Source organism: Alicycliphilus sp. T452 (genome assembly GCF_054512775.1).
Genome location: NZ_JBTNEH010000024.1, coordinates 1 through 55,410, shown reverse-complemented (window position 1 = coordinate 55,410; position 55,410 = coordinate 1). Strand labels below are relative to the sequence as shown.

Genomic DNA, 55,410 nt, shown 5'->3' with positions numbered 1-55,410 from the left:
GCCGTTCAGATCGGCGCGCGCCTCGCGCCAACCGGGGGAATGAAGATCGAGGATGCCGACAAACCGGTCGTTGTGGGTGGGCTCCAGCAGGTGGGCCATTTCGTGCACGATCACGTATTCGAGCAGGTCGCGCGGCTTCTTGACCAGCTCCGTGTTCAAGCGAATGTTCCCGGCGGCGGGATTGCAACTGCCCCACTTGGTTTTCATGCGCTGGAGGAAGTACGCGTTGACCGAAACACCGAGCTTGGGCTCCCACTTCTGGATCAGGCGCGGGATGGCCGCATGCAGCAAGGATCGGTGCCATGCGTGCATGATTTCGGCGCGCTTGTCCTCATCGCTGCCGGGCCGAACGCGCAGCACGATGCGTTTGTGATCCAGCTGCACGCCGGTACGCCCTTGGGTCTCTTCCACCACCAGCAAATGGCGCCGTCCCCACAGCAGGTGGGTCTCCCGCGTCACATAGCGTCGTGGCGCCTCACGGGCCTGCTCCTGCATGTCGGCCTGTTGCCGGCGTATCCAGTCGAGCTTGGTGATGGCGAACGCGCGGGCAACTTCCAAGCGCGTGTTGCGCGGCGCCACCAGCGTGACGTGGCCTTTGGGCGGATGCACGCTCAGGTGGACGTTCTTCACGTCCTTGCGCGTGACGCGAATCGACACATCGCCCAATTGCAGGAATTCGTCCATCAATAACCCGGTTGCTGCTTGACGATCGCAAACAAGGCTTCGGTGGCGGCACGGTCCCTGTTCATTAAGGGGAACAAGGCGTTCTTGACTTGGGCTTCGCGCGCCGGATCGCCTTTCCACCCCGCCGGGGCATGGTCCCTCATGGCCAAATCCAGCTGTACGGCGAGCGCCGCGCGGGCGTCGTCATCGGCGGGGCAGACAAAGACGGTGGCGGGCAGTGAAGGCAGGTTGTTGAACAACACCGTGGCTTCTCGATTGCCGTGCAGGACAGGCGGGGCGCCTGCCGTGGGCTGTCGTGAGTGCAGTCGCTGCGCAAGCCGCTCCGCTTGCCGCAAGAATTCCTCGTAGGACTCCGTGTCGTCCCGCTTCTGCTGGATCAGGTCGTCCAGCAGCTTGGACATTTCTTCGTAATAACGCGGGTCGGTCAGCTGGTCGCGGATGATCGTCTTGCGGACGTTGTTGATGATCGCCTCGGCGACGGCACTGTTCGACAGCTTGCCCTTCTCGTTGAGTTTCTGCGCGATGGCGTCGTGGATGCCGGTGTGGATGATCAGCTCGGTCAACGAAAGATCGCTGAGGTTGCCCAGCCGGTCGGCCGGGTCGGCCTGTATGTAGGCGTTGATGAGGTGGCGCATGTCCGCCTCGAAGGGCTTGATGTCCAGCTCTTCGCCAGAATGCTTTTTGATGGCGGCGCGCACCTCGCTGAAAAACTCGGCGTCATCGGCCAAGCGCTGGGCCTGCGCGGCAGAGTAGCCAGCCTCGCTCAAACTGGTCGCCATCTCGGCGTAGGCGCGTACAAACGCCGCCACGGCCTTGTAGAACGACACGCGCAGCGGTTCGGTATCGCCCAGCGCCGTGGCACTTGAAGCGTCGCCGCAGAAATAGCGCAGGTAGTGCTCGATTTCCTTGGGCTCGGCCACCGGGGCGCACAGGTAGATCAGGGCTTCATGCGCCGCGTCGAGCTTGGCCTTGCCTTCCTTGAAAGCGTCCTTGACGATCACATTGCCGTCGTCGCCGCTGTCGTCGATGTCCAGCTCGTCCGAGGTGTAGACCGCGATCGCCGTTTCCAGCTTTTTGAACAGCTCCTTGTAATCGACGATGTAGCCATAGTCCTTGTCGTCGCCGTCCAGCCGGTTGGTGCGGCAAATGGCCTGAAACAGGTTGTGGTCTTGCAGCTCGTTGTCGAGGTAGATGTAGGTGCAGCTCGGCGCATCGAAGCCCGTCAGCAACTTGCTGACCACGATCAGCACCTTCAGGTTCGCAGGTTCTTCGATGAAGCGCCGCTTGGCTTCGTCCTCGTAGGCCTTGGTGGTCTGGCCGGGGGCCAGCACGTGCCTCGTGTAGGTGTCGTACTTGTAGCGCTCGTCGCTGTTGGGCGGCTCGCGCGAAATGGCGTTGTGGTTGGGCTCGTAGGAGGTGATCAGCCCGCAATAGCTGCCAAAACTGGTGTTCTGGAACAGGCGGAAGTAGTGGCAGGCGTCATAGATGGACGCGGCCACCAGCAGCGCCGTGCCTCGGTCGCCGTTCAGGCGCGGCTTGACGCCGAAGTCGTGAATGATGTCGGCAATGATGCGCTGTTTGCGCTCGCCGGCACTCATCAGTTCTTCCATGGTGGCCCAGCGCCTGCGCAGCACCGACTTCTGGAAATTGTTCAGCCCGCGCGTCTTGCGCTCGAACCAGTCGTCGATGGCCTGCCGCGAGGTCAGGCGTTGCGGCACGTCGCGGGCTTCGTATTTCAGGTCCAGCACCACCTTGTCGGCCACCGCCTGGTCGAACTTGTAGGTGTGGATGTAGGTGCCGAACACGTCGCGCGTGGTCTGCTTGTCCTTGCGCAGCAACGGCGTGCCGGTGAAGCCGACAAAGATGGCGTTCGGCAGCCAGCGCTTCATCTGCTGATTCAACATACCGCCCTGCGTGCGGTGACATTCGTCCACGAACACATAAAAGCGGCCAGTGACGGGCGGTGGCTCGCCTTTGAGGTCGGAGGGGTCGATTTTGTGGATCAGCGCACACAGCAGGCGTGGCAGTGCTTCGCCCAGCTTGTCCACCAGTTCGCGCCGCGTGGTGATTCGGGGGGAGGGCGAGTCTTCGCCAATCACGCCGGAGTTTCTCATCACGCCCGCGATCTGCTTGTCGAGTTCGTCGCGGTCGGTGATGACCAGTACGCGGGCCTCGGCATCGTGCTCCAGCAGCCATTTGGCCAGCAGCACCATCAGGATGCTCTTGCCGCTGCCTTGGGTGTGCCAGATCACGCCGCCCTCGTGCCGCTTCAGGCGCTCTTGCGCCGCCTTGACGCCTTCGTACTGGTGCAGGCGCGGCACCTTCTTGTGCCCCGCATCGAAAATCACGAAGTTGCGCATCAGGTCAAGCAGGCGCTCCTTCTGGCACAGGTGGGTGAGGGGCTGGTCGAGCAAGGCGCCAACCACGGGCTCGTTCGCGGTGTGGTGCCGCCATTCGACGTAGAACAGCTCCGGCGTGCCCGTGGTGCCATAGCGCAGGCCTTGGGAGTCATTGCCCGCCATCAGCAGCTGCACGGTGCTGAAGAACGGCAGATTGAATATCTCTTCCTGATTGGTGATCAGTTGCCGCACGCCATCGGCAATCTCCACCGAGCTGCGCTTGAGTTCGATCACGCCGACCGCGATGCCATTGAGGTACAGCACGATGTCCGGGCGGCGCTCGTGTCCGCCCCTGAGCGTGACCTCTTCCGCTACCGCAAAGTCGTTGCGGTCAGGGCGTTCCCAGTCGATCAGGTGCACGGTCTCGTGAGCCGCGCCGGCCTGAGTCTGCACCGGCACCCCATAGCGCAGCAGCTGGTAGGTGCGCAGGTTGGCCTGATAGAGCGTGGTGCCGGTCGCGTCGGTGGCGGTCAGGAGCTTCTGGAGCGCCTGTGCGATCTGCGGCTCGGAGTAGCCGCGTTGCAGCAGATTGTCGCGCAGCAGGGCGACTTCGATGCAGCGGTTGTCGGGTCGGCCAGACCAGTCGCCCGCGTAGCGATAGCCCACCCCCCCTTCGGCCACAGGGCTTGTCAGCAGCTCGACGACGCGATCCTGAGTTGCCCGTTCGGGCCGGCGGGTTGCATTCATGCGGCGGCTTCCTCCAGCTTGTCCGGCGACCACACCAAGGCGGCCAGCTTGGCGATCAGTTCACGCCGTTCCAGTTGCTCTGCCTTGGTGAAATTCGGGTAGGCCTTGAACGGCAAATCGTGAGTAGCGGCGAATTGCTGAAACTGCGGTTGATTCTGGTAGGCGCGGTCGTCCAGACTGCCCGCATAGAAGTTCTGTACGGTATATCGGCCGCGCTTCTCCGCGTAGAGCTTGTCTTGCAGGCTGCGGTTCACGTCCTGTGGCAGCAGCACCAACGACGCCACATGATTGCGCCACTCGTCGAATTCCTGTTCCGACTGGAAGCCGCTCGACAGCTTGAAGTCGGCGGGCCAAATGTGTTCGATGTCGAACGGGTTCTTCACGTTCCGATCGACCAGCTTGTCGAAACTGTCGGTGCGACCTGCACCTGCCTCCGTCGCAGCGGTCAGGCGGGCCAGAAGGTGGAATATGTACCGTCTGCTCCACTGGTTGAGCGCCAGTCCGTCGAGCCCACTGCGCCCTTTGATGGTGCTGCCTGATAGGGTCGTGTCGTCCTTGGCCAGCTTGTCGCGCAGGATTTCCACCAACTCGGGCACAGACTTGCGCCGGATGTCCCGGCACAGCAGGAACATCGCGTAGGACACGCTGGAGTAACCCACGCGGATGTAGTTGACCGCCCGGCGCATCAGCCAGATATCGAGATAGGTGGCCGTCACCGCCAGCTTGCGCCGCACCGTATCCGCGTCGTCTGTCTCCACCAGCGGCGCCAGCAAGACCGTGCTTTGCCACGTGAAGTCGTTGTGGGCGTTGTAGTACACAGCGGCCAGTCCGGGGGTGTACTGGCGCCCGGCTTCCAAAATGCGCTGGTACGCCTTGGCGAAGAAGGGAAAGCTGGTGGTCATCAAGGCGGCATTGGCGTCGGCCTTGCCCAGCTTGAGCTGGTCGCTGTGGTCGCGCACCCAGCGGTGGAACGCGGTGCCGATCAGCTCCCAGTCCTTGTCGGTGGCGCCGGCCTTGCGGTCGCGGATGGTTTCGGCGTACTGCGCCCGCAGCCACGCCTTGATGCAATTGGCGTCACGTTCGGGTTCATGGGTGCCGCCCCACGAAATCAGCTCCAGCACCTCGTTTTTCCACGTGGCGTTGGCCTTCTTGCGCATCTCGGTGTCTTCGATGGGCGCGAGCAGGTAGGCCTTGAGCATGTCCACCGGGCTCAGGGGCTTGCCCCGGTCGTTCATGGTCTCGAAGATGGCGTAGGCGTAGTTGTCGTTCTCCGTGGATATCTCGATCAACCCGACGCGCGTCATCAGCCAATAGATGAAGTGGGGCAGCGCTTGCCGATCGGCCAATTCGTCGAACAGGTCGTTGCCGGCGATGTCCTGATAGCGCGCGTACATCGTCTGGATGGACTCGTCGTCACCGGCCGGGTTGAAGGCTGCGCCCTCGAACAAGGCCTTGATGACCGGCAAGCGCTCGGGAATGTCCAGATTGAACTTGGGCTGCCCCAAGTTGTCGCTGAAGATCAAGGGCGCCACGGTCTGCACCACGGGCAGCTTCTGGTCGGTCGCCAGCCGGTACAGGTGAATCAGCAGCAGCGTGAGCGAGGTCACGCGCTGCTGGCCGTCGATCAGGTAGTTCTTGCCATTGCGCTTGCTGACGATGATGGAGCCCAAGAAATACTCGGCATAACCGCTGACCTGCGGTGTCCCATCGCCTTGTTTGAAGCTGCTGAAAAACTTGGCTTGCAGGTCGGACAGCAGTTCGTCGATGTTTTCCTTGCCCCACTTGTATTCGCGCTGGTACTCGTCGATGGAAAACGACTGGCTTTGCAGCAGCGCCTGCACGCTGCGGTAGTGGGGGATGATGGTGCTCATATCAGGCGGATCTTTCCGGTCAGCAGTTCCTGCACCATGGCTTGCTTGAGGGCGTGGGTCTTGACGAGACGGGCATCAAGGGCGGCCAGTTCGGCGTCCATGTCGGAAAGGACGGTGGCGACGGCGGATTGCTCATCCAATGTCGGCGGCAAGTGCAATTGGAACGACTGAAATGTCGGCAAGCGCAGCGAGTCAACTGTCGCCTTCACGGTGTTCTGCATAGCCCAAGCACCAAAATGCTCTGACATGTAGAGATGCACGTACCTCCCCCACACATCCTCCGCAAATTGCGTTATCGCATACACGCGCTGGTGAACGTCGAAGCGTCCACTGATGTAATGGAAGATGCTACCGATCTGACCCTCTCCGGGAACCAAGATTGCCTCGCAGTCATGGGAGTAGCTATTGATGCGCTCGACCGTGGCCGATCTTACGAAGAAGGGATAGATCCCATCGTCGACCTTGTCTTGGTTATTGCGCTTCCCTGTCGTGATGTGAGCGACATCCCCCAGCAGCCTCATTTTCCACGCCCCACTAAAACCCGGCAGGCGGGTTTGGCCGGTGAGAAGTTGCTGCATGGCGGCCTGCTTGAGGTCGCGCTTCTTGGCGATCAGCCGGGTCAGCCCGTCGAGCAGTGCATCCACATCTGATAGCGCGGTGGCGATGGCACGTTGTTCTGCAATTGGTGGCAACTGAATTTTCAGGCTAGCCAAGCTGGCTTGATTGAGGTTCACCATCGTGGTTCCGACGGAAGACTCCTCAATTGCAGATATCACTCGCTGACTGGAAAGTAGTCGATTTAGGAAATTGGAGTCAGAGTTGATAGGCCGAACGATCATTGATCCCGTGCCACATAACCAACCAGCTTGGTGGCTTTGAACTACAGCACATCTTCCCATATCACCCCGCCGCCCGATGACTATCTCACCTGCCTTCATGCGGAAATCAGAAAGTTTTTTGGCCGCGTTTTCTGAGACCGTCATCGATCGAGTGGGCTCGATCATTCCGTTGACGATGTGCATAGGATTGATAACTGGAACGCCATCGTTTATGTAATCGGACTTATGAAGCGCACTTCCAAACGGCCCTGTTCGGAAGGTCGCGTGCTTTCCGAGAGGCTCAAGCGTCCAATCCGCTGGTAGTACACCAACTTCCGTCTGCTTGTACCCTGGCCTTACTTCCATGTCGCCCCCATGCGTTGAAGGTGCGCGTCCACTGCTGCTGACAGCGCCGCTACTCCATCAACAAGCTCTGGGAGCGGCATGGTGTAGCGCTCGGCCAGTTCCCGGATGCGGGCGGTAAGGGTTTGCCCCACACGGTCAATTTCGCCTTGCAGGTCGGCCGCCAGGCGGGCGAGCCATTTGTCGTTGACCACCAACGATTTGATGTCCATCACGCTCAGCTTGGCGTAGTGGTCATGGGCTTGCTGGTCGAGCTTGGCGTCCAATTCCTTGACGGTTTTCTTGAGCTGGCTTTCTTGCTCGCTGAGCTTGAGCCATTGCTTGAGCACTGCCAATTCTTCCTTGGCCTCGGGGTCGGTGCCGATTTCCTTCACGCGGTCTTTGACCTGCGCGGCGTTGATCTTCTCGAAACCGGCGAAAGCGCCGTCCTCGGCGCTGTGCTCTTCTTCCAGTTCGGTGATCTGGCCGCTGGCGGCCTCCAGTTCGGCCTGCATGGCGTCCAGCGCGGCCTGTTCCTTGGTGAAGTAGCGGGCGACGATGTAGGGCTTGGGGATCAGGTCGCAGGACCAGCCCTTGTCCTTCTTCTTGCCCTTCTTGTCGGTCTCGATAATGCGCGCCGGTTGGGCAACCCAGCCATCGGCGGCGATCAGGTAGGCGTCGTCCTGCATGGTCTCGGCCCAGTAGTCCATCAGGTGCTGATAGACGGCATAGGCGTCGATCAGCGGCGCGGCCTGCATGGACGCGAGCAGGGTTTCGGACACGGTGCCGATCAGCTCCTTGGGATGGCCGTTCTGGCTGAAACCCGTGAGCTTTGGGTTGATGGCTTCGCGCCACTTGTTGAACAGCGTGGTGACCTTGCCGGTGAAGGCGGTGAACTGCGGGTGGCCGAGGATGGCCGACCGGACATCGGTCATCGGCAGCTTGAGGCGGGCATAGCCGGGACGGCCTGCCGATTCAAACAAGGCGGTGCGCAGGCCGGGCATTTGCTGCCAGTCGGCGGCGAAGGCGTCGATGTCGCGTTCGGGGATGCCGCCGTTGAGGTGGGCGTCGATGTCCTGCAGGTCTTCGGGTTCGCTGCTGTCGATGTAGCGCGGCAGGTTCAGGTTGTAATCGTTCTTGGGGCTGGCGATCTCGTCGTAGGGCACCATGCGGGCGTAGCGCGGGCTGTCGACCTGCCGGTTGAAGGTATCGACGATCTTGTGGATGTCCTGCTCGCGCAGGCGGTTCTTGTTGCCGTCCTTGATGAAGCCCTTGCTGGCGTCGATCATGAAGATGCCCTTGCGGGCGGTGGCGTTCTCCTTGTCGAGCACCAGAATGCAGGCTGGGATGCCGGTGCCGTAGAAGAGGTTGGCCGGCAGGCCGATGATGGCCTTGAGGATGCCGGAACGCACCAGCTGCTGGCGGATGCCCGCCTCGGCATTGCCACGGAACAGCACGCCGTGCGGTAGGATGCACGCGGCTTTGCCGGCGGCCTTCATGCTGCGGATGATGTGCAGCAGGTAGGCGTAGTCGCCCTGCTTGGCGGGTGGCACGCCCCAGCTAAAACGCTGGTAGGGGTCACCCTTGCCGCTGTCGCCGAGAGTGAGGCCGGTGCTCCACGTCTTGTCGGAGAAAGGGGGGTTGGCGACCACATAGTCGTAGGTGCGCAGCTGCTCGCCATCCTTGAACTTGGGCGCGGCCAAGGTGTTGCCGTTGACGATGCTGGCGGTGGGAAAGTCGTGCAGGATGGTGTTCATGCGCGCCAAGCCGGCGGTGGTCACATCCTTTTCTTGCCCTTCCAGTGTGATGGGCTTGCCGGCCTCGGCGGCCACCTTGAGCAGCAGCGATCCGGAACCGCAGGTTGGGTCGTAGGCGGTGGTGGATGCCGTGCTGTTGGCGGGAGAAATGCCGATGACCTTGGCCATGACGCGGCTGACTTCGGCCGGGGTGTAGAACTGGCCCTTGCTCTTGCCGCTTTCGGTGGCGAAGTGGCGCATGAGGTATTCATAGGCGTCGCCAAGGATATCGTCGTGCTCGGCGCGGTTTTGGGAGAAGTCCAGCTCGGGCTTCTGAAAAATGCCGATCAGGTTGGTCAGGCGATCGACCATCGCCTGACCTTCGCCCAGCTTGTTGGGGTCGTTGAAGTCCGGGAAGTCGCTGCGTGCCAGCTTCTGGTTGCTCTCGATCAGCGGCTGGATGATTTGCGTGTTGATCTTCTCGCCGATGCCGGACTTGCCCTTGAGGGCGATCATGTCCTTGAAGCTGGCACCCTTGGGGATGGACACCGGGGGCTCGAAGTCGTCCGAATTGCCGTACTTGTCGGTGATGTACTTGATGAACAGCATGAACAGGACGTAGTCCTTGTACTGGCTGGCGTCCATGCCGCCACGCAGTTCATCGCATGAAGCCCAAAGTGAAGAGTAGAGATCGGATTTCTTGATAGCCATTGGGCATGCGGTACAGGTAAAACGGCAGTTTAGCCGTCGCCGCGTGCCCGCAGTGCTATCGAAGGTGATCGCAGGTGCGTTTGAGCAGGTCGAGTACGAAGGCCCGATCTGCGGGCTTCAGCTCCGACAGCCACGCGCTGATGCGAGTTGCCTGATCGTCAGGCACGGTGGAGCTTGGAACCAGCAGGTCGCCGATGCTGACTTTGAGGGATTGCGCGAGCTTTTCAAGCGTGTGGAGCGACGGCACGGTGGCGCCGCGCTCGAAGCGGCTGATGGTTTCCGGCTCGACCTCGATCCGTTCTGCCAGCTGCGCTTGAGTCCATTGGCGGGATTTCCGCAGGTCGGCTATCCGGGCGCCCAGCAACTCCTCCAGTGGTTTCTCGGCGCGCTTCTTCTTGATCATTTCTGTCCAGTTCAAAAACGACAGAAATGGTTGTTCTTGTAGGAGTATTGAGCCAGAATCTAATATGTTGTTTTCAACATATTGAATCTATAAAACGGGGGTGCCGTGGCTCAGGAATCCGGGCGAATCATGAAGGGGGTGGAGGTGGCGCTTGGCGTTGTGATGGTGGTTTCTGCCATCGCATGGCTCGTCGGCATGCTGATGAAGATGGGGGACTGGGGCAGCGCGGATGCGATCGTGAGGGGCGTTCTGACGGTCATTGGCCTTGCCGTGCTGTTTGGCATCTTCCGCGCGCTCGTGTCCCTCTTGCGGTGGGTTGGTCGATCTGCGCGCCAAGGTGTCCCGCTGGTCGCCTCGATAGCCTCAAAAGCCACGAAGACGGCGACGGGTGCCGTGCAAGAGTTGCGTGGGCGCTACAAGGCCTGCCCCTATTGCGCTGAGTCGATCAAGGCCGAAGCGCTGGTTTGCAAGCACTGTCGGAACACGGTTGCCAAGCGCTGCGGCGGTTGTGCGGAAGCGGTGCAGGTCGGAGCCCGGCAGTGCCCGCATTGCGGTACAGCCGTATAGGGAGGGGCACCATGGGCGCGTGGGGTCGTTTGTTGCTGGTCTCGGTGCTATTCGGTTGTGCGGCAGTGCAGGCCCAAGTCGTGAAGTGCACCGATTCCCGAACTGGAAAAGTGACCTACTCGGACAGCGGGTGTCGTGGGGGCGAGGTCGGAAAGCAGGTTCAAGCCAGAAAGACGGCGCAAGAGCTGGAAGATGAGCGTGCGCAGGCGGAAACTGCGCGGCAGCGATATGCCGCGCCGACGCCTTCCTCCCAAGCTCAGCAGGCCGTGCCGACGCGGCAGGAGCAGGCGCCGCAACGAGACTACGCGAGCACGTTCGAGTGCCGCCAGGCGCAGAGAGATATTGATATCGCGCGGGGCAGCGTGACGGCCTCCCGGTCGGAAAAATTGACGAACGTGGCGGCGGCGCAGCGCAAGGCCGATCTGGCGTGCCTTGGCCCGGCGGGCTACCGAGAGGCCGAGGCGGCGCGTGCGGAGGCGCGCGAGCGAGCGAAGGAGCGGCGTGCCCGCGCGCCGGGCGTGATTACCCATTGCGATCCTGGCGGCTGCAACGACAATTACGGCAATCGGTACCACCGCGCGGGGCCGAACCTCGTGGGCGGTGGCAAGACCTGTACGCCGGCCGGATCGAGCTGGTCATGCAATTGAAGGAGCCAGTCGATGTCGCAGCGTGAAGCCGTGCGAGCCAAGCAATCGCGCTTTGTGCGCGAATACGCCGTGGATTGCAACGGCGCGGCAGCGGCCGTGCGAGCGGGCTATTCGCCGCGCTCGGCCAAGGTGACGGCGAGTCGGCTGCTAACCAAGGCTAACGTGCAGCGGGCGCTGCGGCAGATTCAGCAAGTAGATGCCGAGCGCTTGGCGCTAAGCCGCGAGGCGGTGATCGACCAGTTGCAGGATGCGATTGAGCTCGCTCGGGTCAAGCAAGACCCGATGGCGATGATCGTGGGGCTGCGGGAGCTGGGGCGGATGATGGGATATTACGGGCCGACTATCTGATACCAGATACTGCCAACCAGGTTCACATGCGGTGGTGCGAGCTGGAGTGGAGGGGTGGAGGCTCGCCAGTCACTTTCTCCTTCATGGGAAAAAAACAGCCAACTAGAAAAATTTTGGCACAAAGCCTCCACCTTCTCCACTGGCATTACGGGTAGCGCGATTTCACGCCGAGGTAGTAATTGCCATCGTTGCGCTTGACGCACTTGAACATCGCCTTGAACTCGCGGTAGAAATTGGCGCTGGTCATTGGCTTGCTGTAGCCGTTCTGTTCACACCAAAGCTTGAAGCGCTCATAAGCCTGACGAGCTTTGATCGCAGCTGTAGGGTCTTTCATGCATTCGTCTTCCAGCCACTGGGCGATGATGTCCATCTCATTGCGGTAGTCGGCAATGGCCTGCGAAATTACCGGGGGCTCGCGGAGCCCGTTCTTAGCCCAATCCTGATAGCCCTTGAGCGCCCAGTTCAGGATACCCGGGAGCTCGACCAACAATTCTTCGCCAAGTTTCGGGTTGCGCTTGTTCGGCGGGATGCTGATCTCGAAGGGAATGGTCTTCACGCGGCGCCAGATACCGTTGTCACGGCCGACGATGGCCGGTTTGTGGTTGCCCGCTACGAACAGCTTGAACTGCGGAACGAACTCAAAATGCTCTTTATAGAGGAAGCGCGCGGTGATGCGTTCGCCGCCGGTCATCTGTTTGATAAGCGCTTCGTTCAGCCGGGCGCCGGATTCGGTTTCGTTGCTGAGCACCACACGCGCACCTTGCAAGCGGGCGAGGTCGTTGCTGGAGCCGGAGCGATTCGCCATCAAGGATTCGGGCTGGATCGTCTTGACCAGACCGTGACCAAGCAGTTCCGCTATCACGTTCAACAGCGTGCTCTTGCCGTTGGCGCCAGCGCCATGCAGGAAGAAATAAACCTGCTCACTCGTCGCCCCCGACAGTGCATAGCCGACAACACGCTGCACGTAGGCCATCAATTTCTTGTCGCCGCCGAAGATGGTCGAAAGGAATGCATGAAACTTTGGGCACTTGGCTTGCGGGTCGAACTGAATGGGGCTGTGCGTCGTCAACAGGTCTTCTTTGAGCGCGGGGCGCAAGCGCCCCGTCTTGAGTTCGATGGCGCCATTGGCAACACCGAGCACCATGGGATGGCTGTCGAGCGCTGCGGGGCTGACCGAAAGGGTCGGGTGCGACTGGGCCAACTCCAGCATGGCCTTCAGGCGCGTGAGTTGGAGGCTGTTTTTGACGTGTGACTGCCACTTGCGCTGTGCATCCTCGTCCTGCGCGGCGGCGGGAGGCATGGGCATGCCGCGCACGGCATCTTTGGCCATTTCCATGAGCTGACCCGACTCGTCACGTACCCAATGCAAACCGTTCCAGAGATACCAGCCCTGTGCATGAACGTAGCGCACGCGGTCTTGGATTGATTTCGCGAAGGCTTCGGCGTTGCCCACGTCCGTCATCGACAACGGATCAATCGTGCCGGTCGGCGGGTAGCGCGACACGCTGGCAGCAATGGCCTTGACTTCGGTGTCGAGCAGCGGCGGATTGCAGCGCTCGGCGTTGTGTTTCAGCAAGGCGGCTTCGATGGCTTCTTGATCGAAGCCTTTGCGACGCATCACACCGGCAAGGCTGGTGAGAGTATTGTTGCGGCTCGATTCAGGGATAGTCGAATCGTTCGCTGCCGCATGGGTCGTTGCGGAGCGCGCGGTTGTGGGTGATTTCAGCCCCAGCGCTGCAAGGAGTTCCTGATAGGGCATCGGCGTCAAGTGAATAGACGCGGCAGTAGGCTTACGCATGGGAGTTCTCCTTGCTGAGCAGTTGGTGGATGCGGGTTTGAAAGGGCGAGCGTTTTTGGTGCCAGAAGCCCGGCAGGCGCATCACGCGAGGAAGATCGCAAACCTTGGGATCTGCATTGAACTTTTGGGCGAGCTGCTGCTGGAGCGACTTGAATTCGGTCAGTGGCAGGTCGTGGGTCAGCCAGTACGCATGCCAGCGGGTGGGGCTGCTTTCGACAATGATGTGCGGGCGGTACGGCAGAACCGGCTCCAGTGGTGCGCCGTCCAAGTCGACGAACAGGGCGCGAACCGCGACTACATTGGCCGCCGTACGACACGTCTTCGCATTGCCGTGGACAATGCCATCGCCCTTGTTGACCATCACGAACACGCCTTGACCGTCTTCGTTGAGGCGCATGAGTTCCAGCTGATGTTGAGCGAGCGTGCCATGGAGCACGCGGCCACCGCCGGCTTTGGCGCCCTCGTGAAAGGTTTGGAAGGTAAATACGCCTTCGGGGTCGAGAGCGCGCAGGAAGACGTTTGCCGCGTTGAAGTTGAATTCGCGTTTCATTACTTGCCCTCCAGCACGGCGCGGATGGAAGCCACGGGCCAAGCCAAGCGGCCATTGACGCGGACAGGGCGGATCGGACCGTTCTCGCGGCAGGCCCAGACACGCAGGGTCTGCTGTGAGCGGTTCAGGTGAAAGGCCGCTTCTGCGGTCGGAAGTGTGGAGCGGGTTTCGTGCTCCAGCGGCGGCGGGACAGGACGGAGGGAGGCCATCTTTTCTCCTTGCGGAAGTTGTGATGGCTCCCCATTCTTATGAGAGGGCGGAAATGGCCTATTGCGGGCCTTGGCGCTGTGCCAACCGGGTCAATGGGGCATGACGGCGGGGCAGTGCCGGGCAATTCCGGGCGAATGCGGGCAATTTCCGCGCTGCCTATCGGTGGTTCAGGAGTGAGGCACAGGCCAAGGGAAGCCCGACAGCCCCTTGGCGGAATCGTTATCGCTTGCCAATTTGGCGTGCTGGTGCGCCCAGTCAAGGGCCAGTAGCTCGTTCCACAGGCCGTGCGCGCCGGATTGCGCTACGTTGAGGCCGTTGTCTTTCGCGCGCTTGAGGTCTTCTTCAATCGTCGGCCAGTTCTTGTCCGCGTAGCGTTCGATCAGCTTCTCTTTCTTGATGATGCGATCTGGCGTAGGAGCGTGCAGCGTCCGATCCAATGCGGTGGCAACTGGGGCGCGGTTGTGCTGGCGAAGCCACCCGATGGCACTTGCCATCTTGATGACGGTTTTAGGCGTGATGGGTGGTTGCTCGAACCGACCGCATTCAATGGCTCCCGCGTGGACGCCTGCGATCACGGCTTCCTGTTCGGCGCTGAGGTCAAGAGCATCGCCGTCCGGGCCAACCACATCGCTGAGCGCGCGCGGGTCGATTCCAGCCATCAGCGCCGCCAGTTCCCAGACGGCGACAGCGTCATACTCCCGCCAATCAGCGAAGTTGGCTCTGTTGCCTGTCTCCCACATGGAGGGTACCGTCAAGCTGCCAGTGCTTCAATCACCGCACGCGGGTTGCGTTCGATCACGTTGAGCAACACCAACGATGCCCCATGCGGCTTGCGGTCACCGCGTTCCCAGTGGCGCAGGGTGGCAGTGGAGAAACCAAACTTTGCCGCGAATTCTTCCTGCGTCATGTCCACCTTGGCGCGCAGCGCCTTCACGTCCACTGGGCGGGGACGATGCACGCGCACGCCCCGGCCATGCCCTTCGGCATGGGCAATGGCTTCCTGCAAGCCCTGCTTGATGCTGTCGAATGCCGTGCTCATTTCTTTCGTCCTTTCGCATTCCAAATGCTGACCAACGCGCCGGTCAGCTCGGCCAGCTCATTGCGCTCCGCCTTACTCAGATTGGCGCGGTCGCCTTTTGCAAAGAGGGTCAGCAGATAGAGCGGCATGTGCTCATCATGGAAGTAGTAGATGATTCGCACGCCGCCGCTCTTGCCGTGGTCACCCCTGCGCCAGCGCAGCTTGCGGACGCCTCCTGTGCCTTCCATCAGATCGCCCGCCTTGGGGTGTGAAGCCAGATGCCGGATCAGGTCTTGCCGCTCTTCAAGGCTAAGCAACTTGTCTGCCGTGCGAATGAACTCAGGCAACTCGGCGACTGTCTGCATGGTTTTGATTGTAATCCATTGGGACGGTTTATGCTAGTACTTAACGGCTCGCAATCTTGCCGCTTCGGGTGCGAATTCGACGGTTGCTTGCTCCAATATCCACGCCTCAATGCGCTCATGGTGTAGGCGTAGTAGGTCTAGCGGGCGCACGGTGTAATGTTTCTCTGCTGTGGCGCTGGGCTTGTGGCCTTGAATCTGCGCCACTACCCCGGCAGGGATTTCCAGCCACTCGGTCAAGCTCTTGAAGCTGCGGCGCAGGCCGTGGAAAGTCAGCCCCTCGATGCCTGCAACCTTGCAGGCCGTGGTGTGGGCATGATGGGGCTTCGCAATGGGCTTTGCCGCTTTGCCCGGCTCGTGTCTGGCGCTGGCGAACACCCATTCACTGCGGCGGGGCAGGGCGGACAGTAAGTGCCAAACGTAGGGCGTGAGGGGAATGACGCGCTCACCCTCCACCTTGTCTCGGATCGTCACTCCTCGCCATTGGCTGTTTATGTCCTCCCAACGCAGCGCCAGCACTTCGCCGGGGCGGGCTCCTGTCAGTAGCAGCGTTTGTAGATAGGCCGATATGGTCGGGTTGCCGATGTTGCGCACGGCGGAAAACCACGCGGGCAACTGTTCGCGCAAAAGGGCATCTTGCTTTACGCCGGCCTTGCCTAGTGCTTCGCGCGTGCGACGGGTCTTGGCGGGGTTTTGAGCAGGCACCACAGCTGCATATTGCGGATGCTCTGCGCACCACGTCAGAAAGGCACGTAATAGACGCCATGACAGCCGGGCGGGGGTTGGGCGAGTCTGGGCCTCATGTACTGCCCATGTCTCGATAACCGGGGCTGTCAGGGCTTGTAACCGCATCGCCATCAGGGGATGCAGAGGGCCGGCAATTGTCACGCCACGGCCACGAGTGCCACGCACGGACACCATACCTCCAGCGTTGGCTAATTTTTCGTGGTCTTGATAATGGCGCTTGCCCCAGTGCTGGCGACGATCGGCAAGGTACGCAGTCCAAACTTCGCCCACTGTGACAGCCTGAGCGGTGGCGATAGCCTTCTGTGCAGTCCGGGCGGCCTGTTGCTGGCGTTCCAGCTCGCGCGGGTCTTGCCCGCTATCAAGCACTACGGCAAGCCGGCGTGCTTCGGCGCGGGCTTGTTCAATGCTCCACGCCTTCACATCCCCGATAGTGTGGCGGATGGTTTGCCGGTTTAACTTGGCCTCATAGACAAACGATTTTGCGCCAGCAGCAGTTACACGCACACGCAGGCCCGGGGCTTCACTGTCGCGCATGAATGCCTGCTGCTTGCCTGCCGGGCAGGTAAACCGGCCGATTGCACCAGCGGTGAGGTTAACCCGCTGGGCAAGGTCGGGGGCTTCGCTCTTCTTTGGTCGCGCCATTCTGTTAGCTTCAGTCAGGTCAGATATGCCTGCACAGACAATTCATGTAGCCACTATGTAGCCAAAATTCCCCAATTTTGAAGAATATGAATCAACGAAGGTGCTGCTTATTTGTCCAGTGAGTTTAATTTAACCTGTTGATTTGTATTGATTCTATCAGCGCAGATCAACGTTGTGAAATATGTACATTGGCGGACTTTTAATCCGTTGGTCACAAGTTCGAATCTTGTACGTCCTACCAAGCTACATAAGGAAAGCGCGCTATCAAATAGATGGCGCGCTTTTTTGTTGCCTGCAGGTAATCCGTTGGTACATGGCTGCCGGACGCCCGTGTGGCGCTGGCCCGCATACGTAGTCTCCCGGCAGGGTTCACCCTGATGCCGAACCAAGGTCCATGCGGCACGATTGCTGCACTGCAACATGCAGTGTTCATCGGTGCTTATCGAGGATGTCTTCCCTGTCTGTTACCCGTCGCCAGCTGGGCCGGCTTGGCATGTTGTCCGCAGCTGCCCTGGGCACCCACGCCCTGCTGCGCGCGCAGTCGCGCCCGGGTGCCGCCATGCCGGTGTGCATTGCCGTGGGCGGGCAGGCGGGGCTGTATTACCTGCCGCTCACGGTGGCGCTGGGCCTGGGGTTCTTTCGTGACGAAGGGCTGGACGTGCGGGTCATGGACCATCCCGGTGGCGGGCTGGCGCTGCAGGCGATGCACGAGGGGCTGGCCGATGTGTGCTGCGGCGCGTTCGAGCATGTCGTGCGCCAGCAGTTGCGCGGCGTGGCATACCGCAGCCTGGCCGTGCTCGGGCGGGCGCCGCAACTGGCGCTGGCTGCGTCGACGCGCCATTGGCCGCTCAAGGACATTGCCGGTTTCCGCGGGCTGCGTGTGGGCGTGACGGCACGGGATTCGTCCACGCAGTTCCTGGCGAGTCTGTGGCTGAGCCAGTCGGGGGTGCCGCTCGATGCGGTGCGCTTCGTCGCCGTGGGCAGCGGCGCGGAGGCGCTCGCGGCGCTGCGGCAGGGGAGGGTGCATGCGCTGTGCAATTCGGATCCTCTCATCACCATGCTGGAGCAGCGCGGCGAGGTGCGCCTGCTGGCCGACACGCGCACGCTCAAGGGCACGGTCGAGATGTTTGGCGGAGCGATGCCCGGAGCCTGCCTGTATGCGCCCCAGGACTATGTGCAACGCCATCCGGCCGAGGTGCAGGCGCTTGTCAACGCGCTGGTGCATGCGCTCAAGTGGCTGCAGACGGCCAGCCCCACCGACCTGGCACGCGTGGTGCCGCCGTCCTATCTGCTGGGCGACCGCGGGCGCTATATGGCGGCCTTCTACAAGGTGCGCGAGACCCTGTCGCCCGATGGCCTGATGCCGGAGGACGGCCCCGTCACGGCCGTTCGTGCCGTGGCACGGCTGCAGCCGGAGCTGGCATCGGCGCGGGTGGCGCTGGACAAGACATTCAGCAACGATTGGGTGCGCAAGGCGAAGCAGAAATTCCGGATCTGACGGCGGCGCGGCCTGCATGTGCCATGCGCCTGGGCATGCCCTGCAGCGGCTAAAGTCGGCAGGTAGTCGGCGCGCTGCGCCATGGTTCGAAGCACCACAAGGCTTTCCCCATGTCTCTTCACCTCAGCATTGGCCCCCTGGTTTCCCTGATTGCGGGCATCCTGATTCTGATCATGCCCAAACTGCTCAACGTCATCGTGGCGCTGTACCTGATCGTGATCGGCGTACTGGGGCTGGCGGGGATGCACACGCTGCGCCTGTAACCCCGCAATCCGGTGGTTCAGCGCTTGCGCTTGGACGGTGCTGCGCCGCCCTTGCGTGCCGGGCTGGCCTTGGCCGTCCGGGCAATCGCCTTGCCGGCCTGCTGTTTGCCGGGGGTGCGCGACAGCGCCGTCGCGGTCAGGCGCATGGGCAGGTACATCACCACGCGCTCGCCGGCCTTGAAGCTGCTGGAGACCTTCAGGTCGTTCCAGTCGGCAACGTCCGCGGCGCTGACCTTGTAGCGGCGGGCGATGCTGGCCACGGTGTCGCGCTTGCCGGCGCGCACGGTGGTGCGGCGCGTGACGATCTCGGGTGTGAAGGCGATCTGCCCGTTGTCCGCCACATGGCCGGAGACGTCGGCGCGCGTCGTGGCGGTGCGGGGCACCATCAGGGCCGAGCCGGCCTTGATCATCATGCGTGGCGGTATGTTGTTGAGCTGGCGCAACTCGCCCTCGCTCATGCCGGCACGCTGGGCCGCCGCCGTCACGCTCATGGTGCTGGGCACGGTCCAGACCGTCCAGCTGGCGTACTGGCCTTCGTTATAGGCGGCCAGGTTCTTGCGGAACACCTGGGCGTTGTCCCAGGGCAGCAGGATCTGCGGCATGCCGGCGGCCAGGATCACGGGCTTGTGCAGCGATGGGTTGAGCGCGCGGAAGTCTTCCACGCGTATGCCCGCCAGGTCGGCGACCAGCGACACGTCGATGTCGCGCGTGATCTCCACGCTCTGGAAGTAGGGGTGGTTCTCGATCAGCGGCAGCTCGGTGCTGAACCGGGCGGGGTCGGCCACGATGTTCTTCACCGCCTGCAGCTTGGGTACGTACATGCGCGTTTCGGCGGGCATGGTCAGGTCGGTGTAGCCGGTGTCCAGGCCCTGCTTTTCGTTGCGGGCGATGGCGCGGGCCACGCTGCCTTCGCCCCAGTTGTAGGCGGCCAGTGCGAGGTGCCAGTCGCCGAACATGCCGTAGAGCTTCTGCAGATAGTCGAGCGCCGCACGGGTGGAGGCGAGTACGTCGCGCCGGTCATCGCGAAAGACGTTCTGCTTCAGGTCGAAATAGGTGCCCGTGGCCGGCATGAACTGCCACATGCCCGCGGCCTTGGCGCTGGAGACGGCCTGGGGGTTGAAGGCGCTCTCGATGTAGGGCAGCAGGGCCAGCTCGGTCGGCATGCCGCGGCGCTCCAGCTCTTCGACGATGTGGAACAGGTACTTGCTGGAGCGCTCGGTCATGCGCTGCATGTAGTCGGGCCGGGCGGCATACCACTGCTCGCGGTCGCGCACCAGGTCGGTGTCCAGGTCGGGCATGGCGAAGCCCCGGCGGATGCGGTCCCACAGGTCGGACGGTGCGTTGATGCCGGCCACGGCGCGGCCCTGGGCGGCGCTGGCCGTGATGGGCGTGAGCGGCCCCGAAGGGTAGACCGCGGTGCTGGTGGTGCCGCTGGTGCCGGTCTTGCCGGTGCCGGAAGTGGCGTGGCTGGGGGAGGAGGGGGTGGTGGTGGCGCAGCCGGCCAGCCACAGCAGGCTGGCCAGCCACAGGATGTGCAGGATTCTCATCGGAACTCGTTCTTCCATTGGCGCAGCGCGGCCAGCACGGCCGCGGGTTCGCGCGGATCCACGTGCGCGTCGAAGCCGCGGGCCGCCTGGGCGACGGTGGCTTCGCGCGTGCGCAGAAAGGGGTTGATGGCGCGCTCCGTGTCCATGCGCGAGGGCAGCGTGGGCCGGCCCGCGTGGCGCAAAGACTCGCAGCGGCCGAGGTACTGGAGCAGGGCCTGGTTGCCGGGCTCCACGGCGCACGCGAACTTCAGGTTGGAGAGCGTGTATTCGTGGGCGCAGCACACGCGCGTGTCGCCCGGCAGCGCGGCCAGGGCGTCGAGCGAGGCCTGCATCTGCGCGGGCGTGCCCTCGAACAGGCGGCCGCAGCCGCCCGAGAACAGCGTGTCGCCGCAAAACAGCACGGGCGCGCCGTCCATGTCGGCGCAGTAATAGGCGATGTGCCCCGCCGTGTGGCCGGGCACGTCGATCACCGCAAAGCGCAGGCCCAGCGCGGTGACGGCTTCGCCATGGTGCAGGCGCGTGATGGGCTCGGGCATCGCCTCGCCCGCGGGGCCGTAGACGGCGGCGCCGGTGGCTTCGCGCAGGGCGCTCACGCCGCCCACATGGTCGCCATGGTGGTGCGTGACTAGAATCGCCTGCAGTGACAGCCCCATGCCATGCAGCGCCTGCAATACCGGCGCGGCGTCGCCCGGGTCCACGACGAGTGCATGGCGCGCGTCGTGCAGCATCCAGATGTAGTTATCGGAGAAGGCGGGCAGCGGCAGCAAGTTCATGAGCGGCGAAATTATAGGTTTACACCACTGGTTTGGCTCCCCCCCCGGGCGTTACCTGCTCGCCTGGGAGCAGGAGCGCTACGACGAGCTGGTGGCCGACATCTTCGGCTACCACGCGCTGCAGCTCGGCATGCCGGGCCTGCAGGGCCTGCAGGGCCTGCGCGCCAACCGCATGCCGCACCGCTGGCTGGCGCTGGGCGGCGAAGAGGCGCGGCTGCTGCCGTGCGGGGTGCCGCCCGCCGGTGCGCCGGCCGTGGCCCTGCTGGCCGAGGCCGTGGCCCTGCCGTTTTCCGAGGGCAGCCTGGACCTGGTGGCCATGCCCCACACGCTGGAGCTCAGCGTCGACCCGCACGCGGCGCTGCGCGAGGTGTACCGCGTGCTGGTGCCCGAGGGCAGGGCGGTGATCAGCGGCCTGAACCCCTTGAGCCTGTGGGGCCTGCGCCAGTGGCGCGCGCGGCTGTACCAGCGCTGCGGCGGCGGGGGGCGGCTTTACCTGCCGGACGTGGGAGAGTTCATCACGCCCGGGCGCCTGCGCGACTGGCTGCGCCTGCTGGGGTTCGAGCTGGAGTCGATCAGCTTTGGCTGCTACCGGCCCGCGGCGGCCAGCGAGCGCTGGCTGGAGCATTACGGCTGGATGGACGGGCTGGGCGCGCGCTGGTGGCCGATACTCGGGGCCGCCTACGTGATCGTCGCTGCCAAGCGCGTGCAGGGTATGCGGCTGCTGGAGCCCTCGTGGCGCAAGGCGCCGAAGGCCGCGGCCGCGCAGGTACAGGTCGCGCGGCGGCATTGAGCACCCACCGGGACGGTGGGTTTCTTGTTTCTTCAGGAGTCTTTTTTGAATCAGGTGGTGATCTATACCGACGGTGCGTGCAAGGGCAATCCAGGCCCCGGCGGCTGGGGGGCGGTGCTGCGCTCGGGCGAGTTCGAGAAGGAGCTGTTCGGCGGCGAACTGGGGACCACCAACAACCGCATGGAGCTGATGGCCGTCATCCAGGCGCTGGCGGCGCTCAAGCGCCCCTGCCAGGTGGCGCTCTACCTCGACAGCCAGTACGTGCGCCAGGGCATCACCGAATGGATCCATGGCTGGAAGAAAAAGGGCTGGCGCACCGCGGCGGGCCAGCCGGTCAAGAACGTGGAGCTGTGGCAGCGCCTGGACGAGCTGGCGCACAAGGCGGGCCACCGCATCGAATGGCACTGGGTGAAGGGCCATGCGGGCGACCCGGGCAACGAGCGCGCCGATGCGCTGGCCAACAAGGGCGTTGAGCAGGCGCTGGGGCGGTAGCAGCGGGCTCTCAGGCCTGGGCCGTGATGGTCCGCAGAGCCGCGTGAATGTCCTGCGGATCCTGCGGGCGCACCAGGCGGGCCATCTCCTGGCCGTCGCGCAGGAAGATGAGCGTGGGCCAGAGCTTGACGCGGTAGCTGCGGCCCAGCGGCCGGCCAGGGCCGTCCTCGACCTTGAGGTGCTGCACGCCGTCCTGGTCCTTGAGGGCCTGCTCGATGAGCGGCTGGGCGCGCTGGCAATGGCCGCACCAGGGCGTGCCGAATTCGAGCACGGCGGGGCCTTGCAACTGGTCAACGGCCTCGCGCGTGGGCGGCTGGATGAGGTGGGTGGCGGCAAAGGGCATGTCAGATCACTCCGTCGAACATCATCACGTCCACCATGTCGCCCGCGGCCACGTTGCCTTGCTCGTGGTGCAGCACGATCAGGCCGTTGGCCTGCACCATGGAGCTGAGCACGCCCGAGCCCTGGTTGCCCGTGGTGCGCACCTGCAGCGTGCCGTCGGCCGCCTGGGTGACCAGGCCGCGCTGGTATTCGGTGCGGCCCGCCTTCTTGCGCATGGGCTCGGCGCTGGTGGCGCGCAGCAGCGGCGGCGCGGCTCGCGTGCAGCCCATCATGCGCAGCAGGGCGGGGCGCACGAAGGCCAGGAAGGTGACCATCACCGCCACCGGGTTGCCCGGCAGGCCGAACAGCACGCTGCCGCCGGCCACACCCTGGGTACTTTCGTTTTGATAGCTGCTGACGCTTTTCTGGTGGGCGCTGGAGGCCGTTTTCGCTTGTAATTCCGAACGGATGCGCCCCACGGCCATGGGCCGGCCCGGGCGCATGGCGATGCGCCAGAAGGCCACGTCGCCCAGCTGCCGCATCATGGTGCGCGTGTGGTCGGCCTCGCCCACGCTCACGCCGCCGCTGGTGATGATGGCGTCGGCCTCGGCGGCCGCGCGGCGAAAGGCGGCCTCCAGCAGCGCGGGGTCGTCGCGCACCACGCCCATGTCGATCACCTGCACGCCCAGCCGCGTGAGCAGGCCGAAGACGGTGTAGCGGTTGCTGTCGTACACCGCGCCTTCGCGCGGCGGCTCGCCCAGGCTCAGGATTTCGTCGCCGGTGGAGAAATAGGCCACGCGCAGGCGCCGGTGGACGGTGACCGTCTTGAGGCCCAGGCTGGCCACCAGGCCAATGGCGGCGGGCGTGAGCAGCTCGCCTTTCGGGAGCGCCACGCGGCCCTGCATGAGGTCCTCGCCCAGCAGGCGCCGGTTGTCCCCGCGGCGCAGCACGCCGGCGGCGATATGGATGGTGCCGTCCGGCCCGGCGCTGGTGAGTTCCTGCGGCACCACCGTGTCCAGCCCCGCGGGCATGATGGCGCCGGTCATGATCTTCACGCATTCGCCCGCGCCCACCCGGCCCGTCCAGGCCGCGCCGGCGAAGGCCGTGGGGCCCATGGGGCGCAGCAGCAGCGCCTGGCCGGGCGCGAGCTGCGCGCCGTCGAAGGCATAGCCGTCCATGGCCGAGTTGTCGTGCGGCGGCACGCTGATGGGCGAGACCACGTCGCGCGCCAGCACGCGGCCCAGGGCGTCAAAGATGCCGACCTCCTCGGTCTCGGCGACGGGCGCCACGAGGCGCTGCAGGAAGGCGTTCACGTCGGCCGCGCGCAGCGCCTGCGGGTCGTAGCCCTGCAGTTCGGCGGCGATCTGGTCAATGGTCTTCATGGAGTGCAATGGGTTGTGAGGGAAGGAGCCGCAGCATGTGCAGCTTGTCGTGGCCCACGCCCGCCACCACGATGGCCCGCGGCAGCAGGCCGTAGGGCGTGAAGCCCGCGCGCTGGTACAGGCGCACGGCGTGCGTGTTGCCGGCCGTGGCCGCGAGCACCGGCTGTTCCAGGCCGGCGGTGCGCGGTGCGGCCTTGCCGGCGGCAGGCTCCCGCGTCATGTCGGTCCATGGCCCTCCAGCGCGTGCAGCTCGGCCAGGGTGTTGGCGTTGCGGAAGGCCAGCGGGTCGTCGCCGGGCTGGCCGAAGGCCACGATGGCGCAGGGGTGCTGCGCGGTCCAGCGGTCGATCTTGCGTCCGCCCTCCTGGGTGAAGCGCTCCAGGCTCTCCAGCAGGCTCGTGCGCAGCAGGCAGAACACCGGCTGGGTGCGCACGCGCGTGCCGCCGTCGCCCTCCTGCTCGGGGGCCGCGGCCATGGCGATGTCGGCGCCCTGGGCCGCGGCGGCGGCGGCCAGGCGGCGGGCCAGGTCGGCCGGGAACAGCGGCGTGTCGCAGGGCACGGTGAGCAGCCAGGGGGTCGCGCAGCGCTCCAGCCCGCAAAGAAAGCCGGCCAGCGGGCCGGCATAGTCGGCCAGCCCGTCGGGCCAGACGGGCACGCCGAACGATTCGTAGGCCGGCAGATTGCGGTTGGCGTTGATCATCACGCCGCCCACCTGGGGCGAGAGCCGCATGAGCGCGTGCAGCGCCAGCGGCATGCCGCGGAAGTTCTGCAGGCCCTTGTCCACGCCGCCCATGCGCGAGCCGCGGCCGCCGGCGAGGATGAGGCCCGTGATGTCGTGGGTGTCGATCATTGGTCAGCCACCGATGTAGCTCATTTCTATGCGCCGCCCGCGCTCCTCGCCCTGGTCGGGCGGCAGGCTGGCGCGCAGCTCGGAATAGCGGTCGCCGCGGCCCTGCCAGATGTGGGCGATGGCGGCGCTGATCTGCGCGTCGCTGGCGTCGCCGCGCAGCAGGCTGCGCAGGTCCCAGCCCTGGGTGGCGAACAGGCACAGGTACAGGCGCCCCTCCATGGACAGGCGGGCGCGGTTGCAGTCGCCGCAGAAGGCCTGGGTGACGCTGCCGATCACGCCCACCTCGCCCAGCGACGGGTCGTGGCGGCCGCCGGCGCCCGCGTAGCCCCAGCGCTGCGCGGTCTCGCCCGCGGCGGTGGGCGAGAGCGGCACCAGGGGCAGTTCGGCCTGCAGGTGCGCGATGACCTCGCGCGACGGCACGACCTGGTCCATGCGCCAGCCGTTGGTTGCGCCCACGTCCATGAATTCGATGAAGCGCAGCGTGATGCCGGTGCCGCGGAAGTGCCGCGCCATGCGCAGGATCTCGTGGTCGTTGGTGCCGCGCTTGACCACCATGTTGACCTTGATGGTGCGGAAGCCCGCGGCCTGCGCGGCCTCGATGCCGGCCAGCACCTCGGCCACGGGGAAGTCCACGTCGTTCATGCGGCGGAACACGGCGTCGTCCAGGCTGTCCAGGCTGACCGTGACGCGCTGCAGGCCCGCGGCCTTGAGCGCGCGCGCCTTGCGCGCCAGCAGCGAGCCGTTGGTGGTGAGCGTGAGGTCGGGCACGCGGCCCTCGGTGGTGCGCAGCCCGGCCAGCTGTTCGACCAGCAGCTCCAGGTCCTTGCGCAGCAGCGGCTCGCCGCCCGTCAGGCGGATCTTGTGCACCCCGTGCGCCATGAACAGCCGCGCCAGCCGCGTGATCTCCTCGAAGCTCAGCAGGTCGCCGTGCGGCAGGTAGCGGTAGTGCTTGTCGAACACTTCCTTGGGCATGCAGTAGCTGCAGCGGAAGTTGCAGCGGTCGGTCACGCTGATGCGCAGGTCGCGCAGCGGCCGCGCGCGCGTGTCGTACAGCTCTCCCGTGGCGGGCATGGCGGCCGCGGCGGCGGCCGCCGGCACGGCGGGCCGCAGCGGCCTGCTGCGGTGGTCCACGAGAGGAATGACACGTTCAGCCATGGCCAAATTGTGCCCCATGGGGGGTGTAGGGGTATGCGTATGGGTGTGCAAATTGATGTCGATCAATTGGCGGTGGCGCCGCGTCCGCGCCGGCGTTTGAGCGGCGTCAGTGGCGGCGCGGCGTGCCGGCCGGAGAATCGGGCCCATGCGCGACACCTGCCTCCTTCCCGTCCCGTCCTCCGCGGCCTGCCGCCGCCGTGATCGCCGCCTGATGCTGCGCGTGCTGGGCACCGGCCTGCTGGTGCCGGCGCTGCCGCTGTCGGCGCAGGCGCGCATGGCGCTGGCCACGGCCATCAACCGCACGGCGCGTTTTCGCGCCTTGTCGCAGCGCATGGCCAAGGCCTATGGCCAGCTGTACCTGGACGTGAGGCCGGCGCGCGCCCGCGACGTGCTCGGGGATACGCAGCGCCAGATGCGCTCGGGCTTCGAGGACATGGCGCACCAGGGCTGGCCGCCCGAGGTGGCGCGCCTGCTGGCGGACATGCGCCGCAGCGCGGACCGCCTGGATGCGCTGGCGGAGCAGGCGCCCTCCAGGAATGCCTTCCAGGCCGTGTCGGCGCAGGCCGACCAGATGCTCGCGCTCGCCGACACCGCCACGCAGGCCCTGGAGCGCCAGGCCCAGGCCCCCACGGCACGGCTGGTGAACACCGCGGGCCGCCAGCGCATGCTCTCGCAGCGCATGGCCAAGAACTACGAGCTGGCGGCCGCGGGGCTGGACGGCCGCCCGGTGCGCGAACAGCTGGCGGGCGACGCCGACGAGTTCCAGCGCGCCCTCGCACAGCTGCTCAAGGCGCCCATCTCCACGCTTGCCATCCGCACGGCGCTGGAACTGGGCCAGGCGCAGTGGCTGTTCTTCGATGCCGCCCTCAAGCGCCCGCCCGACGGCCGCGGGCTGGAGGAGGTGGCCACCACCAGCGAGCGCCTGCTGGAGGTGATGGACGGCCTCACCGCGCTGTACGAGGCGGCCCTGCAGGATCTGCTGGGCTGATATTTGAATGAAAAAACCCGCCAGCGCTTGCGTATCAAGCGCTGGTAGCTATCTTTTGAGGAGCTTCTGCGCGCGGCCGTAGAACTGTGGGTAGTGTTCCTTCACGGCCTGGCCGTGAAAGTCCCAGCCCGTGCACTGGCCCAGGTGGCGCGGGGGCTCGTCCCCCTGGCTCTGGAATGCCGATTCGACGCTCTGGAACGTGGCCGTGGCCAGGTTGAACAGCAGTTCACGCATATGGGTGCAGCTGGCCACGCTGCCCAGATGGGTCTGGATGGACTGGCGCCAGCCGCGCGTCATGCTGCAGCCCACCATGGCCTGCAGGGCGCGCTGGGCCTCGGGGCAGCCGGCCAGGGGGTGGGCGTCCATGGCGGATTCGATGGCCTGCACGACCAGGTTGCGGTCCACCGTCACGCGCAGCCACATGTGGTGTATGGGTTCGCCGGCGCGGCGCATCCGGCCGGGGTTGTGGCGCGACGGCAGGTCATATGTCTTGCTGTCGTGCAGTTCGCCTTCGATGTCCCAGAGCCCGTCCTCGCGTTCGAAGCCCTGGTAGGTGATGCGGCGGATGTGTCTGGCGGTGCGGGGGGCGGGCGGGGACAGGGGCATGGAACGGAACGGGGCAGGTCGGGTCGGGGGGACGGACGAAGGCGGGCCGCCGGCGTGCTGCCGGGCCCGCTGGGCAGTCAGCCGTGGCGGATGGCGACGGTCTTGAGCGTGGTGAAGCCGTAGAGCGCCTCGAAGCCTTTTTCGCGCCCGTGGCCGCTCGACTTGACGCCGCCGAACGGCAGCTCCACGCCGCCGCCGGCGCCGTAGTTGTTGATGAACACCTGGCCGCTGGCGATGCGCCGCGCCATGCGGAACTGGCGCGCGCCGTCGCGCGTCCAGATGCCGGCCACCAGGCCGAACTGCGTGGCGTTGGCCAGCTCCACCGCGTGGTCCTCGTCCTGAAAGGCCATGGCCGAGAGCACGGGGCCGAAGACCTCTTCCTGCGCCAGCCGGTGGCCCACGGGCACGTCGCGCAGCAGGGTGGGGGCCTGGTAGTAGCCGGTCTCGGGGGCTTCATCCACTACCACGCCCTGGGCCACCATGGGGATGCCGGCCACCTGCGCGTCCGACAGGAAGTCCCACACGCGCTGCTGCTGCGTCTGGCGGATCAGCGGGCCCACGTCCAGGTCCATGGCGGCGGGGCCCACGCGCAGTTGCTCGAAGGCCTTGCCCAAGCGCTCCAGCAGGGGTTCGTAGATGAGCGAGTCGATGAGCACGCGCGAGCCGGCCGAGCAGGTCTGGCCGGCGTTCTGCACGATGGCGTTGATGACCACGGGCACGGCGGCGTCCAGGTCGGCGTCGGCGAAGATGATCTGCGGGCTCTTGCCGCCCAGCTCCAGCGTCACGGGGCAGTGGCGCTCTGCGGCGGCTTGCTGGATCAGCGTGCCCACCTTGGGACTGCCGGTGAAGCTGATGTGGTGTATGCCCGGGTGGCGCGCCAGCGCGTCGCCTACCTCGTGCCCGTAGCCGGTCACGATGTTGAGCGCGCCCGCGGGAAAGCCCGCCTCGGCCGCGAGCTGCGCCACGCGCAGCAGCGACAGGCAGGCGTCCTCGGCCGGCTTGACCACGCACACGTTGCCCGCGGCCAGGGCCGCGCCCACGCAGCGGCCGAAGATCTGCATGGGATAGTTCCAGGGCACGATGTGGCCGGTCACGCCATGGGGCTCGCGCCAGGTGAGCACGCTGAAGCCGTCCTGGTAGGGGATGGTCTCGCCATGCAGCTTGTCGCAGGCGCCGGCGTAGAACTCGAAGTAGCGCGCCAGGGCGGCGGCGTCGGCGCGCGCCTGGCGCGTGGGCTTGCCGCAGTCGCGCTGCTCGATGGCGGCGAGCTCCTCGGCATGCTCGGTGATCTTGGCCGACAGGCGCTGCAGCAGCCGTCCGCGCTCGGCCGGGGCCAGCTTGCGCCAGACGGTGTCGTAGCACTGCTGCGCGGCCCGCACGGCGGCGTCGATGTCCTCGGCCGTTCCGCGCTGGATCTCGTCATAGGGCTGACCGTCGGAGGGGTCGATCACGGCGATGGTGCGGCCCGAGGCCGAGGCCACGCCCGCGTTGGCGATGTAGTGGAGCTGCATGCGGCCTATTGTGCGGCAGGTGCGCGCGGCGTGCAGGGGCCGGTTGGGCCGTGCCTTCTTCTTCTGCGAGACGGGAGGTCGCCGCCCGCGCTGGCTTGTATATGAAAAAAGCTGCCAGCGCCCATTTACTGGGCGCTGGCAGCTTCTCTTTTGATAGTAAGGTTTCAGCCCGCGTGGAACTTCACCACCAGCGGCACGATGAGCAGCGCCACGATGTTGATGATCTTGATGAGCGGGTTGACGGCCGGGCCGGCCGTGTCCTTGTAGGGGTCGCCCACGGTGTCGCCGGTCACGGCGGCCTTGTGCGCCTCGCTGCCCTTGCCGCCGTGGTGGCCGTCCTCGATGTACTTCTTGGCGTTGTCCCAGGCGCCGCCGCCGGTGCACATGCTGATGGCCACGAAGAGGCCCGTGACGATGGTGCCCATGAGCAGCCCGCCGAGCGCCTTCGGCCCCAGCGCCAGGCCCACGGCGATGGGCACGGCCACGGGCAACAGGCTGGGGACGATCATCTCCTTGATGGCGGCGCTGGTCAGCATGTCCACGGCGCGGCCGTACTCGGGCTTGGCCGTGCCTTCCATGATGCCGGGGATCTCCTTGAACTGGCGGCGCACCTCCACCACCACGCTGCCGGCGGCGCGCCCCACGGCCTCCATGGCCATGGCGCCGAACAGGTAGGGGATCAGCCCGCCGATGAACAGGCCCACGATGACCATGGGGTCGGACAGGTCGAAGCGGACCGCCTGGCCGAAGCTTTCCAGCTTGTGCGTGTAGTCGGCGAACAGCACCAGCGCCGCCAGGCCCGCCGAGCCGATGGCGTAGCCCTTGGTGACGGCCTTGGTGGTGTTGCCCACGGCGTCCAGCGGGTCGGTGATGTCGCGCACGCTGCTGGGCAGCTCGGCCATCTCGGCGATGCCGCCGGCGTTGTCGGTGATGGGGCCGTAGGCGTCCAGCGCCACCACGATGCCCGCCATGGAGAGCATGGACATGGCGGCCACGGCCACGCCGTACAGGCCGGCCAGCATGTACGACACGATGATGGCCACGCACACGAAGAGCACCGGCCAGGCCGTGGAGCGCATGGACACGCCCAGCCCCGCGATGATGTTGGTGCCGTGGCCCGTGGTGGAGGCCTGGGCGATGTGGCGCACGGGCGAATACTGCGTGCCGGTGTAGAACTCGGTGATCCACACCAGCGCGGCCGTGAGCACCAGCCCCGTGGCGCAGGCGCCGAACAGCCGCGCCTGCGCGCCCGTGCCGCCCAGGGCGTTGTCGGGGATCACCCAGGCCGTGACGAACCAGAACGCGGCCAGCGACAGCACGCCCGCGATCGCCAGGCCCCGGTACAGCGCCGGCATCACGTTCTTCATGCCCGGGCTGGCCTTGACGAAGAAGCAGCCGATGATGGACGCGACGATGGACACCGCGCCCAGCGCCAGCGGATAGGCCACTGCCGCCACGGGCGCCGCGCCCACCAGCAGCGCGCCCAGCACCATGGTGGCGATGAGCGTCACGGCGTAGGTCTCGAACAGGTCGGCCGCCATGCCGGCGCAGTCGCCCACGTTGTCGCCCACGTTGTCGGCGATCACGGCGGGGTTGCGCGGGTCGTCCTCGGGGATGCCGGCCTCCACCTTGCCCACCAGGTCGGCGCCCACGTCGGCGCCCTTGGTGAAGATGCCGCCGCCCAGCCGCGCGAAGATGGAGATCAGCGACGAGCCGAACGCGAAGCCGATCAGCGGGTTGAGCAGCGCCGGCAGGTTGGCCGTGGGGGTGAGCCGGCCGTTGCCCACCAGGAACCAGGCGAACGCCGTCACCCCGAGCAGGCCCAGGCCCACCACCAGCATGCCGGTGATGGCGCCGCCGCGGAAGGCGACTTGAAGCGCCGGCCCCATGCCCTGCGTGGCCGCCTGCGCCGTGCGCACGTTGGCGCGCACCGAGACGTTCATGCCGATGAAGCCGCAGGCGCCCGAGAGCACGGCGCCGATGACGAAGCCCACGGCCGTGGTTCCGTCGAGAAACACGCCGATGAGCACGGCCAGCACGATGCCCACCAGGGAAATGGTCTTGTATTGCCGCGCCAGGTAGGCGGCCGCTCCGGTCTGGATGGCTGCGGCGATCTCCTGCATGCGGGCGTTGCCCTGGTCCTTGGCCAGAATCCAGCTGCGCGCCCAGATGCCGTAGACCACGGCAATCAGGCCGCACGCCAGGGCCAGTATGAGCGGGGACGTCAGCGCCGACGGTTCGGTCATTCTCGATCTCCTCAGAACATGGAATGGGTTCTTGGTTACACGGATTGGGAAGCACAACGCAGGCGAAGGGCTTGCCCAGCGTTGCTTCCTCGCGCCCGGTTCCGGGAGACGATTGGCCAACAGGGGCATTTAACGCCAAACCTGGCGTTGCAAGCAAGCAGCAAGGGGCGAGCGCCTAAAATCCGCCCGTCAATTCACACCTAGACCCCCAACCATGTCGCTGAACAACGTCAAGCCCGGCAAGAACATCCCCGATGCCTTCAACGTGGTGATCGAGATCCCCGCGGAATCCGATCCCATCAAGTACGAGGTGGACAAGGAGTCCGGCGCCGTCTTCGTGGACCGCTTCCTGACCACGGCCATGTACTACCCCTGCAACTACGGCTACGTGCCCCAGACCCTGTCGGGCGACGGCGACCCGGTGGACGTGCTGGTCATCACGCCCTATCCGCTGCACCCTGGCGTGGTCGTGCCCTGCCGCGCCCTGGGCATCCTCAAAATGGAGGACGAAGCCGGCGTGGACGGCAAGGTGCTGGCGGTGCCCACCACCAAGATCCTGAAGATGTACGAGAACTGGAAGACCGTGCAGGACGTGAACCCCATGCGCCTGAAGGCCATCAGCCACTTCTTCGAGCATTACAAGGACCTGGAAGAGGGCAAGTGGGTCAAGGTGCTGGGCTGGGAAGGCGTGGACGCCGCGAACAAGGAAATCCTGGACGGCGTCGAGAACTACAAGAAGAGCCTCTGAACCTGCCGCAGCTGCTCCGGCTGCCAGTTGCATGAAAGCCTGCTCGCAACCAGCCAGCAGGCTTTTTTGTGTGCGGATAACGTCAAATGTCAGAATAAGTAACCGCGAACTGCTATGCTGGCGAGGTATCGAGCACGGATGCCGGCGCGGGGCCGGCGTGCGCAGTCGAGTTGCCCGAGACCATTTCCCAAGGAGTTGCCATGCTGTCCTCTGCCGCCCAGCGTCCTTCCACCGGCAGTGCCGCCGCCAGCGCCGCGGCGGAGTTCCTGACCTTCCGCCTGGGCCAGGAGGAATACGGCATCGACATCCTGCGCGTGCAGGAGATCCGCTCCTACGAGCCGCCCACGCGCATGGCCCATGCGCCGGAGTTCATCAAGGGCGTGATCGACCTGCGCGGCGTCATCGTGCCCATCGTCGACCTGCGCCTGAAGCTGCACTGCGCGACGGCCGAATACACCGACTTCACCGTGGTCATCATCCTCAACGTGGGCGGCACCGTGCTCGGCGCGGTGGTGGACGCGGTGGCCGACGTGGTGGCCCTGCCGGCCGACGCCATCAGGCCCGCGCCGCAGTTCCAGGGGCAGGTGGACGCCGCGTTCGTGCGCGGCATCGCCACGGTGGACAAGCGCATGCTGATCGTGATGGACATCGAATCGCTGCTCAGCAGCGCAGAGATGGGGCTGGTCCGATCCGCTGCGGCGGCTTGAAGCCGCGGCCATGGTCTCCCGGGACCGCGACGGCCGTCAACTGCCCTCCCGCCTGAACGGGCTGCGCGCACGCAGTCCCTCCAGGTAGTGCGCCATGCCTTCGCCCTCGCGCTCCAGGAAGCGCTCCACCGCGTCGGCGAACGCCGGGTGCGCGAGCCAGTGGGCGCTGCCGGCCTGCACCGGCATCAGCGCGCGGGCCATCTTGTGTTCGCCCTGCGCGCCGCCCTCGAAGCGCTGCACGCCATGCGCGATGCACCATTCGATGGGCTGGTGGTAGCACGCCTCGAAGTGCAGGCAGTCCACGCGCTCCAGCGCGCCCCAGTAGCGGCCGTAGGCCACCGTGGGGTTTGAATGATTTGGGCCTCCGGGATTTGATGGACAAGCGCTGACAGCTATCAGACTGCTAGCGACCGGGCGGCCCGCGCGCTCGGCCACGAACAGCACCCAGTCCTGCGGCATGTCCGCCGCCATGCGCGCGAAGAAGTCGCGCGTGAGGTAGGGCGGGTTGCCGTGCTCCAGGTAGGTGCGTTCGTAGCAGCGGTAGAAGAAATCCCAGTCCGCGTCCGTGATGCCGCGCCCCTGCAGCACGCGAAAGCCCACGCCGGCTTCGCGCACGCGGCGGCGCTCCTGGCGGATCTTCTTGCGCTTGTCCTGCGACAGCGAGGCCAGGAAGTCGCCGAAGTCGCCGAACGGCCCGCCGCGTGCGGGGTGCAGGTTGTGCCAGTGGAACTGCACCTGGTGGCGCAGCATCAGGCCGGCCGCGCGCGCGGCGGCCAGGTCGTCCTCGGCCGCGAACAGCAGGTGCAGCGACGACAGCCCGGCCTCGGCCGCCCAGGAGAGCAGCGCCCGCAGCAGCGCGGCGCGGGCCGGGCCGTCGCGCGCCAGCAGCCGCGCGCCGGGCACGGGCGTGAAGGGCACGGCCACCACGGCCTTGGGGTAGTAGGGCAGGCCGTGGCGCTCATGGGCGTCGGCCCAGGCCCAGTCGAAGACGTATTCGCCGTAGGAGTGCGTCTTGACGTACAGGGCGCAGGCGGCGCACAGCGCGCCGTCCTGCCACAGCGTGAAGAAGCGCGGCACCCAGCCGGTGCGCGCCGTGGCGCTGCCGCTCGCCTCCAGCGCCGCCAGGTAGGCGTGGCGCATGAAGGGGGTGGGGTGCGCCTGGCGGGCCAGCAGGGCGTCCCAGGCGGCGGCATCGACCCGGGCGGCCGAATCGGACAGCCGCAGCTCGTAGCGGGCGGTGGCGGAGGGCACGTGCGTGCGCGTGTGGGGCATGGGGGCCGATCATGGCGCCAAAACCGCTGCCCTGCCGGGGATGGGGCCACGCGGCATAATCAGCCGGCTTTTTTCGCCCATCCTTTATGTCCTTCGTCATCTGCATCGCCCAGCTCAACTTCATGGTGGGCGACGTGCCGGGCAATGCCCAGAAAATCATGGCCGCCGCGCGCCAGGCCCATGCGGCGGGCGCCCGGCTGCTGCTCACGCCGGAGCTGGCGCTGTGCGGCTACGCGGCCGAGGACCTGTACCTGCGGCCATCCTTCCTGTCCGCCTGCGAGCAGGCACTGGCCGGGCTTGCGGCCGCCACGGCCGCGCTGCCGGGGCTGACCCTGGTCGTGGGCCACCCGCAGCGGGTGCGGCACGCCGTGGGCGAGGGCGGGCGCGGCCTGTGCCACAACGCGGCCAGCGTGCTGCGCGCGGGGCGCATCGAGCACACCTACGCCAAGCAGTACCTGCCCAACTACGAGGTGTTCGACGAGCGCCGCTACTTCGTGCCCGGCGACGGCAGCTGCATGTTCGAGGTCGAGGGCGTGCGCATGGGCCTCCTGATCTGCGAGGACGCATGGTTCCCGGGCCCGGCCCGCGGCGCGCGGCAGGCGGGCGCGCAGATGCTGCTCACGCTCAATGCCTCGCCCTACCACCTGGGCAAGGGGGCGGAGCGCGAGCAGGTCATGCGCGAGCGCGTGCGCGACACCGGCCTGCCCCTGGTCTACGCCCATCTGGTGGGCGGGCAGGACGAGGTGGTGTTCGAGGGCCGCTCGTTCGCCCTGAACGCCGACGGCAGCGTGGCCGCGCGCGCGCCGGGTTTTGAGGAAAAAATGCTGTTCGCGCAGGTGCACCAAGCGCAGGCAGCTATCACTATCGAAGCAGACGTGGCGCCCACCGAAGGCTGGGAGGCCGAGCTGTGGTCCGCCCTGGTGCTGGGCGTGCGCGACTACGTGGGCAAGAACGGCTTCCCCGGCGCGCTGCTGGGGCTGTCGGGCGGCATCGACTCGGCCCTGGTGCTGGCCATCGCCGTGGACGCGCTGGGCGCCGACAGGGTGCGCACGGTGATGATGCCCTCGCCCTACACGGCCGACATCAGCTGGATCGACGCGCGCGACATGGCCGCGCGCCTCTCGGTGCGCTACGACGAGATCGCCATCGCGCCGCAGTTCGAGGCCTTCAGGGCCGCGCTCGCCCCGCTGTTCGAAGGTCGCGCCGAGGACACGGCCGAGGAGAACCTGCAGGCGCGCATCCGCGGCACGCTGCTCATGGCGCTGTCCAACAAGTTCGGCAGCGTGGTGCTCACCACCGGCAACAAGAGCGAGATGGCCACCGGCTACTGCACGCTCTACGGCGACATGGCCGGGGGCTTCGCCGTGATCAAGGACGTGGTGAAGACCCGCGTGTTCGCGCTGGCGCGCTGGCGCAATGCCCACGACCCCTACGGCACGGGCGCCAACCCCATCCCCGAGCGCATCATCACCCGACCGCCGAGTGCCGAGCTGCGCCCCGACCAGAAAGACCAGGACAGCCTGCCGCCTTACGAGGTGCTCGATGCCATCGTCGAGCGCTACGTGGAAAACGACGAGCCCCTGGAGGACATCGTGCGCGCAGGGTTCGACCGGGCCGACGTGGAGCGCGTGACCCAGCTCATCCAGGTCAACGAATACAAGCGCCGCCAGGCGCCCGTGGGCGTGCGCGTCACGCGCCGCAGCTTCGGCAAGGACTGGCGCTACCCCATGACGAACAAATTCAGGGCCTGACGCCTTCCGGCCACGCCCCCGCTTCACCCACATTCCAGGAGTCCACGCCATGCACATGATCACCGCCGTCATCAAGCCCTTCAAACTGGAAGAGGTCCGCGAGGCCCTGGCCGAGTGCGGCGTGACGGGGCTCACGGTGACGGAGGTGAAGGGCTTCGGCCGCCAGAAGGGCCACACGGAGCTGTACCGCGGCGCCGAGTACGTGGTGGACTTCCTGCCCAAGGTCAAGATCGAGGTCGTGGTGCGCGCCGAGGACGTGGACCGCTGCGTGGACGCCATCGTGGGCGCCGCGCGCACGGGCAAGATCGGCGACGGCAAGATCTTCGTGACCGCCGTGGAGCGCGTGGTGCGCATCCGCACGGGCGACCTGGACGACGCCGCCGTGTGATCAGATCACGTCGCGCAGGGGAATGGTGCTGGCGCTGAGGCCGGCGTCCTGCACCAGCGCGGCGAGCAGGGCCGCGGGCTCGGTGCCCGTGCGGATCAGCCCCATCTGCCACTCGCTCATGAGGCCGCAGCGCTCGGAGTGCCTCAGGAAGTCCAGCAGGCCGCCGTAGTAGCCATCGGTGTCGAGCAGGCCCACGGGCTTGTCGTGGTAGCCCAGCTGGCGCCAGGTCCAGACCTCGAACAGTTCCTCCAGCGTGCCTATGCCGCCGGGCAGCGCCAGGAAGGCGTCGCTGCGCTCGGCCATCATGGCCTTGCGCTCGTGCATGCTCGTGACGATGTGCAGCTCGTCGCACAAGTGGTTGGCCAGCTCCTTGTCCACCAGCGCCTGGGGGATGATGCCGACCACGCGCCCGCCCGCCATGCGCGTGGCCTCGGCCACCGTGCCCATCAGGCCGCTGCGCCCGCCGCCATAGACCAACTGCCCGCCGTGCTGGCCGATCCAGCGGCCCACGGCCACGGCGGCCTCGGTGAACAAGGGGTTGTCGCCGGGACGCGAGCCCAGGTACACGCAGATGGAAAAGGCGGCATCAGCCATGGATAAACCTTTGGTAGAGCGCGGCGGCCCAAGTCGCGCCGCACAGCAGCAGGCTCAGCAGCACGGCGGCGCTGCCCATGTCCTTGGCGCGCCTGGACAGTTCGTGCAGTTCGGGGCCGATGCGGTCGATGGCCGCCTCTATGCCCGAGTTGAGCAGTTCGGTGATCAGCACCAGCATCACGGTGCCGGCCAGCAGCGCGGTCTCCGCCCAGCCGCTGCCGAGCCAGAACGCCAGCGGCAGCAGCACGGCGGCCAGGCACAGCTCCTGGCGGAAGGCCTTCTCGCCCCAGCCCGCGCGCAGCCCCGCGACGGAGTAGCCCGTGGCGTGCCACAGCCGGTTCAGGCCGGTGCGCTGCTTGTGCGGGTGGGGGCTGGCGGGCGGCAGGGACATGGGCGGTGGCGTCGGTGGGCGATGGGGCGGCCCCGGCACGACCGTGGCCGGGGCGCTGCCCGTCATTTGTTCTTGCGCGGGCGCGGCGGCAGCTCGTGGTGCACCAGGCGGGTGCCCGCCAGCGCATCGTGCCAGAACTGGCGCTGCGGGTGGAGATGGCTGGCCAGGGCCCAGAGGATGACCCACAGGGCCAGCAGCAGCAGGGTCGCCAGCACGGGCACGCCCGCCGCGTACGCCGCCAGCGGCGGCAGGAACCACAGCCAGCCCAGCAGGTAGCGCAGCAGCGCGCGCCGCTGGCTGATGGCGCGGCCCTGGTTGTCCACCACACGGATGTGCCAGGTCTTCATGGCCAGGGTATGCCCGCGGGACCAGAACCAGACGAAGTAGATGCCGAACACGACGAACAGGAAGGCCTGCAGCGCATGGCGGTTGTCCAGTGCATTGCGGGTCTGCGTCAGCGTGCCGAACAGGTAGCCGGCGATGAACACCACGCCGAACATCAGCATGCCCTCGTACAGCCAGCAGGCCATGCGGCGGTACAGCGGGGGGGCCATGGTGCCCGCCGATGGGGCCGGGGGGGAGGGCGTCGCGGCGTTGGAGGACTGGGAGGCGCCTGGCTGGCTGGGGGCGTGCATGCGGGAAGAGCGCGGAATTCGGGAGCGCTATTGTGGCGGATGCAGCGGCGTCAGGTCGCGAACGGGCTCCTCCCGCGCATCGGGCGCGGAGGCCGGCTGCAGGGGGGGCAGGGAGGCCGGCACGGCCGAGGGCGTGGCGACGGGGGCCGTCTCCACCACCGCCGGCGCGGGCACCGGCAGCACCTGGGGCGTGTGGAGGAGCTCCGGTGCCACGATCTTCGGCGGGTTGGGCACGGCCGGCGGCGTGTCGGCCGCCGCGGGCACGCGGGCCAGCTTCTTGGGCGAAACGGGACGCACGGCGGTGGCCGCGCCCCGGGGCCTGGGCGCGGCCTTGGCCGCCAGGCGCTTCTTTTCCTCGGCGCTCAGCGCCTGGTAGGCCTCCCATTGGGCGCGCTTGCTGTCCGCGGGGAACTGGGCCGTGGCGGCGTAGTTCAACCGCGCCTGGCTGCGCTGCTGGGCGCTCAGGCTGGCCCAGTCGGTGATGCGGGCCAGCATCTTCTGCTGCTCCTCGGGCGAGAGCGCGTGAAAGCCCGCCGCAAGGTTCAGCCAGTTGCGCTTCTGGACCTCGCTGAGCAGGCTCCAGCGGTCGGCCAGCGGGTACAGGGCTTCCTTCTGCGCGGTGGTCAAGGCGGTCCATGGGGGGCCCGCCTCCGGTTGGAGCGATGGCCGGGGCTCGCCGAAGGCCCGGTGCTTGCCGGCGTGCAGCGCCTGCGCCGGCACGGGTGTGCTGGGTGCGATGCGCACGTAGATCGCCATCCACCAGCCCGTCGCGGCCAGCGCGCCCAGCAACACAAAAGCCAGCAGGAATGCTGGCAGTGCGTAGGAGGGCGTGGGACCGGGTGGTGCGTGCATGCAGGCTGGGGAGTCGGCTCGCCGTTACCGGGCCTGGTTGGCCGACTTGAGGAATTGCAGGAAGCCCGGGTCGGCATAGGCCGAGGGCGGCAGGTCGTCCGTCAGCAGGGCGGCATCCACCTCGGCGATCTCGGTGGCCACGGCGTCATCCTGCACCATGTTGACGAAGAACAGGCCGACGACCAGCGCCGCCAGCGGCACGGCCGATACCAGGACACGCCACCAGTTGCCGTCTTCCCGGCCCCAGCCGCCCAGCGCGGCCGTGGATCCGTTGGTCACCACGTGCGTGGCCGTCGCCGTTTCCCGCACGGGCAGGCTCACGGGGCGCTTGCGCCTGGCCAGCGCCTGCATGCGTGCGGCGCGCAGGCGCTCGGTGATGTCGTAGGGCAGGTCGGCGTTGCCGTGCGTCAGGCGTGCCGCGAGGCGGCGTGCGTAGGCATCCGCGGCCTGGGCGGCTTGCATGGTGGGTTCGGTGGTGCGGTTCATAGCACGATTCCTTTGGCCTTCAGTGCCTTGCTGAGCGATTGGACGGCGCGGAAACAATGTGTCTTGACACTGCCCTCGGAGCAGCCCATGGCGGCTGCCGTTTCCGCGACGTCCATTTCCTCCCAGTAACGCATCAAAAAGGCTTCGCGTTGACGCGCGGGTAATTGTTGTATCTCTATTTCGATGGCCCGTAGAACCTGCGTTCGCCGCAGGGTATCTTCGGCGCTTTGCGCGGTTTCGCCATCGGGGAGGCCGGCGTGGACTTCGAGCAGGTCGAAATCGGCTCCGTCCTCGCCCGGCCCTTCGAAGTCGCTCAGGCTGGAAAACAGCGCATTGCGGGTCTTTTGCCGGCGGAACCAGTCCAGCGTGCAGTTCGTGAGGATGCGCTGGAACAGCATGGGCAGCTCGCCCGGGGGCTTGTCGCCATAGTGCTCTGCGAGCTTGAGCATGCTGTCCTGGACGATGTCCAGGGCCGCTTCCTCGTTGCGAACGTGGTACAGCGTGCGCTTGAAGGCACGCTTGTCCACGCTCTTGAGGAAGTCGGAAAGCTCTTGTTCGGTAGCCAAAAGACAAAAGGCCCGTGATGGGCCGGTTGAAGCGGCGCAACGGGCATGGATGCGGGTTGCGAATGGCGGATTATGGCATTGGGGGTGTATTTTTTTCCGCCAGCGCCGCGCAATCGGATGTGTGCAGTGCAATAATCGCGGCTGCAATTCAAAAAGGCAAACGGGTCCCGGTTCGGCGTAGCACTCCTCTCGCCCATGGCCGAGGCCTCAAGTTCCAAGTCGGCTTCACAAGAGCGCGCACGAGGGGCACCCAAGGTTTTTCGTTAGAGAAATTCGCAAAGGTTGATCATGGAAATCTCCAAGGCCGAAATCAGCTCGGCAGCGCAGGCCGCACGCGGCGGCAACTCCCCCGCATCGGGCACCCAGGAACTCATGGGCGCCGAAATCCTCGTCAAGGCACTGCAGGCCGAGAGCGTGCAGTACATGTGGGGCTATCCTGGCGGCGCCGTGCTCTACATCTACGATGCGCTGTACAAGCAGGAAAGCATCCAGCACGTGCTGGTGCGCCACGAGCAGGCGGCCGTGCACGCGGCCGACGGCTACGCCCGCGCCACGGGCGAGGTGGGCGTGGCGCTGGTCACGTCGGGCCCCGGGCTGACGAACGCGGTCACGGGCATCGCGACGGCCTACATGGATTCGATTCCCATGGTGATCATCTCCGGCCAGGTGCCCACGCCCGCCATCGGGCTGGACGCCTTCCAGGAGTGCGACACCGTCGGCATCACGCGCCCCATCGTCAAGCACAACTTCCTGGTCAAGGACGTGCGCGACCTGGCGCTGACGCTCAAGAAAGCCTTCCACATCGCGCGCACCGGCCGGCCCGGCCCCGTGGTGGTGGACATCCCCAAGGATGTCTCGTTCAAGAAGACGGCCTACCACGGCTACCCGACGAGCGTGGAGATGCGCTCCTACAACCCGGTCAAGAAGGGCCATGCGGGCCAGATCCGCAAGGCCTTGCAACTGCTCCTGGGCGCCAAGCGCCCCTATATCTACACCGGCGGCGGCGTGCTGCTGGGCAATGCCACGCAGGAGCTGCGCACCCTGGTGGACATGCTGGGCTACCCGGTCACGAACACGCTGATGGGCCTGGGCGCCTACCCGGCCACGGACCGCAAGTTCCTCGGCATGCTGGGCATGCACGGCACGATCGAGGCCAACAACGCCATGCAGAACTGCGACGTGCTGCTGGCCGTGGGCGCGCGCTTCGACGACCGCGTGATCGGCAACCCCAAGCATTTCGCGCAGAACGACCGCAAGATCATCCACATCGACATCGATCCGTCTTCGATCTCCAAGCGCGTGAAGGTCGACATCCCCATCGTGGGCGACGTCAAGGAGGTGCTGTCCGAGCTGATCTCCATGGTCCGCGAGAGCACCACGCGCCCCGATGCCGGCGCCCTGGCGGCATGGTGGGAGCAGATCGAGGCCTGGCGCGGCCGCGACTGCCTGAAGTACGATCGCAGCAACCCCGAGGTCATCAAGCCGCAGCATGTGGTCGAGACGCTGTGGAACATGACGAAGGACGCCGACGCCTACATCACCTCCGACGTGGGCCAGCACCAGATGTGGGCCGCGCAATACTACAAGTTCGACGATCCGCGCCGCTGGATCAACTCGGGCGGCCTGGGCACCATGGGCGTGGGCATTCCCTACGCCATGGGCATCAAGCTGGCCAAGCCCGACGCCGAGGTGTTCTGCGTGACGGGCGAGGGCTCGGTGCAGATGAACATCCAGGAACTCTCCACCTGCCTGCAGTACAACACGCCGATCAAGATACTGTCGCTGAACAACCGGTATCTCGGCATGGTGCGCCAGTGGCAGGAGATCGAGTACTCGGGCCGCTACAGCCACAGCTACATGGACGCGCTGCCCAATTTCGTGAAGCTGGCCGAGGCCTACGGCCACGTGGGCATGCTGATCGAGCGCCCGCAGGACGTGGAGCCCGCGCTGCGCGAGGCGCGCAAGCTCAAGGACCGCACCGTGTTCCTGGACTTCCGCACCGACCCGACCGAGAACGTGTTCCCCATGGTGCAGGCGGGCAAGGGCATCACCGAAATGCTGCTGGGATCGGAAGACCTGTAAGGAAAATCGGCAGCAAACGCTTGCTGGGCAAGCGCTGGCAGCTATTCATCGAATAGCATTCTTTGACGAATCTATTGCCTGCCAAGCCTGGCGCTTACCGGCGCCGGGGGAGGGCAGCGAAAAACGACAGTTTTCAGCGACCATTTTTTGATCGTGCTGTCGTCGCAAAAAGAGGAAGCACATCTCATGAAACACATCATTGCCGTTCTGATAGAGAACGAGGCCGGCGCGCTGTCGCGCGTGGTGGCGCTGTTTTCGGCGCGTGGCTACAACATTGAATCGCTCACGGTGGCGCCGACGGAAGACCCGTCGCTGTCGCGCATGACGATCCAGACCACGGGCTCGGACGACGTGATCGAGCAGATCACCAAGCACCTGAACCGCCTCATCGAGGTCGTGAAGGTGGTGGACCTGACCGAGGGCGCCTACACCGAGCGCGAGCTCATGATGGTGAAGGTGCGCGCCGTGGGCAAGGAGCGCGAGGAGATGAAGCGCATGGCCGACATCTTCCGCGGCCGCATCATCGACGTGACCGACAAGAGCTACACCGTCGAGCTCACGGGCGACCAGTCCAAGAACGACGCCTTCCTGCAGGCCATCGACCGCACGGCCATCCTGGAGACCGTGCGCACCGGGGCCAGCGGCATCGGCCGCGGCGAACGCATCCTGCGCGTGTAGGACAATCCCATCTTTCCCCCTTTCCCCTGACAAGAATCCCAACCGGAGCGACCATGAAAGTTTTCTACGACAAAGACTGTGACCTGAGCCTCATCAAGGGCAAGACCGTGGCCATCATCGGCTACGGCAGCCAGGGCCATGCCCACGCGCAGAACCTCAACGACAGCGGCGTGAAGGTCGTCGTCGGCCTGCGCAAGGGCGGCGCCTCGTGGGACAAGGTCGGCAAGGCAGGCCTCACCGTGAAGGAAGTGAACGACGCGGTCAAGGAAGCCGACGTGGTCATGATCCTGCTGCCCGACGAGCAGATCGCCGAGGTGTACAAGAACAACGTGGAGCCGAACATCAAGCAGGGCGCCTCGCTCGCCTTCGCCCACGGCTTCAACGTGCACTACAACCAAGTCGTGCCGCGCGCCGACCTGGACGTGTGGATGGTCGCCCCCAAGGCTCCCGGCCACACCGTGCGCAACACCTACACCCAGGGCGGCGGCGTGCCCCACCTGGTGGCCGTGCACCAGGACAAGTCCGGCCGCGCGCGTGAACTGGCCCTCTCGTACGCCATGGCCAACGGCGGCGGCAAGGCCGGCATCATCGAGACCAACTTCCGCGAAGAGACCGAGACCGACCTGTTCGGCGAACAGGCCGTGCTGTGCGGCGGCGCCGTCGAGCTGATCAAGATGGGCTACGAAACCCTGGTCGAGGCCGGCTACGCCCCCGAGATGGCCTATTTCGAGTGCCTGCACGAGCTCAAGCTCATCGTGGACCTGATCTACGAAGGCGGCATCGCCAACATGAACTACTCGATCTCGAACAATGCCGAGTACGGCGAGTACGTGACCGGCCCCGAGGTCATCAACGAGCAGTCGCGCGCCGCCATGCGCAATGCCCTCAAGCGCATCCAGGACGGCGAGTACGCCAAGATGTTCATCCAGGAAGGGCGCCTGAACTACCCCAGCATGACGGCACGCCGCCGCAACCTGGCCGCCCACTCCATCGAGCAGGTGGGTGCCCAGCTGCGCGCCATGATGCCCTGGATCGCCAAGAACAAGCTGGTGGACCAGAGCCGCAACTGATGCCGGCGGCGCGGCCGAGTGCTGCGCCACCACTGTATCCAAGGCCACCTCGGTGGCCTTTTTTGCGTGGCGCGGCAGGGCTACACTGCGTCCTTTCGCGCCGCACCTGCAAAAAAGATGACTATAAAATTCATAGCTTATTGCGCTTGTCCATCAAGCCTTGGAGGCCTGTTCGATGCATGATGGCAACGATGCCGGCGAAGGCACGGGCGTGCTGGTACGCAAACGCCGCAAGGGCATTTACATCCTGCCCAACCTGTTCACCCTGGCGGCGCTGTTCGGCGGGTTCTATGCCATCGTCATGGCCATGAACGGGCGCTTCGAGATGGCGTCCATCGGCGTGTTCTGCGCCATGGTGCTCGACAGCCTGGACGGGCGCGTGGCACGCATGACCAATACGCAGAGCGCCTTCGGCGAGCAGATGGACTCGCTGTCCGACATGGTGTCCTTCGGCGCCGCGCCCGCGCTCATCGCCTATATGTGGGCGCTGCAGGGCCTGGGGCGCTGGGGCTGGATCGCGGCCTTCGTCTACTGCGCCTGCGCCGCGCTGCGGCTGGCGCGCTTCAACGTGAATACGGGCGTGGTGGACAAGCGCTACTTCCAGGGACTGCCATCGCCGGCGGCGGCGGCCCTGGTGATGGGCTTCATCTGGCTGCTGACCGACGCGGGCGTGCGCCCGGGGCAGGGCGTGCTCGGCCTGTCCTGGGGGCAGATCACCTGGGTGATGTTCGGCTTCACGCTCTATGCGGGGCTGACCATGGTCACCAACGTCCCCTTCTACAGCTTCAAGGATTTGCACATGAAGAAAAGCGTGCCCTTTTCGGCCATCGTGCTCATCGCCCTGGGCATCGCCGTGATCAACATCCACACGCCCACGGTGCTGTTCGGCGTGTTCGTGCTCTATGGCCTTTCGGGCTATGCCGTCTATGCCTGGCGCAAGGCCAAGGGGCAGCACACCAGCGTGATCAGCACCTCGACCGACGAGCCGGACGAGCAGGGCTTGCATCACTGACCCGCAGCCTTTGCGCCGCCTTCCCTCGCGCGTGCGGCTGCGGCCCGCCCCGGGGCGTCGGCGGGCAGCGGGGCGTTTTTGTGCTAGAGTGCGCCCCATGCAGTTTCTGTCGCTAGCGCTACTACACAACTTGTCCAACGGGCAGGCACAGTAGCGCACGCGTACACACACCTACTTCCACGGCCCGTGAGCACCAGCGACGGGCCGTTTTTGTTTTTCTCGGGGTCGCTGGGCACAGGCCGGATTCGTTTCCTTGTTCCACGAAAGAGAGAGCCCCGATGTTGCACGACCCCGCCACCAAGTACCGCCCCGCCACTCCCGTGCGCCTCGCGGACCGCACCTGGCCCGATGCGGTGATCACCAAGGCCCCCGTCTGGTGCAGCGTCGACCTGCGCGACGGCAACCAGGCCCTGATCGAGCCCATGGACATAGCGCGCAAGATGCGCATGTTCGAGCAACTGGTGAAGATCGGCTTCAAGGAGATCGAGGTCGGCTTTCCCTCCGCGTCGCAGATCGAGTTCGACTTCGTGCGCAAGCTCATCGAGGAAGACCGCATCCCCGACGACGTGACCATCCAGGTGCTGACCCAGGCGCGCGAGCCGCTGATCCGCCGCACCTTCGAGGCGCTGGAGGGCGCGCCGCGCGCCATCGTGCACCTCTACAACGCCACCGCGCCCGTGATGCGCCGCGTGGTGCTGGGCATGGGCGAGGATGAAATCGTGGAGCTGGCTGCGAGCCATGCGCGGCTGTTCAAGGACATCGCGGCCGGGTACCCGGCCACCGACTGGACCTTCGAGTATTCGCCCGAGATGTACTCGGACACCGAGCTGGAATTTTCCAGGCGCGTGATCGATGCCGTCACCGACGTGTGGCAGCCCACGCCGCAGAAGAAATGCATCATCAACCTGCCCACCACGGTGGAGCATTCCACGCCCAACATCTTCGCCGACATGGTGGAGTGGACGCACCGCCACGTGCAGCGCCGGGACAGCATCGTGCTGTCCGTGCATCCGCACAATGACCGCGGCACCGGCACGGCCACGGCAGAGATGGCGTTGATGGCGGGCGCCGACCGCCTCGAGGGCTGCCTGTTCGGCAACGGCGAGCGCACCGGCAACCTCGACGTGGTGAACGTGGCGCTCAACATGTACACCCAGGGCGTGTCGCCGGGGCTGGACTTCTCGGACATCGACGGCATCCGCAGCACGGTGGAGCATTGCAACCAGCTGCCCGTGCACCCGCGCCACCCCTACGTGGGCGACCTCGTCTACACCTCGTTCTCGGGCTCGCACCAGGACGCGATCAAGAAGGCCTTTGCGGCGCGCCGGGAGGGCGACATCTGGGACATGCCCTATCTGCCGATCGACCCCAAGGACCTGGGCCGCAGCTACGAGGCTGTCATCCGCGTCAACAGCCAGTCCGGCAAGGGCGGCATCTCCTACCTGCTGGAGAGCGAATACGGCCTGCAGTTGCCGCGCCGCCTGCAGATCGAGTTCAGCCAGGCCGTGCAGCGCGAGATGGACGCCTGCGGCAAGGAGCTGACGGCGGACGACCTCTGGAGCCTGTTCCAGCGCGAGTACCGTTTCAGGTCGGTGGCCGCTCCCGCCTACCGCATGCAGGAGCAGGACGGCGGCTTTTCGCTCCACGCCAGCCTGCAGTGGCAGGGCGAGCCGCTGGAGATCGAGGGCGAGGGGACGGGGCCCATCGATGCCTTCGTGCAGGCCGTGTCCTCGGCGCTCGAGCGCGAGGTGCGCGTGCTGGACTACAGCGAGCACGCCATCGGCGAGGGTGCCGGCGCCAAGGCCGTGGCCTATGTGGAAATGCGCATCGACGGGCACCACACGGTGTACGGCGTGGGCATGGACGCCAACATCGTCTCCGCATCCATACGCGCCATCCTCTCGGGCCTGGAGCGCGTGCCGCAGGCGCAGGCAGTCGTCGCTTAAAGTCCCGCTTTCCGCTCACACGACAGAGGCACCCCATGAGCACAGACAAACTCATCATCTTCGACACCACCTTGCGCGACGGCGAGCAATCGCCGGGCGCCTCCATGACGCGCGACGAGAAACTGCGCATCGCGCGCCAGCTCGAGCGCCTGAGGGTGGACGTGATCGAGGCCGGCTTTGCCGCCAGCTCCAACGGCGACTTCGAGTGCGTGCAGGCGATCGCCCGCGCCATCAAGGACTCCACGGTCTGCTCGCTGGCGCGCGCCAACGACCGCGACATCGCGCGCGCCGCAGAGGCGCTCAAGGACGCGAACCGCGCCCGCATCCACCTCTTCATCGCCACCAGTCCGCTGCACATGGAGAAGAAGCTGCGCATGACGCCCGAGCAGGTGCTGGAGCAGTCGCGCCTGTCCACGCGCTTTGCGCGCAACCTCATGGACGATATCGAGTTCAGCGCCGAGGACGGCTATCGCAGCGACCCGGACTTCCTGTGCCGCGTGGTCGAGGCGGCCATCGAGGAGGGCGCCACCACCATCAACATTCCCGACACCGTGGGCTACGCCATACCCGAGCTGTACGGCAACTTCATCAGGAACCTGCGCGAGCGCGTGCCCAACAGCGACAAGGCGGTCTGGAGCGTGCACTGCCACAACGACCTGGGCATGGCCGTGGCCAACTCGCTGGCGGGCGTGAAGATCGGCGGAGCGCGCCAGGTGGAGTGCACCATCAACGGCCTGGGCGAGCGCGCGGGCAACTGCTCGCTCGAAGAGGTGGTGATGGCCGTCAAGACGCGGCGCGACTACTTCGGCCTCGAAGTGGGCATAGACACCCAGCATCTGCTGGCCGCCAGCCGCATGGTCAGCCAGACCACGGGCTTCGTCGTCCAGCCCAACAAGGCCGTGGTCGGTGCGAACGCCTTCGCGCATGCCTCCGGCATCCACCAGGACGGCGTGCTCAAGGCGCGCGACACCTACGAAATCATGCGCGCCGAGGACGTGGGCTGGAGCACCAACAAGATCGTGCTCGGCAAGCTTTCGGGCCGCAACGCCTTCAAGCAGCGCCTGCAGGAACTGGGCGTGGAGCTGGAGAGCGAGGGCGAGATCAATGCCGCCTTCGCCAGGTTCAAGGAACTGGCCGACCGCAAGAGCGAGATCTTCGACGAGGACATCCTGGCCCTGGTCAGCGACGAGAGCATTCACGGCGACAAGGAGCAGTTCGGCTTCGTCTCGCTCGCCCAGCACAGCGAAACCGGCGAGCGCCCCCAGGCCAGCATCGTCTTCACCATGGATGGCAAGGAGGTGCGCAGCTCCTCCGAAGGCAACGGCCCCGTGGATGCCTCGCTCAAGGCGATCGAGGCACATGTGCAAAGCGGCGCCGAGATGGTGCTGTACTCCGTCAACGCCATCAGCGGCTCCACCGAGAGCCAGGGCGAGGTGACGGTGCGCCTGCAGAACGCCGGCCGCGTGGTCAACGGCGTGGGGGCCGACCCGGACATCGTGGTCGCGTCGGCCAAGGCCTACCTGAGTGCGTTGAACAAGTTACAAAGTAAAGCCGAACGGGTGGCTGCACAGGGCTGAAGGCCGCGCCTATAATTCAGGCAGCTTTTTAAAAAAGTCGCGCAAGATATTGATCTTGCGCGGCTTTTTTTAATTTTGTACACTGCCACACAGTTTTTGCAGTTTGGAGCATATGATGCACGCCCGATTTGGCATCGCCTCCCGTCTTTCTCATGCGCTGGCTCTCTTGACCGTAGGGGTGGCGCTGGCCTCTCCCGGCGTGCACGCGGCCGAGCGCAAGCATGCCGCCGCCAAGAAACATTCCACCGCCGTCGCCGCCAAACGCGCGGCGCCCAAGCATGCAGCCAAGGTCCAGCACAAGACGGCTTCGGCCAAGGCCACGCGCGTGTCCGCGCGCAGCGCCAAGACACCGGTTCGCATGGCGGCAGAGCCGGCGCGGCTGTCGTTCGGCCAACTGGCGGGCCTGCACGAGGTCAGCGACCCGCTCGATCTGAAGTCCAGCGTGGCCCTGGTGATCGACCAGGACACCAAGGAGGTGCTGCTCAGCAAGAACGACCATGCGGTGCTGCCGATTGCCTCGTTGACCAAGCTCATGACGGGCCTGCTCATTTCCGAGGCGCGCCTGCCCATGGACGAGCCCATCACCATCACCCAGGACGACGTGGACACCGAAAAGGGCAGCGGCTCGCGCCTGACGGTGGGCACTACCCTGTCGCGCGGGGAGCTGCTGCACCTGGCCCTGATGTCCAGCGAGAACCGGGCGGCCCATGCTCTCGGGCGCACCTATCCCGGCGGGCTGGAGGTGTTCGTGCAGCGCATGAACGCCAAGGCCAGGCTGCTGGGCATGACGGAGACGCGCTACGTCGAGCCCACGGGCCTTTCCAGCAAGAACCAGTCCAGCGCGCACGACCTGGCCACACTGGTCAACGTGGCGCATGGCGACCCGCTGCTGCGCGAGTTGTCCACGTCGCCCAGCCATGAGGTCGCCGTGGGCCAGCGCGTACTGCAGTACAACAACACCAACCGTCTCGTGAAGAGCCCCGCGTGGGACATCGGCCTGCAGAAGACCGGCTACATCTCCGAGGCCGGGCGCTGCCTGGTGATGCAGGCACAGGTCGCCGGCCGCAAGCTGATCATGGTGTTCCTCGACTCGGCCGGCAAATTCAGCCGTCTGGGCGACGCGGAGCGGGTTCGTTCCTGGGTCGAAAAGGGGCATCCCGGGAACAGCGCCAGCCTGCATCTGGGTGCGACGGCGCCCAATAGCTGACGCAGCGCCCGGGATCGTCGCCGCCCCTCCAACGGCCCCGGGCGGCGATCGTTGCCCGGCCGTGCCTACGGCTTTACCGGGCCATTGAGCGTCGTGCGCAGGCCTGCCGTATAGCCCAGGGCCAGCGAGATCTCCCGGGCCGCTGCCTGCAGCTTGGGCAGCCAGCCTTCGTCCAGGCGGTCGGCGGGCGCCGAGATCGACAGGCCGGCCACCAGTTGTCCCTGGTCGTCGTACACGCCCGCCGCCATGCAGCGCACGCCCAGCTCCAGTTCTTCGTTGTCGTGCGCCACGCCATACTGCCGCGCCTTGCCGAGCTCGCGCTCCAGGAGGAGCAGCTGGGTGATGCTGTTGCGCGTGTGGCCCGGCAGCCCGGTGCGCGTGGCGTAGGCACGCACGCGCTGGGGGTCGTCCGCCGCCAGGAACAGCTTGCCGGTGGAGGTCAGGTGCAGCGGTGCATGCCCGCCGATGGCGCGCACGACCTGCATGCCCGAGCGCTCGCTGTACGTGCGCTCGATGTAGACGATTTCATCGCCCTGGCGGACGCTCAGGTTGACGGGCTGCTGGATCAGCTTGTGCAGCTGGCGCATGGGCGCCATGGCGGCGTCGCGCACGGACAGGCGTGCCTTGACCAGGTTCCCCAGTTCCAGGAGGCGCATGCCCAGGCGGTAGCTGCCCGATTCGGGCCGGTCGACGAAGCGCCCTATCGTCAGGTCGTTGAGGATGCGGTGCGCGGTGGATGGGTGCAGCCCCGTTTTCTCGCTGATCTCCTTGAGCGAAACGGACTCCTCCTTCGAGGCCAGCACGTCGATCAGCTGGAACATGCGCTCCAGCACCTGGACGTTCGGCTTGGCGGTCATGTCCGCAGGGCTTTTCTTCATGGAAATCACATGGGTTGCGAAAGCCGGTGATTTTATCTGGTGAAAAGCAATCTTGCCGTTTCGTTTCAGGCCATGGTCATCAGCTGGGCATTGCCGCCGGCCGCCGCCGTGTTGGTGCTGATGGACTGCTCGTGGCACAGCGCGGCCAGGTCGTAGCCGCGGCCGGCCTGCAGCTCGTCGCTGCTGCGGCTTTCCACGCGCACGATGGCGCCTTCGCGCGCCGCCACCTGGGCGCCCACCTGCAGGAGCGCGTCGCCGTCGCCCTCGAACAGCAGGGCCGACATGGCGGCGGTGCCGTCGCCCAGGCAGGCGGCGTCGGCGCCGTGCAGCCATGCCGCGCCGGCGTCGCCGGCCGCGGCGCGCAGCGCCTGCCACAGCGCCGCGCAGCCCTTGTCGTCCTGCGGCAGCACCACGTGGCAGGGGTTGCCGCTGGCAAGGCTGGCCGCCACCTGGTGCATCAGGCCCAGCGGCGTGCGCGGCAGCGCCCACACCGGACCGCGCGGCAGCAGGCGGTAGCGGTTGGATTCCCCCGTGGGGCCGGGCAGCAGCTGGCCCGCGCCCAGGCGCGAGGCGGCCAGCGCCGCATCGCAGGCCATGCGGGCCTGGTCCTGCTCGACGCCGGGCAGCACCGCCTGCCGCAGCCGGGCCAGCAGCTCCAGGGCCGGCTGGGGCTGCCCGGCATCGGCGCGCGGCAGGGCCTGCAGGGCCGCGTTGGGCTCGCCCTGCACCAGGCGGTGCAGGTACAGCGGGCCGCCGGCCTTGGGGCCGGTGCCCGACAGGCCCATGCCGCCGAAGGGCTGCACGCCCACCACCGCGCCGATGACGTTGCGGTTCACGTAGATGTTGCCGGCCGCGATGCGCCCGCTCAGGTGGGCGATGGTCTCGTCGATGCGGCTGTGCACGCCGAAGGTCAGGCCATAGCCGGTGGCGTTGATGCCGTCCACCAGGGCGTCGAGCTGTTCCCTGGCGTAGCGGATTACATGCAGAACAGGGCCGAAGACCTCGCGGGTCAAGCGCGACGTGCTATCGATTTCGATGATCGTGGGGGCGACGAAATGGCCGTTCAGGCTGTCGTCCCGGCGCTCCACGCGCGTGACTTTCTGGCCCGCGGCCTGCATGCGCTCGATGTGCGCCTCGATCTGCGCGCGCGCATCGGCGTCGATCACCGGGCCCACGTCGGTGCCCAGGCGGTCGGGGTTGCCGAGCTGCCATTCCTGCAGCGCGTCGCGCAGCATGGTCAGGGTGCGGTCGGCTACCTCCTCCTGCAGGCACAGCAGGCGCAGCGCCGAGCAGCGCTGGCCGGCCGAGTCGAAGGCCGAGGCCAGCACGTCGGCCACCACCTGCTCGGCCAGGGCCGAGGAGTCCACGATCATGGCGTTCTGCCCGCCGGTCTCGGCGATCAGTGGGATGGGGTGGCCGTTCGGCGACAGGCGCCGGGCCAGCTGGCGCGCGATGAGGCGCGCCACCTCGGTCGAGCCGGTGAACATCACGCCCGCCACCTGCGGGTGCACCACCAGGGCAGCGCCCACGGTCTCGCCCCGGCCCGGCATGAGCTGCAGCGCGCCCTGGGGCACGCCCGCCTCGTGCAGGATGGCGACCATGGCGGCGGCGGTGAGCGGCGTCTGCTCGGCCGGCTTGGCCAGCACCGCGTTGCCCGCGGCCAGGGCCGCGGCCACCTGGCCGGTGAAGATGGCGAGCGGGAAGTTCCACGGGCTGATGGCCAGGACCACGCCCAGCGGGCGCTCCCTGGCGTTGTCGAACTGCGCCGCCACCTGGGCGCCGTAGTAGCGCAGGAAGTCCACGGCCTCGCGGACTTCGGCGATGGCATTGGGCAGGGTCTTGCCGGCCTCGCGCATGATCAGGCCCATGAGCGGCTGGCTGCGCTGCTCCAGCAGGTCGGCGGCGCGCGCCAGCACGTCGGTGCGCGCGGCCGGGGGCGTGCCGGCCCAGATGGGCGCGGCCTGCGCGGCGCGCCCGGTCGCGGCCTGCACCTGGGGCCCGGTGGCCTCGTGCACCCAGCCCACGGTGTCGGCCAGCTCGGCCGGGTTGGGCAGGGCCTGCCAGCCTGGCGTGGCGGCCGGGTCGGCGGGCAGGGGCGCGTCGGGCGGCGCGGCCAGCCAGTTCTGGCGCGTGCTGTGCAGCAGCGCCGCGGCCAGCGAGGCCAGCTGCTGCTCGTGCGCCAGGTTCAGGCCGCGCGAATTGGCGCGGGCCTGCCCGCCCAGGCCGCCGAACAGCTCGGCCGGCAGCGGAATGCGCGGGTGCGGCGCGCCCAGGCGGCCCTCGGTGCGCGCGATCTCCAGCACTTCCCCGACCGGGTCGGCCACCAGATCGGCCACGGGCACGCCGGCATCGCCGATGCGGTTCACGAACGAGGTGTTGGCGCCGTTCTCCAGCAGGCGGCGCACCAGGTAGGCGAGCAGCGTCTCGTGGCTGCCCACCGGCGCGTAGATGCGGCAGGGGCGCGCCAGCTTGCCCTCGGCGGCGGGGCCGGTGACCTGCGCGTACAGCGGCTCGCCCATGCCGTGCAGGCACTGGAACTCGTACTGCCCGCTGTAGTAGCTGCCGCCCACGCTGTGCGCGAGCTGGTAGATGCTGGCCAGCGTCTGCGCGTTGTGCGTGGCGAACTGGGGGTAGACGGCGTCGGGCGCCTCCAGCAGCTTCCTGGCGCAGGCCAGGTAGCTCACGTCGGTGTAGACCTTGCGCGTGTAGACGGGGTAGCCGGCCAGGCCGTCGATCTGGGCGCGCTTGATCTCGCTGTCCCAGTACGCGCCCTTGACCAGGCGCACCATCAGGCGGCGGCGGCTGCGCCGGGCCAGGTCGCTCAGGTATTCGATGACATAGGGGCAGCGCTTCTGGTAGGCCTGCACCACGAAGCCGATGCCGTTCCAGCCCTTCAGGCTGGGCGCGGCGCACAGGGCCTCCATCAGGTCCAGCGACAGTTCCAGGCGGTCGGCCTCCTCGGCGTCGATGTTCATGCCGATGTCGTACTGCTTGGCCAGCTCCGCCAGGTGCAGCACGCGCGGCAGCAGTTCCTGCATCACGCGCTCGTACTGCGCGCGCGAGTAGCGCGGGTGCAGGGCCGAGAGCTTGATGGAGATGCCCGGCCCCTCGAAGATGCCGCGCCCGGCCGACGCCGCGCCGATCGCGTGGATGGCCTGCTCGTAGTCGCGCAGGTAGCGCTGCGCGTCGGTGTCCGTCGCGGCAGCCTCGCCCAGCATGTCGTAGCTGTAGCGGAAGCCCTGCTTCTCATAGGCGCGGCTGTTGGCCAGCGCCTCGGCAATGTGCTGGCCGGTGACGAACTGCTCGCCCATGAGCTTCATCGCGCGGTGCACGCCCTGGCGGATCAGCGGCTCGCCGCCCTTGCCGATCACGCGCGTGAGCGCCGCCGACAGGCTCTTCTCGCTGCTGGTGGAGGTGAGCTTGCCCGTGAGCACCAGGCCCCAGGCAGCGGCGTTGACGAACAGGGACGGCGAGCGGCCCACGTGGGCGCGCCAGTCGCCCTTGCTGATCTTGTCGCGGATGAGCGCGTCGCGCGTGGCCTTGTCGGGTATGCGCAGCAGTGCCTCGGCCAGGCACATCAGCGCCACGCCCTCCTGGCTGGAGAGCGAGAACTCCTGCACCAGGGCGGCCACGCCGCTGGTCATGGGCGCATCGCGCAGGCCCTGCACCAGGCGGGTGGCAAGCTCGCACACCCTGGCCGCCTGCTCCTCGTCCTGCGTGCGCGCCAGCGGCAGCAGGGCCGGCAGGCATTCGGTCTCGGGCCTGTGCCAGGCCGCGGTGATGGCGGCGCGCAGCTCGGTCTGGGGCAGGATGGACTGGGCGAAGGCGAGGAAGGGTTGCGCCTCCTGGGCGGCGGGTTGCGCCATTTCCGCGCCATCCTCCGGCACACCCTCGTCGGCGCCGAAGAGACGGATGGTGGTGGCGCCGCGCTCCAGCGCGTCCACGTATTGCACCACGGCCTGCTTGATCAGCCAGTGGGGGGTGCGGTTCATGCGTTGGGCGGCGCCGCGGATGCGCTCGCGCAGAAGGTCATCGACCTTGATGCCGATCGTGGTGGCCATGGGTGGGGTGGGTAAAGAAAGGTGCAACCTCTGAAACCTGCGAATATCGCAAAGGTTGCGCCTTTTTTATATAGGGTAAACCCTATATTTCCAACCCCATACCCTGGAGGCTGCGGAGCGTGGCCCCGGATCGTGGACGGACCCTCAGGGCCGGATGGCGTGCTTGCCCAGCTCCCACTTGGCGATGGCGCTGCGGTGCACCTCGTCGGGGCCGTCGGCAAAGCGCAGCGTGCGGGCGTTGGCGTAGGCGTAGGCGAGCGGGAAGTCGTCGCTCACGCCGCCGCCGCCATGCGCCTGCATGGCCCAGTCGATCACTTGGCAGGCCATGCCGGGGGCGACGACCTTGATCATGGCGATCTCGGTTCTGGCGACCTTGTTGCCCGCGGTGTCCATCATCCAGGCGGCCTTGAGCGTGAGCAGGCGCGCCATGTCGATCCTGCAGCGCGCCTCGGCGATGCGCTCCTGCGTCACGCCCTGCTGCGCGATGGTCCTGCCGAAGGCGGTGCGCGACAGCGCGCGTTGGCACATGAGCTCCAGCGCGCGCTCGGCCTGGCCGATCAGGCGCATGCAGTGGTGGATGCGCCCGGGGCCCAGGCGCCCCTGGGCGATCTCGAAGCCGCGGCCCTCGCCCAGCAGGATGCTGTCCACGGAGACCCTGACGTTGTCGAATACGACCTCGGCGTGGCCGTGGGGCGCGTCATCGTAGCCGAACACGTTCAGCGGCCGCACGATGGTGATGCCCGGGGTGTCCGCGGGCACGACGATCATGCTTTGCTGCGAGTGCCTGGGCGCATCGGGGTCGGTCTTGCCCATGGTGATGAAGACCTTGCAGCGCGGATCGTTGGCGCCGCTGGTCCACCATTTGCGGCCGTTGATGACGTAGTGGCCGCCCTGGCGCTCGATGCGCGTGCAGATGTTGGTGGCGTCGCTGGAGGCGACCTCGGGCTCGGTCATGGCGAAGGCTGAACGGATGCGGCCTTCGAGCAGGGGCATGAGCCACTCGGCCTTGATGGCCTCGCTGCCGTAGCGCGCGATGGTTTCCATGTTGCCGGTGTCGGGCGCGGAGCAGTTGAACACCTCGCTGGCCCAGGGAACGCGGCCCATGGTCTCGGCCAGCGGCGCGTACTCGGCGTTGGTGAGGCCCGCGCCGTGGTAGCCAGAGGCCTCGGCCGTGTCCACGGGCAGGAACAGATTCCACAGCCCCGCGGCCCGGGCCTTGGGCTTGAGGCTCTCGATGGTTTGCAGCGGCTGCCAGCGGTTGCCGGCGGCGGTGTGGGCCGCTAGTTCGTCGGCGTAGGCCTTTTCGGCCGGGTAGACGTGGTCGTCCATGAACCGGAGCAGGCGCGCCTGCAGTTCCCTGGTCTTGGGCGAGTAGTCGAAGTCCATGGGATCCTCCCTGCGTTGGTGGTTGGGGCTCAGCTGCGCAGCGCGAAAGACCACGCGAGCTGCGCCATGGGCCGCGCCGTGGCGCCGGCGGCCTTTGCCTGGGCGCTGGCGGCGGTGCCATCCTCCACGCGCTTGGCGATGCCCTGCAGGATGGCGGCGATG

Annotated in this window: 52 protein-coding genes and 1 pseudogene (1 of these 53 only partly in view); 19 read left to right on the top strand and 34 right to left on the bottom strand. The window is 66.5% G+C overall.

Going from position 1 to position 55,410, the window contains the following annotated elements; translation table 11 throughout:
* The 6 genes in view from ACX12L_RS18580 to ACX12L_RS18555 are tightly spaced (at most 55 nt apart) and all read right to left on the bottom strand, a layout consistent with a single transcriptional unit that may run on beyond the window.
* Window positions 1–684 carry the 5' portion of a M48 family metallopeptidase gene (locus ACX12L_RS18580; protein ID WP_459263925.1) on the bottom strand. 33 nt of this gene lie to the left of the window's left edge, so the window shows 684 of its 717 coding nt (coding positions 1–684); it begins with the start codon at window positions 682–684; the stop codon falls past the left edge of the window.
* On the bottom strand, window positions 684–3,770 hold the full coding sequence (locus ACX12L_RS18575) for a type I restriction endonuclease subunit R (protein WP_459263924.1): 3,087 nt from the start codon (window positions 3,768–3,770) through the stop codon (window positions 684–686). The genes ACX12L_RS18580 and ACX12L_RS18575 overlap by 1 nt, the downstream gene beginning before the upstream one ends.
* On the bottom strand, window positions 3,767–5,611 hold the full coding sequence (locus ACX12L_RS18570; protein WP_459263923.1) for a DUF262 domain-containing protein: 1,845 nt from the start codon (window positions 5,609–5,611) through the stop codon (window positions 3,767–3,769). The genes ACX12L_RS18575 and ACX12L_RS18570 overlap by 4 nt, the downstream gene beginning before the upstream one ends.
* 26 nt (window positions 5,612–5,637) lie before the next feature.
* The gene (locus ACX12L_RS18565) at window positions 5,638–6,825 is read right to left on the bottom strand and encodes a restriction endonuclease subunit S (RefSeq protein WP_459263922.1); all 1,188 of its coding nucleotides are present in this window, start codon (window positions 6,823–6,825) and stop codon (window positions 5,638–5,640) included.
* The gene (locus ACX12L_RS18560; RefSeq protein ID WP_459263921.1) at window positions 6,816–9,248 is read right to left on the bottom strand and encodes a type I restriction-modification system subunit M; all 2,433 of its coding nucleotides are present in this window, start codon (window positions 9,246–9,248) and stop codon (window positions 6,816–6,818) included. Before ACX12L_RS18560 ends, ACX12L_RS18565 begins: the two co-directional genes overlap by 10 nt.
* Window positions 9,249–9,303: 55 nt before the next feature.
* The gene (locus ACX12L_RS18555; RefSeq protein ID WP_459263920.1) at window positions 9,304–9,651 is read right to left on the bottom strand and encodes a helix-turn-helix domain-containing protein; all 348 of its coding nucleotides are present in this window, start codon (window positions 9,649–9,651) and stop codon (window positions 9,304–9,306) included.
* 129 nt (window positions 9,652–9,780) lie between these two features.
* On the opposite strand from ACX12L_RS18555, the gene ACX12L_RS18550 reads away from it, so the two are divergent.
* From ACX12L_RS18550 to ACX12L_RS18540, 3 genes are read left to right on the top strand one after another with little or no spacing between them, the layout of a single operon-like run.
* Complete coding sequence (locus ACX12L_RS18550; protein ID WP_459263919.1) at window positions 9,781–10,218, top strand: zinc ribbon domain-containing protein; 438 nt, start codon at window positions 9,781–9,783, stop codon at window positions 10,216–10,218.
* Window positions 10,219–10,229: 11 nt separating this feature from the next.
* A complete protein-coding gene (locus ACX12L_RS18545; RefSeq protein WP_459263918.1) occupies window positions 10,230–10,865 on the top strand; it encodes a DUF4124 domain-containing protein in 636 nt (211 codons plus the stop codon).
* Window positions 10,866–10,877: 12 nt separating this feature from the next.
* On the top strand, window positions 10,878–11,213 hold the full coding sequence (locus ACX12L_RS18540) for a terminase small subunit (RefSeq protein ID WP_459263917.1): 336 nt from the start codon (window positions 10,878–10,880) through the stop codon (window positions 11,211–11,213).
* Window positions 11,214–11,358: 145 nt separating this feature from the next.
* Here the strand turns inward: ACX12L_RS18540 and ACX12L_RS18535 are convergent, their stop codons facing one another.
* The 7 genes from ACX12L_RS18535 to ACX12L_RS18505 all read right to left on the bottom strand — a co-directional run bounded on the left by ACX12L_RS18535 (window position 11,359) and on the right by ACX12L_RS18505 (window position 16,540).
* The gene (locus tag ACX12L_RS18535) at window positions 11,359–13,011 is read right to left on the bottom strand and encodes a phage/plasmid primase, P4 family (RefSeq protein ID WP_459263916.1); all 1,653 of its coding nucleotides are present in this window, start codon (window positions 13,009–13,011) and stop codon (window positions 11,359–11,361) included.
* Window positions 13,004–13,561 (bottom strand): DNA-primase RepB domain-containing protein, encoded by a 558-nt coding sequence (locus tag ACX12L_RS18530; protein WP_459263915.1) that lies wholly within the window; start codon window positions 13,559–13,561, stop codon window positions 13,004–13,006. The genes ACX12L_RS18535 and ACX12L_RS18530 overlap by 8 nt, the downstream gene beginning before the upstream one ends.
* On the bottom strand, window positions 13,561–13,770 hold the full coding sequence (locus ACX12L_RS18525) for a DNA-binding protein (RefSeq protein ID WP_459263914.1): 210 nt from the start codon (window positions 13,768–13,770) through the stop codon (window positions 13,561–13,563). Before ACX12L_RS18525 ends, ACX12L_RS18530 begins: the two co-directional genes overlap by 1 nt.
* Window positions 13,771–13,938: 168 nt before the next feature.
* Window positions 13,939–14,526 (bottom strand): hypothetical protein, encoded by a 588-nt coding sequence (locus tag ACX12L_RS18520; protein ID WP_459263913.1) that lies wholly within the window; start codon window positions 14,524–14,526, stop codon window positions 13,939–13,941.
* Window positions 14,523–14,810 carry a helix-turn-helix domain-containing protein gene (locus ACX12L_RS18515; protein WP_459263912.1) on the bottom strand — a complete coding sequence of 96 codons (288 nt, stop codon included), beginning with the start codon at window positions 14,808–14,810 and terminating at the stop codon, window positions 14,523–14,525. The genes ACX12L_RS18520 and ACX12L_RS18515 overlap by 4 nt, the downstream gene beginning before the upstream one ends.
* A complete protein-coding gene (locus ACX12L_RS18510) occupies window positions 14,807–15,154 on the bottom strand; it encodes a type II toxin-antitoxin system RelE/ParE family toxin (protein ID WP_459263911.1) in 348 nt (115 codons plus the stop codon). The genes ACX12L_RS18515 and ACX12L_RS18510 overlap by 4 nt, the downstream gene beginning before the upstream one ends.
* A gap of 33 nt (window positions 15,155–15,187) precedes the next feature.
* Window positions 15,188–16,540 carry a tyrosine-type recombinase/integrase gene (locus ACX12L_RS18505; protein ID WP_459263910.1) on the bottom strand — a complete coding sequence of 451 codons (1,353 nt, stop codon included), beginning with the start codon at window positions 16,538–16,540 and terminating at the stop codon, window positions 15,188–15,190.
* 448 nt (window positions 16,541–16,988) lie between these two features.
* Between ACX12L_RS18505 and ACX12L_RS18500 the strand changes: the two genes are divergently transcribed.
* Both ACX12L_RS18500 and ACX12L_RS18495 read left to right on the top strand, forming a co-directional pair.
* Window positions 16,989–18,038 (top strand): ABC transporter substrate-binding protein, encoded by a 1,050-nt coding sequence (locus ACX12L_RS18500; protein ID WP_459263909.1) that lies wholly within the window; start codon window positions 16,989–16,991, stop codon window positions 18,036–18,038.
* 110 nt (window positions 18,039–18,148) lie between these two features.
* Entirely contained in the window at window positions 18,149–18,301 is a 153-nt protein-coding gene (locus tag ACX12L_RS18495; protein ID WP_459263908.1) for a DUF3096 domain-containing protein, read from the top strand.
* Between the two features lie 17 nt (window positions 18,302–18,318).
* Here ACX12L_RS18495 and ACX12L_RS18490 read toward each other — a convergent pair whose 3' ends face one another.
* Window positions 18,319–19,848 (bottom strand): transglycosylase SLT domain-containing protein, encoded by a 1,530-nt coding sequence (locus ACX12L_RS18490; protein ID WP_459263907.1) that lies wholly within the window; start codon window positions 19,846–19,848, stop codon window positions 18,319–18,321.
* The gene (gloB, locus tag ACX12L_RS18485; protein WP_459263906.1) at window positions 19,845–20,621 is read right to left on the bottom strand and encodes a hydroxyacylglutathione hydrolase; all 777 of its coding nucleotides are present in this window, start codon (window positions 20,619–20,621) and stop codon (window positions 19,845–19,847) included. Before gloB ends, ACX12L_RS18490 begins: the two co-directional genes overlap by 4 nt.
* Between gloB and ACX12L_RS18480 the strand changes: the two genes are divergently transcribed.
* Both ACX12L_RS18480 and rnhA read left to right on the top strand, forming a co-directional pair.
* Window positions 20,620–21,411, top strand: a complete 792-nt coding sequence (locus tag ACX12L_RS18480; protein WP_459263905.1) for a class I SAM-dependent methyltransferase — start codon at window positions 20,620–20,622, stop codon at window positions 21,409–21,411. The two genes, gloB and ACX12L_RS18480, sit on opposite strands and share 2 nt — an antisense overlap.
* 45 nt (window positions 21,412–21,456) lie before the next feature.
* Window positions 21,457–21,903 (top strand): ribonuclease HI, encoded by a 447-nt coding sequence (gene rnhA / locus ACX12L_RS18475; RefSeq protein ID WP_459263904.1) that lies wholly within the window; start codon window positions 21,457–21,459, stop codon window positions 21,901–21,903.
* 10 nt (window positions 21,904–21,913) lie between these two features.
* Here the strand turns inward: rnhA and ACX12L_RS18470 are convergent, their stop codons facing one another.
* From ACX12L_RS18470 to moaA, 5 genes are read right to left on the bottom strand one after another with little or no spacing between them, the layout of a single operon-like run.
* Complete coding sequence (locus tag ACX12L_RS18470) at window positions 21,914–22,246, bottom strand: thioredoxin family protein (RefSeq protein WP_459263903.1); 333 nt, start codon at window positions 22,244–22,246, stop codon at window positions 21,914–21,916.
* Between the two features lies 1 nt (window position 22,247).
* Window positions 22,248–23,606 (bottom strand): molybdopterin molybdotransferase MoeA, encoded by a 1,359-nt coding sequence (moeA, locus tag ACX12L_RS18465; protein ID WP_459263902.1) that lies wholly within the window; start codon window positions 23,604–23,606, stop codon window positions 22,248–22,250.
* Window positions 23,593–23,826, bottom strand: a complete 234-nt coding sequence (locus tag ACX12L_RS18460) for a GNAT family N-acetyltransferase (protein ID WP_459263901.1) — start codon at window positions 23,824–23,826, stop codon at window positions 23,593–23,595. Before ACX12L_RS18460 ends, moeA begins: the two co-directional genes overlap by 14 nt.
* Window positions 23,823–24,455 (bottom strand): molybdenum cofactor guanylyltransferase MobA, encoded by a 633-nt coding sequence (gene mobA / locus ACX12L_RS18455; RefSeq protein WP_459263900.1) that lies wholly within the window; start codon window positions 24,453–24,455, stop codon window positions 23,823–23,825. The genes ACX12L_RS18460 and mobA overlap by 4 nt, the downstream gene beginning before the upstream one ends.
* Window positions 24,456–24,458: 3 nt before the next feature.
* Complete coding sequence (gene moaA / locus ACX12L_RS18450; protein WP_459263899.1) at window positions 24,459–25,610, bottom strand: GTP 3',8-cyclase MoaA; 1,152 nt, start codon at window positions 25,608–25,610, stop codon at window positions 24,459–24,461.
* 145 nt (window positions 25,611–25,755) lie between these two features.
* Between moaA and ACX12L_RS18445 the strand changes: the two genes are divergently transcribed.
* A complete protein-coding gene (locus ACX12L_RS18445; protein WP_459263898.1) occupies window positions 25,756–26,598 on the top strand; it encodes a type IV pili methyl-accepting chemotaxis transducer N-terminal domain-containing protein in 843 nt (280 codons plus the stop codon).
* A 48-nt stretch (window positions 26,599–26,646) separates the two neighbouring features.
* Here ACX12L_RS18445 and ACX12L_RS18440 read toward each other — a convergent pair whose 3' ends face one another.
* The 3 genes from ACX12L_RS18440 to ACX12L_RS18430 all read right to left on the bottom strand — a co-directional run bounded on the left by ACX12L_RS18440 (window position 26,647) and on the right by ACX12L_RS18430 (window position 30,961).
* Window positions 26,647–27,204 (bottom strand): DUF2889 domain-containing protein, encoded by a 558-nt coding sequence (locus tag ACX12L_RS18440; protein WP_459263897.1) that lies wholly within the window; start codon window positions 27,202–27,204, stop codon window positions 26,647–26,649.
* Between the two features lie 77 nt (window positions 27,205–27,281).
* Window positions 27,282–28,715, bottom strand: a complete 1,434-nt coding sequence (locus tag ACX12L_RS18435; RefSeq protein ID WP_459263896.1) for an aldehyde dehydrogenase family protein — start codon at window positions 28,713–28,715, stop codon at window positions 27,282–27,284.
* Between the two features lie 164 nt (window positions 28,716–28,879).
* The gene (locus ACX12L_RS18430) at window positions 28,880–30,961 is read right to left on the bottom strand and encodes a sodium-translocating pyrophosphatase (protein ID WP_459263895.1); all 2,082 of its coding nucleotides are present in this window, start codon (window positions 30,959–30,961) and stop codon (window positions 28,880–28,882) included.
* A gap of 214 nt (window positions 30,962–31,175) precedes the next feature.
* Between ACX12L_RS18430 and ppa the strand changes: the two genes are divergently transcribed.
* Both ppa and ACX12L_RS18420 read left to right on the top strand, forming a co-directional pair.
* Window positions 31,176–31,709, top strand: a complete 534-nt coding sequence (gene ppa, locus ACX12L_RS18425) for an inorganic diphosphatase (RefSeq protein ID WP_459263894.1) — start codon at window positions 31,176–31,178, stop codon at window positions 31,707–31,709.
* A gap of 200 nt (window positions 31,710–31,909) precedes the next feature.
* Complete coding sequence (locus tag ACX12L_RS18420) at window positions 31,910–32,416, top strand: chemotaxis protein CheW (RefSeq protein WP_459263893.1); 507 nt, start codon at window positions 31,910–31,912, stop codon at window positions 32,414–32,416.
* Between the two features lie 36 nt (window positions 32,417–32,452).
* On the opposite strand, the gene ACX12L_RS18415 is transcribed toward ACX12L_RS18420, so the two are convergent.
* Window positions 32,453–33,688 carry a GNAT family N-acetyltransferase gene (locus ACX12L_RS18415; protein ID WP_459263892.1) on the bottom strand — a complete coding sequence of 412 codons (1,236 nt, stop codon included), beginning with the start codon at window positions 33,686–33,688 and terminating at the stop codon, window positions 32,453–32,455.
* Between the two features lie 86 nt (window positions 33,689–33,774).
* Here ACX12L_RS18415 and ACX12L_RS18410 point away from each other — a divergent pair, with 86 nt between their 5' ends.
* Window positions 33,775–35,439, top strand: coding sequence for an NAD+ synthase (locus ACX12L_RS18410; RefSeq protein WP_459263891.1), 1,665 nt, complete (start codon window positions 33,775–33,777; stop codon window positions 35,437–35,439).
* 49 nt (window positions 35,440–35,488) lie between these two features.
* Complete coding sequence (locus tag ACX12L_RS18405; protein WP_459263890.1) at window positions 35,489–35,827, top strand: P-II family nitrogen regulator; 339 nt, start codon at window positions 35,489–35,491, stop codon at window positions 35,825–35,827.
* Here ACX12L_RS18405 and ACX12L_RS18400 read toward each other — a convergent pair whose 3' ends face one another.
* From ACX12L_RS18400 to ACX12L_RS18375, 6 genes are all read right to left on the bottom strand, one after another.
* Window positions 35,828–36,421, bottom strand: a complete 594-nt coding sequence (locus tag ACX12L_RS18400) for an LOG family protein (protein ID WP_459263889.1) — start codon at window positions 36,419–36,421, stop codon at window positions 35,828–35,830.
* Window positions 36,414–36,812: a diacylglycerol kinase gene (locus ACX12L_RS18395; RefSeq protein ID WP_459263888.1), complete on the bottom strand. Its 399-nt coding sequence runs from the start codon at window positions 36,810–36,812 to the stop codon at window positions 36,414–36,416. The genes ACX12L_RS18400 and ACX12L_RS18395 overlap by 8 nt, the downstream gene beginning before the upstream one ends.
* A gap of 62 nt (window positions 36,813–36,874) precedes the next feature.
* Window positions 36,875–37,447: an RDD family protein gene (locus ACX12L_RS18390; protein ID WP_459263887.1), complete on the bottom strand. Its 573-nt coding sequence runs from the start codon at window positions 37,445–37,447 to the stop codon at window positions 36,875–36,877.
* Window positions 37,448–37,474: 27 nt separating this feature from the next.
* Window positions 37,475–38,299: a DUF3106 domain-containing protein gene (locus ACX12L_RS18385; RefSeq protein WP_459263886.1), complete on the bottom strand. Its 825-nt coding sequence runs from the start codon at window positions 38,297–38,299 to the stop codon at window positions 37,475–37,477.
* 24 nt (window positions 38,300–38,323) lie between these two features.
* Window positions 38,324–38,785 carry a DUF3619 family protein gene (locus ACX12L_RS18380; RefSeq protein ID WP_459263885.1) on the bottom strand — a complete coding sequence of 154 codons (462 nt, stop codon included), beginning with the start codon at window positions 38,783–38,785 and terminating at the stop codon, window positions 38,324–38,326.
* Window positions 38,782–39,351: an RNA polymerase sigma factor gene (locus ACX12L_RS18375; RefSeq protein WP_459263884.1), complete on the bottom strand. Its 570-nt coding sequence runs from the start codon at window positions 39,349–39,351 to the stop codon at window positions 38,782–38,784. The genes ACX12L_RS18380 and ACX12L_RS18375 overlap by 4 nt, the downstream gene beginning before the upstream one ends.
* A 288-nt stretch (window positions 39,352–39,639) precedes the next feature.
* On the opposite strand from ACX12L_RS18375, the gene ACX12L_RS18370 reads away from it, so the two are divergent.
* The 7 genes from ACX12L_RS18370 to ACX12L_RS18340 all read left to right on the top strand — a co-directional run bounded on the left by ACX12L_RS18370 (window position 39,640) and on the right by ACX12L_RS18340 (window position 48,923).
* A complete protein-coding gene (locus tag ACX12L_RS18370) occupies window positions 39,640–41,433 on the top strand; it encodes an acetolactate synthase 3 catalytic subunit (RefSeq protein ID WP_459263883.1) in 1,794 nt (597 codons plus the stop codon).
* A gap of 186 nt (window positions 41,434–41,619) precedes the next feature.
* Window positions 41,620–42,111, top strand: a complete 492-nt coding sequence (gene ilvN / locus ACX12L_RS18365) for an acetolactate synthase small subunit (RefSeq protein ID WP_013518619.1) — start codon at window positions 41,620–41,622, stop codon at window positions 42,109–42,111.
* Window positions 42,112–42,164: 53 nt separating this feature from the next.
* Complete coding sequence (ilvC, locus tag ACX12L_RS18360) at window positions 42,165–43,181, top strand: ketol-acid reductoisomerase (protein ID WP_013518620.1); 1,017 nt, start codon at window positions 42,165–42,167, stop codon at window positions 43,179–43,181.
* A gap of 175 nt (window positions 43,182–43,356) precedes the next feature.
* Window positions 43,357–44,193 carry a CDP-diacylglycerol--serine O-phosphatidyltransferase gene (pssA, locus tag ACX12L_RS18355; RefSeq protein WP_459263882.1) on the top strand — a complete coding sequence of 279 codons (837 nt, stop codon included), beginning with the start codon at window positions 43,357–43,359 and terminating at the stop codon, window positions 44,191–44,193.
* 278 nt (window positions 44,194–44,471) lie between these two features.
* Entirely contained in the window at window positions 44,472–46,139 is a 1,668-nt protein-coding gene (gene leuA / locus ACX12L_RS18350) for a 2-isopropylmalate synthase (protein WP_459263881.1), read from the top strand.
* 35 nt (window positions 46,140–46,174) lie between these two features.
* Entirely contained in the window at window positions 46,175–47,716 is a 1,542-nt protein-coding gene (locus ACX12L_RS18345) for a 2-isopropylmalate synthase (RefSeq protein ID WP_459263880.1), read from the top strand.
* A 115-nt stretch (window positions 47,717–47,831) separates the two neighbouring features.
* The gene (locus ACX12L_RS18340; RefSeq protein ID WP_459263879.1) at window positions 47,832–48,923 is read left to right on the top strand and encodes a serine hydrolase; all 1,092 of its coding nucleotides are present in this window, start codon (window positions 47,832–47,834) and stop codon (window positions 48,921–48,923) included.
* Between the two features lie 65 nt (window positions 48,924–48,988).
* Here the strand turns inward: ACX12L_RS18340 and ACX12L_RS18335 are convergent, their stop codons facing one another.
* The 4 genes and pseudogenes from ACX12L_RS18335 to ACX12L_RS18320 all read right to left on the bottom strand — a co-directional run.
* The gene (locus ACX12L_RS18335) at window positions 48,989–49,801 is read right to left on the bottom strand and encodes an IclR family transcriptional regulator (RefSeq protein ID WP_459263878.1); all 813 of its coding nucleotides are present in this window, start codon (window positions 49,799–49,801) and stop codon (window positions 48,989–48,991) included.
* A gap of 65 nt (window positions 49,802–49,866) precedes the next feature.
* On the bottom strand, window positions 49,867–53,862 hold the full coding sequence (gene putA, locus ACX12L_RS18330; RefSeq protein ID WP_459263877.1) for a trifunctional transcriptional regulator/proline dehydrogenase/L-glutamate gamma-semialdehyde dehydrogenase: 3,996 nt from the start codon (window positions 53,860–53,862) through the stop codon (window positions 49,867–49,869).
* Between the two features lie 144 nt (window positions 53,863–54,006).
* Complete coding sequence (locus ACX12L_RS18325) at window positions 54,007–55,248, bottom strand: acyl-CoA dehydrogenase family protein (RefSeq protein ID WP_459263876.1); 1,242 nt, start codon at window positions 55,246–55,248, stop codon at window positions 54,007–54,009.
* 29 nt (window positions 55,249–55,277) lie between these two features.
* A pseudogene (locus ACX12L_RS18320) lies at window positions 55,278–55,410 on the bottom strand (phosphotransferase family protein); the annotation flags it as partial.

Coding starts and splice junctions, on each gene's coding strand:
- ACX12L_RS18370 (WP_459263883.1), top strand. CDS start 39,640: ATGGAAATCTCCAAGGCCGAAATCAGCTCGGCAGCGCAGGCCGCACGC.
- ACX12L_RS18325 (WP_459263876.1), bottom strand. CDS start 55,248: ATGGACTTCGACTACTCGCCCAAGACCAGGGAACTGCAGGCGCGCCTG.
- moaA (WP_459263899.1), bottom strand. CDS start 25,610: ATGGCTGAACGTGTCATTCCTCTCGTGGACCACCGCAGCAGGCCGCTG.
- ACX12L_RS18345 (WP_459263880.1), top strand. CDS start 46,175: ATGAGCACAGACAAACTCATCATCTTCGACACCACCTTGCGCGACGGC.
- ACX12L_RS18560 (WP_459263921.1), bottom strand. CDS start 9,248: ATGGCTATCAAGAAATCCGATCTCTACTCTTCACTTTGGGCTTCATGC.
- ACX12L_RS18510 (WP_459263911.1), bottom strand. CDS start 15,154: ATGCAGACAGTCGCCGAGTTGCCTGAGTTCATTCGCACGGCAGACAAG.
- pssA (WP_459263882.1), top strand. CDS start 43,357: ATGCATGATGGCAACGATGCCGGCGAAGGCACGGGCGTGCTGGTACGC.
- ppa (WP_459263894.1), top strand. CDS start 31,176: ATGTCGCTGAACAACGTCAAGCCCGGCAAGAACATCCCCGATGCCTTC.
- ilvN (WP_013518619.1), top strand. CDS start 41,620: ATGAAACACATCATTGCCGTTCTGATAGAGAACGAGGCCGGCGCGCTG.
- ACX12L_RS18545 (WP_459263918.1), top strand. CDS start 10,230: ATGGGCGCGTGGGGTCGTTTGTTGCTGGTCTCGGTGCTATTCGGTTGT.
- ACX12L_RS18500 (WP_459263909.1), top strand. CDS start 16,989: ATGTCTTCCCTGTCTGTTACCCGTCGCCAGCTGGGCCGGCTTGGCATG.
- ACX12L_RS18335 (WP_459263878.1), bottom strand. CDS start 49,801: ATGAAGAAAAGCCCTGCGGACATGACCGCCAAGCCGAACGTCCAGGTG.
- ACX12L_RS18420 (WP_459263893.1), top strand. CDS start 31,910: ATGCTGTCCTCTGCCGCCCAGCGTCCTTCCACCGGCAGTGCCGCCGCC.
- mobA (WP_459263900.1), bottom strand. CDS start 24,455: ATGATCGACACCCACGACATCACGGGCCTCATCCTCGCCGGCGGCCGC.
- ACX12L_RS18575 (WP_459263924.1), bottom strand. CDS start 3,770: ATGAATGCAACCCGCCGGCCCGAACGGGCAACTCAGGATCGCGTCGTC.
- ACX12L_RS18415 (WP_459263892.1), bottom strand. CDS start 33,688: ATGCCCCACACGCGCACGCACGTGCCCTCCGCCACCGCCCGCTACGAG.
- ACX12L_RS18505 (WP_459263910.1), bottom strand. CDS start 16,540: ATGGCGCGACCAAAGAAGAGCGAAGCCCCCGACCTTGCCCAGCGGGTT.
- ACX12L_RS18445 (WP_459263898.1), top strand. CDS start 25,756: ATGCGCGACACCTGCCTCCTTCCCGTCCCGTCCTCCGCGGCCTGCCGC.
- ACX12L_RS18390 (WP_459263887.1), bottom strand. CDS start 37,447: ATGCACGCCCCCAGCCAGCCAGGCGCCTCCCAGTCCTCCAACGCCGCG.
- ACX12L_RS18555 (WP_459263920.1), bottom strand. CDS start 9,651: ATGATCAAGAAGAAGCGCGCCGAGAAACCACTGGAGGAGTTGCTGGGC.
- ACX12L_RS18460 (WP_459263901.1), bottom strand. CDS start 23,826: ATGACGCGGGAGCCTGCCGCCGGCAAGGCCGCACCGCGCACCGCCGGC.
- ACX12L_RS18405 (WP_459263890.1), top strand. CDS start 35,489: ATGCACATGATCACCGCCGTCATCAAGCCCTTCAAACTGGAAGAGGTC.
- ACX12L_RS18470 (WP_459263903.1), bottom strand. CDS start 22,246: ATGCCCTTTGCCGCCACCCACCTCATCCAGCCGCCCACGCGCGAGGCC.
- ACX12L_RS18495 (WP_459263908.1), top strand. CDS start 18,149: ATGTCTCTTCACCTCAGCATTGGCCCCCTGGTTTCCCTGATTGCGGGC.
- leuA (WP_459263881.1), top strand. CDS start 44,472: ATGTTGCACGACCCCGCCACCAAGTACCGCCCCGCCACTCCCGTGCGC.
- ACX12L_RS18490 (WP_459263907.1), bottom strand. CDS start 19,848: ATGAGAATCCTGCACATCCTGTGGCTGGCCAGCCTGCTGTGGCTGGCC.
- ACX12L_RS18550 (WP_459263919.1), top strand. CDS start 9,781: ATGAAGGGGGTGGAGGTGGCGCTTGGCGTTGTGATGGTGGTTTCTGCC.
- ACX12L_RS18410 (WP_459263891.1), top strand. CDS start 33,775: ATGTCCTTCGTCATCTGCATCGCCCAGCTCAACTTCATGGTGGGCGAC.
- ACX12L_RS18565 (WP_459263922.1), bottom strand. CDS start 6,825: ATGGAAGTAAGGCCAGGGTACAAGCAGACGGAAGTTGGTGTACTACCA.
- putA (WP_459263877.1), bottom strand. CDS start 53,862: ATGGCCACCACGATCGGCATCAAGGTCGATGACCTTCTGCGCGAGCGC.
- ACX12L_RS18385 (WP_459263886.1), bottom strand. CDS start 38,299: ATGCACGCACCACCCGGTCCCACGCCCTCCTACGCACTGCCAGCATTC.
- ACX12L_RS18515 (WP_459263912.1), bottom strand. CDS start 14,810: ATGAGCACGGCATTCGACAGCATCAAGCAGGGCTTGCAGGAAGCCATT.
- ACX12L_RS18440 (WP_459263897.1), bottom strand. CDS start 27,204: ATGCCCCTGTCCCCGCCCGCCCCCCGCACCGCCAGACACATCCGCCGC.
- ACX12L_RS18395 (WP_459263888.1), bottom strand. CDS start 36,812: ATGTCCCTGCCGCCCGCCAGCCCCCACCCGCACAAGCAGCGCACCGGC.
- ACX12L_RS18525 (WP_459263914.1), bottom strand. CDS start 13,770: ATGGCCTCCCTCCGTCCTGTCCCGCCGCCGCTGGAGCACGAAACCCGC.
- ACX12L_RS18480 (WP_459263905.1), top strand. CDS start 20,620: ATGAGCGGCGAAATTATAGGTTTACACCACTGGTTTGGCTCCCCCCCC.
- moeA (WP_459263902.1), bottom strand. CDS start 23,606: ATGAAGACCATTGACCAGATCGCCGCCGAACTGCAGGGCTACGACCCG.
- ACX12L_RS18535 (WP_459263916.1), bottom strand. CDS start 13,011: ATGCGTAAGCCTACTGCCGCGTCTATTCACTTGACGCCGATGCCCTAT.
- ACX12L_RS18400 (WP_459263889.1), bottom strand. CDS start 36,421: ATGGCTGATGCCGCCTTTTCCATCTGCGTGTACCTGGGCTCGCGTCCC.
- ACX12L_RS18435 (WP_459263896.1), bottom strand. CDS start 28,715: ATGCAGCTCCACTACATCGCCAACGCGGGCGTGGCCTCGGCCTCGGGC.
- gloB (WP_459263906.1), bottom strand. CDS start 20,621: ATGAACTTGCTGCCGCTGCCCGCCTTCTCCGATAACTACATCTGGATG.
- ACX12L_RS18340 (WP_459263879.1), top strand. CDS start 47,832: ATGCACGCCCGATTTGGCATCGCCTCCCGTCTTTCTCATGCGCTGGCT.
- ACX12L_RS18380 (WP_459263885.1), bottom strand. CDS start 38,785: ATGAACCGCACCACCGAACCCACCATGCAAGCCGCCCAGGCCGCGGAT.
- ACX12L_RS18530 (WP_459263915.1), bottom strand. CDS start 13,561: ATGAAACGCGAATTCAACTTCAACGCGGCAAACGTCTTCCTGCGCGCT.
- ilvC (WP_013518620.1), top strand. CDS start 42,165: ATGAAAGTTTTCTACGACAAAGACTGTGACCTGAGCCTCATCAAGGGC.
- ACX12L_RS18430 (WP_459263895.1), bottom strand. CDS start 30,961: ATGACCGAACCGTCGGCGCTGACGTCCCCGCTCATACTGGCCCTGGCG.
- ACX12L_RS18540 (WP_459263917.1), top strand. CDS start 10,878: ATGTCGCAGCGTGAAGCCGTGCGAGCCAAGCAATCGCGCTTTGTGCGC.